The organism is Nocardia sp. XZ_19_385 (genome assembly GCF_015355755.1).
Taxonomy (GTDB): domain Bacteria; phylum Actinomycetota; class Actinomycetes; order Mycobacteriales; family Mycobacteriaceae; genus Nocardia.
In genome coordinates this window covers 228213-285883 of record NZ_JACVEE010000002.1, presented here as the reverse complement: position 1 = coordinate 285883, position 57671 = coordinate 228213, and the positions used below count along the sequence as shown (strand labels likewise).

Below are 57671 nucleotides of genomic sequence, written 5' to 3'. Positions count from 1 at the left end.
ACGCCAAAGGTGGGCCCGGTGGTGTCGCGAACGCGGTGAACTCGGCGGTCGTCACCTCCGCGCTCATGCTGTTCGCGACCAACATCATCCTGACCCAGCTGTACAACACCCTCTTCCCGACCAAGGTGATCTGAGGTGGGCAGCAGATACACCCCGCCCGCGCTGCAGCCGTTCCGGCTGGCCGGCGCGGTCGCCGGGGCGCCGTACCGGGCGAATCAGCGGCTGGGCCATCAGGCCATCACCTTCTTCCGGGCACTGGCCGCGATTCCCTTCGTGACCAAGCACTATCGCAAGGAAGTGCTGCGCCTGACCGCCGACGTCGGCTGGGGCAACGGGTCGCTGGTGGTCGGTGGCGGCACCGTCGGCGTGGTGATAATCCTGTGCGCGTTCGGCGGCATCACCGTCGGCATGGAGTCGTTCACCGCGCTGAACCTGCTCACCATGGGCCCGCTGACCGGCGCGATCTCCGGCTTCGCGACCACGCGCGAACTCGCCCCGATCCTGGCGACCCTGGCCTTCGCGATTCAGGCGGGCTGCCGGTTCACCGCGCAGCTCGGCTCGATGCGGATCTCCGAGGAGATCGACGCGCTGGAGTCCATCGCCATCCGTCCGCTGCCCTACCTGGTGAGCACCCGGATGATCGCCGCGACGCTGACCATCATCCCGCTCTACACCGTCGGCCTGGCCACCGCCTACCTGGCGACCAAGCTGTCGGTGCTGTTCCTCGGCGGCACCTCGGCGGGCACCTATGACCACTATTTCTTCCAGTTCCTCATCGGACCGGATGTGTTCTTCTCGATCCTCAAAGTGGTGGTGTTCGTGCTGCTCGCGACGTTCATCCAGTGCTACTACGGCTTCGTCGCCAGCGGCGGACCGGAAGGCGTCGGGGTGGCGGCCGGGCAGGCGATCAAGATGGTGATCGTCGTCATGGTCTTCGCGAATTTGTTCATGACCCTGGCTATCTGGGGTATCGATCCCGGTTTCCGGATCTCGGGATAGGGGCCGGAGATGTTGCTCGATCCCAGTGGCCGGGGCCCCACCGCCCGGCATCTCACGCTCGCCGGTATCGCGATGGTGCTGGCCTTCGCGGTGGCGCTCGCATTGCTGATGCTGCGCTACAACGGGTACTTCGACAAGAAGGTCCCGGTAGTCGCCGAATTGACCAGTACCGGCGACGGCCTGCCCGAACATGCTGACGTGAAGTTCCGCGGCATGGTGGTCGGCAGTGTCGCGGACGTGGAGGTGGTCGCCAAGGGGGCACGCCAGCGCGCCAGCATTCACCTGAAACCAACTGTCGCGCACACGATTCCGGCGAACGTCACCGCGCGGCCCATCCCCAGCAACATCTTCGGTGTCACCGCGATCGAACTGGTCGACAACGGCTCCTCACCGGCCAAGCTGGCAGCGGGTGCGATCATTCCCGAAGACACCAGCCTCGGCACCACCCAGTTGCAGACCACGCTGACCGTGCTGCGCGACGTGCTCGACAATATCCAGCCGGAGAAGCTCGGCCGGGTGCTCGCCACCTTGGCGGCGGCACTGGATCCCGGTGCACGCGTACCGGGTTCGACGATCGAGCGGCTCGACAACTGGCTGACTCAGATACACGCCACGCCGGGCATCGGGAACCTGCTCGGTGACCTGGGCCGAGCGACAACAGAACTGAGCCGATCCGCACCGGAGCTGGTCGGGGTGCTGGCCGAATCCGTGACCGCCGCGCGCACACTCACCGAAGGCCGGGCCAATCTGATCGCGCTGCTGTCCAATGCGAGCAACACGATCGATTCGGTGAACGGCTTGTTCGCGGCGAATCCGAACTCCGCGAAGGAACTGGTGCCCGGACTGGATCAGCTCTTCGGCAGCCTGGCCCAGGAGACGGACGCGATTCCCGCCACCGTGCGCAACCTGAACGCGGCGCTGGCCAGGCTGGCCACGGTGTTCCACTTCGGGCCCAGCAAGCAGATGGTGTGGGCGATGGACGTGAGCTTCACGCCGTTCCAGCAGTACACCGCGCAGGATTGCCCGCGCTACGGCGAGGTCGCCGGTCCGCGCTGTGGTGGCTCCTCGGTGCCGGAAGTCGCACCGGCGCAGGAGTATCCGGCCCAGCTGGCGCCGCGGTGGCTCGATGCCGCCGGTCCCGCGCCGGTGCCCGCGGTCCCCGGGCTGCCTGGTGTCTCGATCCCAGGTCTGCCGGGCATCGCCATCCCCGGCCTGCCCGCTATTCCAGGGCTGACAGCGCCCGCGGCGGACAACGGTGCCGCTCCGGGTGTGCGCCCGATCGCGGCCGGTCGTGGTTACGCGGGCGTCGCCGCGATCGTCGGCGGTCAGCCGACCGCCGCGCAATTGCTGCTGCTCACACCGTTGCTGGCGGGCGGCAGTGTCACCGTGTACGAGACCTCGGGGGGTAACCGGTGAAATCCGGGAAGGCACTGATCGGGTTCAGCCTGTTCGCGGTGCTGGCGATCACACTGACCTACACCATCTGGTCCACCCTGCAACGGTCGGTGCCGGGGGACACCAGCACCTATTCGGCCACCTTCTCCGACGTGATGGGTGTCCGGGTGGGCGACGACGTTCGCATGGCGGGTGTCCGGGTCGGCCGGGTGGACAAGATCGATTTCGAGCCGGACTACAAGGCGCGCATCGACATCCGGATCCAGTCCCGGCAGCGGCTGAGCACCTCGACCAAAGCGCTTGTGCGGTATCAGAATTTGATCGGGCAGCGCTATATCGCGCTGACGCCGGGCAAGGAAGAGGGGCAGCCGCTGCCGGCCGGCGGGCATATCCCGTTGGAACGCACCGAGCCGTCCTTCGATGTGTCCTCGCTGCTTTCGGGTTTCGAACCACTGTTCAGCGTGCTGCAACCGGATCAGATCAACTCGCTGTCGGAAACCTTGATCCAGGCCTTGCAAGGTGATGGCGTTTCGCTCAGCACCCTGATCACGCAGGCAGCGGATCTGGCCGCCACCTTCGGCCAGCGTGATCGCATCCTCGGTGACGTGATCGGCAACCTGAGCAGTGTGATCGCCGGATTGGCCAATCGCACGCAGGAACTGGAAACCCTGATCACGCAATCACGCGCTCTGGTGGAGGCGCTGTACGCGGAGGGCGAATCGTTGAAGCACTCCGTCGATCAGGTCGCGCAGTCCACCAATTCTCTTGTTGCCCTGATCGATCAGGTGAAGCCGGATCTGGCGCGGGCGCAGGACGATGCCACTACCGGTGTCGCGCTGCTGCTGCTCAACGGCGCCGCGCTGGACAAGGCGGCGGTGCAGTTGCCCGCGTTGCTCAATGCCCTGGCCCGCTTCACCAGTTATGGCGGCTACGCCAATGCCTATATCTGCCGCCTCGATGTGTCGCTGTGGGGCGTGCTGCTGCCGCCCGGACTGATTTCGCAGATCGGCGGCGAATCGCAATCGGAGGTGTGCCGATGAGGATCCGGGTACCGCGTTATTCGGAGAACCGGCCGCTGTGGCTCGGTGTACTGGCGGCGGTCGCCGTGGTGGCGCTGCTGGCGGGGTCGAGCGCACTGTCGCAGGCCCGGGTCAGCGACAAGACGATTCAGGCCGAGTTCGCGCAGGCCGCGGGGCTGCGGGCGGGCGCGACGGTGGACGTGTCGGGGATCGAGGTCGGCGCGGTCAAGGCGGTGCGGCTGGTCAACGACAAGGTGATCGTCGAGTTGCGGGTGCGCCGGGATCTGCGGCTGGGCGCGAACGCGCGTGCCGCGATCAAGATGTCGACGATCCTCGGGCGGCTGCACATCGAGCTCACACCTGGTGACGGTAAAGGGCTGCCGGACAACACGATCCGGCTGGCGAACACGGCCGTGCCCTACAACCTCGGCAAGGTCATCCAGGACCCGCAGTACAAGCACTCCTTCGAGCGGATCGAACGCATCGACCCGGTGAAACTGCGCCAGTCCCTGGATCTGCTGGACCGGCAGATGGGTGACTCGCCGCAGCTCACCGTCGCCGCGCTGGACAGTATCGGCGCGCTGGCCAAGGTGATCAACGACCGCCGCGACGAGGTCGACTCGCTGCTGAAGAACCTGGACGCGGTCTCGCAGCTGGTGTCGGACAACCGGAACAGCGTGCTGCTCTTGCTGACTCGCGGTGAGGCGATCGGCAACGCGGTGGCGCTGCGCCAGAACATGTTGCGCCAGTTGCTCGACAACGTCGCCCAGCTCTCTGGTCTGCTGCAGGAGATGGGGATCGAGAACAACGGTCAGCTCGGCCCGCTGATCCAGAACCTGAACACGATGACCGAGGGCTTACAGAAGAACCGGGCGAACCTGGACCGGCTCTACGAGATCATGCCGGTGGCGGTGCGCCAGTTCAACAACGCGCTCGGCAACGGTCCGTACGGAGATGTCTGGGCCCCTTGGGTTTTCCCGGACAACTGGCTGTGTTTCGCGCAAGCGGTTCCGGGGTGCAACTGATGGTCAAAGTGGTGAAACTGGCCGTGCTCTGCGTGGCCGCGTCCGTGGCCTCGGGGTGCTCGCTGCTGCCCGAGAGCCTGAGCAAGCTGCCCGAGCAGTATCTCGGCGAAAGAATGCACATCAGTGCGGATTTCGAGAATGTCGCCGGGCTGTACGCGGGCAACGAGGTGGCGATCCTCGGTGTGCCGGTCGGGCAGGTGGACACCGTGGTGGCCAAGGGCAGCTATGTCCAGGTGACCATGTCCATCGACAAGGACGTGCCCGTCCATGCCGAGGCAATCGCGGCACTGGTCTCGCCGCAGCTGATCACCAACCGGCACGTCGAGCTGGCGCCCGCCTACACCGGCAGCGGGCCCACACTCGCCGACGGCGCGCATATTCCGCTGGCGCGCACCAGGACTCCGGTCGAACTCGATCGGATCCTGCAGAACTTCGATCAGCTCGGCGCGGCGCTGAAGGGCGACAACGAGAACGGGCCGATGGCCAGCCGGGTGCTGTTCCCGCTGCTCGACGGCAACGGCGACCGGCTCGCCCAAACCCTGGACTCGTTGTCCGCGGCGTTCGAGGTGTCGCTGGCCAACAAGGATCAGATCGCCAACACGATCATCAAGCTCAACGAGATCACCCAGATCGTGGCCGGCAATGATCAGACCGTGCGCGATTTCAGCGGCCGGCTGACCGAACTCGTGCAGCTGATGGGCGACCAGTCACCGGGCCTGCACGCGGTGCTCACGCAGTTGAACGATTTCGTCGCCAATACCTCGGCGGTGGTCGGCCAGAATCAGGATCAGCTGGCCGGTGCGCTGAGCCGGTTCGTCACCATCACCGAGCAGATGCGCGCGAACGCGCGCGGGCTCACCGAGATCGTGGACGTCACACCGCTGTTCTTCCAGAACCTCTCCAATGCGATGAGCACCGAACATCGGGCGCTGCGCCTGCACGGACTGCTCGACAAGGCCGTGCTCGACGGTGAGGCGCTGGCGCTGTTCTGCGAGCGCATCCAGATGCGCCTCGACGGCTGCCGCACCGGCAAGATCCAAGACATGGGGCCCGACTTCGGGCTCACCGCCGCACTGCTGGGGATTACCAAATGATCAGGCGAATCTGCGCGGCGCTGCTCGTCGCGAGCGCCGCCTCCGGGTGTGCGGTCACCGTCGACAACGTGCCCCTGCCCAAACCGGGCATCGGCGCGCCCGGCTACACCATTCACGCCACCTTCCAAGACGCGCTGAACCTGCCGGACCGCGCGCACGTGAAGATCGGCGGCACCGACATCGGCGTGGTCACCGGCATCGACACCATCAACTTCGTCGCCGACGTGGAAATGCTGATCCGCGAGGACATTCGGCTGCCCCGCGGCACCATCGCCGAGCTGCGCCAGGCCACCCCGCTCGGCGACATCTTCATCGCGATGACCCTGCCCGCGGCACAGCCGAACGCCGAAATCCTGAAAGCCGGTGACACCATCGGCACCGAGCACACCGCCGCGGGCGCCTCGGTGGAACAGCTGATGGTGTCGATCTCCATGCTGCTCAACGGCGGTGGGCTCAATCAGGCCGCGAAGATCACCGCCGAGATGAACTCCATGGTCGGCGGTCGCGCACCGCAGCTGGCGCATCTGCTCACCGAAATGAGCAGTGTGATCACCGCGCTCAACCAGCGCACCGGCGATATCGACAGCATGCTGAGCGGCCTCACCGTACTCACTGGTGAATTGGCGAAGCGGAAAGCCGAACTCGGGCAGGCCGCGGACACCTTCCCCGGCCTGCTCGGCTTGTTCGCCGCGAACAACCGGGATATCGCCCAGCTGATCAGCAAGGTATCGGTGACCATGGCCGCACTCGGCGACTTCACCGAAACCACCGGACCGGAGTTCGTCAGCCTGTTCGACAGCATCCAGAAGCTGATGTCCGGATTCACGCAGATGGGTGACGAACTCGGGCAGGCGCTCGAGCGGTTCGATCAGTCGTATCCCTCGATCATGGCGTCCTTCCAGGGACCGGCGCTGTCGGTGGCGGCGACGGTGTCGTTTCTCAGTATCGGTGCGCTCACCGACCCGGCGGGCAGCCGCGCACCGGAGCTCGGCGATGTGCCCGCGTTCGTCGGCAGCCTCGCGCAAGTGCTCGAGAAGGTGATCGGCCGATTGCAGAGTCCGCCGCAGCAGGACGGTCCGCGATGAGAATTCCGTTGTGGGAGTGGCTGGTTCGTCGCCGAGTCGCGGTCGCCAATGTCGGACTGGTCCTGGTGCTCATTGCCGGTTCGGCCTATCTGGCCGGGGCGGTGCTGCGGTTCGATCCGTTGTCGAACAGCTACTCGGTGACCGTGGAGCTGGCGAATTCCGGTGGGCTGCTCGCGAATAACGATGTCACCTTCCGGGGTGTGCGGGTCGGCCGGGTCGGCGAGGTGCGGGTATCGGGCGCCGGCATCGCGGCGGTCGCCGAAATCGAGGGCAGCGCGAAGATCCCCGTCGGCGGCGTGGTGGCCGTCGGCCGGTTGTCGGCAGCCGGGGAGCAGTATCTGGACTTCCGGCCCGATTCCGACACCGGTCCGTATCTGGCCGATGGGTCGGTGGTCGACATGTCCGCCACCAAGACGCCGGTGACCGTGCAGTCCGTGCTCGCGAACATGAGCGGTCTGATCGGTGGCATGAACCCGCAGCGGCTCAATGTGATCATCAACGAGCTCGACAAGGCGCTTGCAGGCGGTCCGGATCGCTTGCGCAACATGATCTCCGGGATCAGCCGCGCCATGGCCGGGCTCAACGACCTGCTGCCGCAGACCCGGCAACTGATCGAGAACCTCGAGGTGATCGCCGAGACCACCTCACACGCCCAGCCCGACCTCACCACCCTGACCACCGGCGCGGGCGCGCTGTTCGAGCAGCTCACCGCCGCCGATCAGGAGGTGCGGGCCTTCCTGGAGCTGGCTCCCGGCCAGCTCGCCACCCTCGGCGGGTTCATCCAGGAATCCCACGACCCGATCACTAACCTGGTCACCAACTTCGTCGCGATCACCAAGGCGGCGAAACTCCGCGCCCCGGCCATCGCGACCCTGTTCCCCGCACTCCGCGAAGGATCGGCCGCGCTCGGTATTCCGGTCTGGGACAACGCCTTCCACACCCTGGTGGATCCCTGGCCGCGACCCACCTGCGACTACGACACCATCCCCGTCGTCCCGACCCTGGCCACCACCGATACCCGGGTGCGGCTCTACAACTACTGCGTCACCGACAACCCGGCCCTGCAGGTCCGCGGCTCGGCCAACGCACCCCGGCCCAACGTGCCGGACAACGGCTCCGGGCCGCCGCCCGGTGTGACCGGAAATGAACTCTCCCAGCCCGTCCCCGGCAGATAGGAACGAAAGTATATGAGTGACACGGAAACCGGCACGACAGACGAAGCGGTGTCGTTAGCCAAGGACTCCGCACCGGAGGCAACCGAAGCCCCGAAAGAGCCGGTAGCGGAGTTGAAAACGCCGGAGCCGCGCGTCTCGGCGCGCACCCGCGCGATTGCCTTGCGCGCCGCCGCGGGCGTCGCGATCGGTGCTGCCGTCGCCACCTCGGTCTACTTCTTCCTACAGGATCGCCAGGGCGACAAACTGATCCAAGCCCGCGAGGACGCCCAAGCCGCCGCGTGCAAGTACGCTCCGATCCTGTCCGACTACGACGCCAAGAATCTGGACACCTATTTCGCGGCGGTCCTCGATGGCGCCACCGGCGACTGGAAGAAGCAGTTCGGCGACACCAGCAAGGAACTGAAAGAAGTTCTCTCCCAAGGCCAGGTGGTCTCGAAGACCACCGACGTCCAGTGCGCCATCAAGACCGGCGACGAGAACTCCGCGGAGGCCATCGTCGTCATCGGCCAGACCATCACCAGCCTCGGCACCCAGGGCAAGCCTGCCCCCGGTCAGCTCTCCATGGTGATGCGCCTGGAGAAGGCCGACGGCAAGTGGCTGGTCAACAAGGTCAACTCACCCCTGGCTCCCGGCCAGCAGCAGTAGTCAGGCGGCGGGCCGCCCGAAGAGGATGACCTGCATCAGCCGGGTGACCCGGGAGCGGTCACAGATCGGGTTGTCGGGGCCGAGCCACTGGCCCAGGTCGACCACCAGCGCGAGGGCGGCGTGCACCAGGACCCGGGCTTCGGCGGCGGTCAGCTCCGGGCGCACGCCGGCGAGGAGCTTGGCCCACTCTTCGACGTTGAGCCGCTGGATGTTTCGCAGCACGGTGCGGTCGTCGGCAGGGACGTTGCTGATCTCGGCGTAGTAGACGAAGGTCAGCTCGCGTTCTTCGAACGATCCGGCTACGTATAACTCGATCAGCGTGGTGAGGGCCTGCTCGGGGCCGTCGGACTCGGCGATGGCGGGTCCGATCGCCGCCGAAACCCGGTCTGCCGCACGGCGGAACGCGGCGGCGAGGATGTCGCCCTTGCCGCGATAGAACCGGTACACCGCCGAGGAGGCGGGCAGCCCGGCGGCGGTGGCGATGTCTTCGACGCTCACGTTGGGGTAACCGCGCTCATGGAACAGTTCGATAGCGCGCTTCAGCAAGAGTTCGTGTTTGAACGTGAGCGGAACCTCCGATGTGCCAACGGGTTCCGGCTCGTCGCGGATTGGGGGCAGGTCGGCTTCGAAGACGGCCGCGCAGGCCGACCGCAGCAGGTTCGCCAGTGCGCGTGCGGGCACCGAGACGTGGTGATCGGAGATGCTGCCGATCACGCTCAACGCGGCGGTCGCCAATACCGCGCGGTCCGCGCCGTCCAGATCATTCCGCGTTTCCCCGAGCAGCTTGCCGAGTACCGCGTAGGTGCGGACCAGGTGCTCGATCAGGATTTGATAGTCGTCCGGCTCCAGGTAACGGCTCTGCCAGCGCAGCAGTGCGGCGCTGCGGCGATTGGTGATCGACTTGGCGATCAGCGCATCGACGATGTGCTGAAGCTGATGTGCCGCAGTGGAACTCGCGAGCGCCGGGGGCAGCCGCACCGCCTCCGCGCTGAGCGCGCTCAGGCGCAGCGCCTCTTCCCGGAACAGCGCGTACTTGCTGGGGTAGTGCCGGTAGAGCGCCGTGGAGGTGATGTCGAGCCGGGACGCGATGTCCTCCATGCTCACCCCGTGATAGCCGAGCGCGCCGAACGCCTCCGCCGAGGCGGCCGCGATCTGGGCCCGCCGATCGCGCGGCCGCCGGCGTACCCGGGGCGTCTCACCTTCGCGCGCGGCGCGGCGATTCTCGGCACTCATCCCGCGATGTTATCCCACGCGAACGCACGGAACAGCGCGTTACAACAAAGCCCCAAGATGGTCTGGAGCACGGCATCTTCCAAAAAGTCTGCAAAGAATTGCCGTTAACATTGACAGCGGGCGGTTGTTACTTTCCGGGCCGCCCGAACAGCACCAGTTCCATCAGCGCGCACACTCGCGCCTGCCCCGCGAACGGTTCCGCATCGAAGGCCCGGCCGAGGTCCACCACGATCGCGAACGCCGCGTGGATCAGGAAGCGCGCCTCGGCGGGCGAGAGTTCCGGTCGCACCTCGCGCAGCAGCCGCGCCCACTCCTCGACGCTGAGCCGCTGGATATTGCGCAGCACCGTCCGGTCCTCCGGCGGAACATGCTGGAACTCCGTGTAATACACGAAGGTGAGGTCGCGCTCGGCGAACGAACCCGAGACATAGTGGGTGATCAACGCGCGCAGCGCCGCCTCGGGGCTGTCGGCCGCGGCCACCGCGGGACCGATCGCGCCGGAGACTCGTTCGGCGGCCCGCCGGAACGCCGCGGACAGCAGATCGGACTTGCCGCGATAGAACCGGTACACCGCCGATGCGGCGGAAAGCCCTGCGGCGGTGGCGATTTCCTCGACGCTGACATTCGGGTAGCCGCGCTCGTGGAACAGTTCCACCGCTTTGCGCAGCAGCAGCTCGTGCTTGAAGGAATCGGGGATCTCCGCGGCCACAAGCGGTTCCGCGGCCACGGCCGGGGGCAGGTCGGCCTCGGCCACCGTCCAGCAGGCCGAACTCAGCAGTCGGGCAAGCGGTTTCGCAGGCATCGAAGCGTGATGGTCGGCAATGCTGGTGATCGTGCTCAGCAGGGCGACGCGCAGTGCCCGACGGTCGTTTTCGTCGAGTTCCGGTCGTAGCGCGGCCAATTGGGCGCCGAGAGCATCGAGCACCTTGGTTTGCAGACCGGCCAGGATCTCCTGGTCCTGCGGCTCCAGGTAGCGGCCTTCCCAGCGCACCAGGGTGACACTGGCGCGGTTCTCGATGGTCGAGCCGATGAGCGCATCGATCACCTGACGCAAACGCTGCTCCGGCGCATCCTCCTCGGGCAGGCGCACCGATTCTGTCATCGCGTTGCCGACGCGCAGCAGTTCCTCGCGGAACAGCGCGTACTTGCTCGGAAAGTGCCGGTACAGCGCGGCCGAGCTGATGCCGAGCCCGGAGGCGATGTCCTCCATGCTCACGCCGTGATAGCCCAGCGACCCGAACGCGGCGGCCGACGCGGCCGCGATCTGGGCGCGCCGATTCTTGGGCCGGCGCCGAACCTCACGTGGTGCCGGGTCGCCGCTGACCGCCTTACGCGCCGTACGGCGATTGTCGACACTCATGCCGCACATGGTATCGGCCTGCTCCGGACGGTGATTTGCCCAGGTCGCCGAGCACGGCCGACAAGGTTCGCCTTGCTAACATCACGTCTTGTGCAGAAGCTCTTCCTCGTCACCGCGGTGACCGCCGCTGCGTTGAGCCTGGCCGCGTGTGGCGGCGACATCGCGACCGCCGCACCCGCCGCATCCGAAGCCCCCATTCCCGTGACCACCGCCGCCCCGGCCGCCACCGTCGAACCGACGGCCGTGATCATGATCGACCCCGACGGCGACAAGTGGAACCGCGCCCGCACCATCCGCGAAGCCCGCCAGCTCGCCGAATCCGTCCGCGAATCCGGCACCCAGCTCCCCGCCAACTTCTGCGACCAGGGCTACATCGAAGGTATCGAGGGCGGCGGGCAGTTCCCGTCCGGCCGGCAGGCCTGGCTGGACGCCTGCGAAGAAGGCGTGCGCCAAGCGAGCTAATCGTCGGGTGCGTTGGTGTCGTAGGTTGAGATGCCCAATTGCCTGCTGGCCTCGAGGAGTTGTTTGTCACCGGACGCCAGTACGAGATCGGCATCCTCCAGACTCTCGGCGGAAGCGCAGTGGACGGCGTCGTATCCGCGCAAGCCAAGTAGGGCAGTCAATTTCGCGGCATGGACGACCAGGTTCTCATCGACTTCGATGACTGCTATTTGCGGCCATAGCTGATCCAGTTGCCGTAGGCATGACGCGTGTTTCGCGGCATCCATGCGTCCCATCCGGTGTGCTCGGGTAAGTGCCGCAGCAGTTTCCACGTAAAGCAACCGACTCGAGAAGATATCGTCGGCATCGTCCCAGAACTGGTTGCACGCCTCGCTGCTCGGTTCATCGGCCAGCAAGGGGACGAAGGCGGAGGTGTCGAGGTACCCGATCATCTGCGCTGCTCATCGATGAGGTCGCTGACCATGCCTGTTCCTTTGATCGGCCCCGGGGCCGGCTCCTTCTTCTTGCGCGCAGGTTGAATCCGTCCTTCGCTGCGGAGCTGTTCCAACTTCGTCGGCCCGACCGGCACTATGCGGGCAATCGGTTTCCCGTGATCAGTGACGGTTACCGTCCGTCCTGAGCGCACCTCGGCCAGCTGACGGCTGAGGCTGTCTCGCAACTCTCGAATACCGATCTCCATGGCCGCTCCTTTATGGCTACATTTGCGCCTCAATTATAGCCACATAGGCGTCTGCTATGGGCGCTGTTGCACGTACCAATCCAGGAGGTCGGGGTTGTCGACTGCGCTGCGTTCTACTACTCGCGCCGGGTCCGCGCCCTGGAAGAGCTTCTTTATCGGGACCTCGAGCTTCTTGCCGGTGCGGGTGTGCGGAATGCCGGGGGCGAGCAGGATCTCGTCCGGGACGTGGCGGGGGGAGACTTCGGTGCGGATGGTGGTGTTGATGCGGGTCTTCAGGTCGTCGGTGAGGTCGGTGCCGGGGGTGAGGGTGACGAACAGGGGCATCCAGTAGCCGCCGTCGGGTTGTTCGGCGCCGATGACGAGGGCCTCGGTGATTTCGGGGAGGCGTTCGACGGCCTGGTAGATGTCGGCGCTGCCCATGCGGATGCCGTGGCGGTTCAGGGTGGAGTCGGAGCGGCCGTGCACGACGACGCTGTGGTGGTCGGTGATTTCGATCCAGTCGCCGTGCCGCCAGACGCCGGGGAACATGTCGAAATAGGCGTCGTGGTAACGGTTTCCGTCCGGGTCGTTCCAGAAGCGGATCGGCATGGAGGGCATGGGTTTGGTGATGACGAGTTCGCCGACCTCGCCGCGGACCGGCTTGCCTTCGGGGTCGAAGGCGTCCAGGGCGGCGCCGAGGTAGGGCGCGGACAGTTCGCCGGGCCAGACCGGAACGGTGCGGACGCCGCCGATGAATGCCGACACCACGTCGGTGCCGCCGCTGATCGACGAAACCTGCACGTGTGCACCGATGTTCTCGCCCAGCCAGAGCGCCGTGGACGGCGGCAGCGCGGAGCCGGTGATGCCGACGGTGCGCAGGGCGGTCAGGTCGTGGTCGGTGCGGGGGATCGCGCCCGCCTTGATGCAGGCCAGGACGTAGCCGGGGCTGGTGCCGAGCACGGTGGCTCGCACCTCGGAAGCCATGCGCCACAGCGCATCTGGGCTGGCATGGGTGGGGCTGCCGTCGTAGGTGACGATGGTGGCGCCGGTCAGCAGACCGGCGACCTGGAAGTTCCACATCATCCAGCTCGGGCTGGTGTACCAGAAGAAGGTGTCGTCCGGTCCGATATCCGATTGCAGCGCCACGGCTTTGAGGTGCTCGAGCACCACACCGCCGTGACTGTGCACGATGCCCTTCGGCAAACCCGTTGTGCCGGAGGAGAACACGATCCACAGCGGGTGATCGAAGTCGAGCACTTCGGTTTCGATGACCGCGGCGTTGTTGCCGGTGTCGGCGATCGCCTCGGCCCAGGAGATCGTTTCGGGAACCTCCAAGCCCAGTTGCGAGACCGCGATGGTGGCCTTCAGGGACTCCAATCCTGCTTGCAGGGCAGCGATGTCGTCCCGCTTGTCGTGCGCTTTGCCGCCGAAACGGTAGCCGTCAGCGGTGATCAGCACGGTGGGTTCGAGCTGGCCGAGCCGGTCCAGAGCCGCCTTGGCCGAATAGTCCTGGCCGCAGGCGCTCCACACCGCGCCGATGCTCGCGGTCGCCAAGAATGCGATCACTGCTTCCGGGATGTTCGGCAGGTATCCGGCCACCCGATCACCCGGCTGCACACCGAGTTCGCGCAGCGACCGGGCGAAAGCGGCAGTGCTGTCGATCAATTCGGCCCAGGACACCTCGCGCGGCTCGGCGTCCTCCCGGAGCGCGATGATGGCGGGCCGGTCCGTGCGGAACTGCCGGACGATCTGGTCGGCGTAGTTCAGCTTGGTGCCCGGGAACCACTGTGCCCCGGGCATTTCCGTGCTCGTCAGCACTTCTCCATCGATCGCGCCGAGCTCGAAATAGTCCCACAGTGCGTGCCAGAAGCCGGGCAGGTCGTCGACCGACCACTGCCACAGCGCCCGATAATCCGGCGCCGCCACACCCGTCCGGGCCTCGACGAATCGCGCGAAATCGGTGACTCGGGCTTCGGCGATATCGGCTTCGGTGGGCACCCACTGTGGTTGCATCGCTGTACCTCTCCTTGCTGACTAGCTGATTTGTGCGCGCCGCAGGACCTGCTCGGCATGGCGCAGGACCGGTGCGTCGACCATCCGGCCCTCGAACGCGAAGACGCCGCGGTGGTTCGGCACCTCGGCGAGAACCTTGCGGGCCCAATCGATCTCGTCGTCCGAGGGCGCGTAGGCCGTCCGGATGACCGGGACCTGGCTGGGATGAATCGCCACCTTGGCGTCGAAGCCCACCGCCACCGCGTCCTCCGACTCGGCGCGCAACCCGTCCAGGTCACGAAAGTTCAGGTACACCGAGTCGAGCGCGAACTTGCCGTAGGCCTTGGCCGCGAGCAGCGCGGTGGAGCGAACATGCCGTGCCACTTCACGGTAACTGCCGTCGGCGAACCGGCTGGAGGTGCCGCCGAGTCCGGCCACCAGATCCTCGGCGCCCCACATCACGCCGATGGCGTTGTCGACGTGCACGGCTTCGGCGACGGTCAGTGCGCCCAGCGGGGACTCGATCAGGACGATCACCTCGCAGTGCGCGAGCGCCCGGACCTGTTCACCCGATTCGCATTTCGGCAGCATGATCCGCCGGTACCCGGTTTGCGCCAGCGCATGCAGGTCGAGGGCGTGCTCCTCGGTCCCGTACGGATTGAGCCGCACCACGGTGGTTTCCGGATCCAAGGAGGTGTCGACCAGCGCTTTGCGCGCCGCCGCCTTGTCGGCGGCGGCCACACCGTCTTCGAGATCGAGGATCACCACATCGGCTGCCGCCGCGGCCTTTTCGAAGCGCTCCGGACGATCGGCCGGACAGAACAACCAGGCCGGTCCGGCAATCTCCCAACTCATGCGGGCCGCTTTCGGACCAGCGTGCTGCGGGTGGCGGTGGCCACGACATCGCCGTGCTGATTCCGCGCGGTATGCACCAGCGTCACAATCCCTTCGCCCGGACGGGATTTCGATTCCCGCTTCTCGGTGACAACGGTCTCGGCATACATGGTGTCGCCGTGGAACAGCGGCTTCGGGAAGCTGACCTCGGAGAACCCGAGATTGGCCACCAGCGTGCCCTGGGTCAGCTGCGCCACCGACAACCCGATCAGGGTGGACATCGTGAACATCGAGTTCACCAGCCGCTGGTTGAACGGCGGCTGGTTGTCGGCGAAGGCCGCGTCCAGGTGCAGCGCCTGGGTGTTCATGGTCAGCGTGGTGAACAGGACATTGTCGGCCTCGGTGATGGTGCGTCCGGGCCGGTGCTGGTAGACGACCTCGGTTTCGAATTCCTCGAACCAGAGACCGCGCTGTTCGATCTTTTTCACAGACCTAGCTCCCGCCCGATCAGCATCAGCTGCACCTCCGTTGTGCCCTCGCCGATTTCCAGGATCTTGCTGTCGCGATAGTGCCTGGCGACAGCGTATTCGTTCATGAAGCCGTAGCCGCCGAAAATCTGGGTGGCGTCGCGGGCGTTGTCCATCGCCGCCTCGCTGGCCACCAGTTTGGCGATGGCGGCCTGCTTCTTGAACGGTTTGCCCGCGAGCATCAGCGCGGCGGCGTCGTAGTAGGCGGTGCGGGCCGCGTGCGCCCGGGCCTCCATTCTGGCGATCTTGAAGGCGATGGCCTGGTTGCGGCCGATGGTCCGGCCGAACGCCTCGCGCTCCTTGGCGTAGCGCACGCTCTCGTCCACGCACCCCTGCGCCGCGCCGACCGACAGCGCGGCGATCGCGATGCGGCCCTCGTCCAGGATGCGCAGGAAGTTGGCGTAACCGCGGCCGCGTTCTCCGAGCAGATTCTCCTCGGGGACCCGCACGTCGGTGAAGCTGAGCGGATGGGTGTCGGAGGCGTTCCAGCCGACCTTGTTGTAGGCCGGTTCGGCGACGAACCCCGGGGTGTCCGTGGGCACCAGGATGGTGGAGATCTCCTTCTTGCCCTCGCGCTCGCCCGTTACCGCGGTCACGGTCACCAGGCGGGTGATGTCGGTGCCGGAGTTGGTGATGAACTGCTTGCTGCCGTTGATGATCCAGTCGCCGCTGTCGATCCGGGCGGTGGTGCGAGTGGCGCCCGCGTCGCTGCCGCCGCCGGCTTCGGTCAGGCCGAACGCGGCGAGGGCGCGCCCGGCGGTCAACTGCGGCAGCCATTCCTGCTTCTGCTTGTCGTTGCCGAAGCGGTAGATCGGCATCGCACCCAGCGAGACACCGGCCTCCAGGGTGATCGCGACGCTCTGGTCGACTTTGCCGAGCTCCTCGAGCGCCAGGCAGAGCGCGAAGTAGTCACCGCCCATGCCGCCGAACTCCTCCGGGAACGGCAGGCCGAACAGGCCCATCTCGGCCATGCCCTTGACGACCTCGTACGGGAAGGTGTGGTTGGCGTCGTGTTCGGCGGCGACCGGGGCCACGACCGAATTGGCGAAGTCGCGCACGGTCAGGGCCAGGTCGCGGTAGTCCTCGGGGAGGGTGCCGGTCGATAGGAAGTCGGTCATGCTGGAAGTCCTTCTGGTGCGGGAGTGTTCGATGCGGCGATACGGGCCAGGGGCTGATCCAGGCGGACCTGCGTGCCCGCCGCCGCGAGAATGTCGACCGTTCCGGCGGTCGGCGCGGTGAGCGTGTGCTCCATCTTCATGGCCTCGACGACCACGATCGGCGCACCCGCCTCGACGGTGGCGCCCGGCTCGACGAGCACCGCGATCACCGAACCCGGCATGGGGCTGCGGATTTCGGCGTCGCCGACCTGTTCGGCGCCCTTGCGGACGCGTTCTTCGGGAACCTCGCGCAGCATCGCGATACCGGTGGGGCCCGAAACCCACAGCTGCTCATCGTGTTCGGCGACTCGGTAGTCCTGACGCAGCCCGTCCAGGGTGATGGCAACGCCGCCGTCCACGTAAGTGGCTGTGAGCGGCAGTGGTTCGCCGCTGTTCAGGTGTACGGTGGCCGCCTCGGGCGTGCCGGTGAAGTACACGTGCTCGGTGCGCTCACCACCGGTGAGCCGAATGGTGGTGGGTGCGGGGGACCCGATCCGCCAGCCGGTCGGCATGGTCCACGGATCCGCCGAACCGGTCGGCCAGTTCCGCAGCCAGTGATAGGTGGCCGCGGCGAGGAACATGTCGTCGCCGACCTCGGCCGGTTGGAAGTCGCCGACCCGGCGATCCAGCAGCGCGGTGTCGAGGCGACCGGCCGCCACATCCGGATCGGCCAGCAGGAATCGCAGGAATTCGATGTTGGTGGTGACGCCGAGCAGCACCGTATCGCCCAGGGCGCGATCGAGTTTCGCGATCGCGGCGGTCCGGTCGGCAGCGTGCGTGATGACCTTCGACAGCATCGGGTCGTAGTCGCTGCCGACCACGGTCCCGGTCCGAAGGCCCGAATCCACCCGGACGCCAGGGCCTTCCGGCTCCGACAGATCGAGCACCGTGCCGCCGGTCGGCAGGAATCCGCGACCGGGATCCTCGGCGTACACCCGCGCCTCGATGGCGTGCCCGGTCATGCGGATGTCTTCCTGCTCCACCGCGATCTTCTGGCCCGCCGCCACCCGCACCTGGCATTCCACCAGGTCCACGCCGGTGACCAGCTCGGTGACCGGATGCTCCACTTGCAGCCGCGTGTTCATCTCCATGAAGAAGAACTCGTCGGGGCGGTCCGCGGACACGATGAATTCGACGGTGCCCGCACCGACGTAGTTGACGCTGCGCGCCGTATTGCAGGCCGCCGCACCGATTCTGGCGCGGGTCGCGGCATCCAGCAGCGGTGAGGGCGCTTCCTCGATCACCTTCTGATGCCTGCGCTGCAAGCTGCATTCGCGTTCACCCAGATGCAGGACGTTGCCGAACTGATCGGCCAGCACCTGCACCTCGATGTGACGGGGACGGGTGACGAACCGCTCCAGGAACAGCGTGTCGTCACCGAACGCGGCGCCCGCCTCGCGCCGGGCGCTGACCAGCGCGGCGGGCAGTTGCGCCGGGTCCTCGACCAGCCGCATGCCCTTGCCGCCGCCGCCCGCGGACGGCTTGACCAGCACCGGATAGCCGATGTCGGTGGCCGCCGCGATCAGCTCGTCGTCGGTCAGGCCGGGCCGGGCGATACCGGGCACCACGGGTACATCGAACGCGGCGACGGTGTTCTTGGCGGCGATCTTGTCGCCCATGATCTCGATCGCCCGCGCGGGCGGACCGAGGAACACGATCCCCGCCTCGGCCAGCACGGCGGCGAAAGCGGCGTTCTCGGAGAGGAATCCGTAGCCCGGGTGCACAGCTTGCGCGCCGGTGCGCACGGCCGCGGCGACGACTTTGTCGATGGCCAGGTAACTTTCGCGCGCGGGCGCGGGCCCGAGCCGAACTGCGGTGTCGGCCTCGAGCACGTGGCGTGCGTCGGCGTCGGCGTCGCTGTACACCGCGACGGATCGAATTCCCATGGCGCGCAACGTCCGGATGACGCGCACCGCGATCTCACCACGGTTGGCGACCAGTACGGTATCGAAACGCACCACGCCCCCGTCATCCCGGCGTGCTTTTGGCCGGGATCCATCAAACTCGTTGAACATGTCGCTCACATCCGGAAGACGCCGTAGGAAACGGGTTCGAGCGGCGCTTGCGCGCACACCGAAAGGGCAAGTCCGAGCACTGTTCTGGTGTCGGCGGGGTCGATCACGCCGTCATCCCAGAGCCGGGCGGTGGAGTAGTACGGGTTGCCCTGGTGTTCGTACTGATCGCGGATCGGCGCCTTGAACGCTTCCTCGTCCTCGGCCGACCACGGCTGCCCGTTCGCATCCAGCTGATCGCCGCGCACGGTCGACAGCACCGAGGCCGCCTGCTCGCCGCCCATCACCGAGATGCGCGCGTTCGGCCACATCCACAGGAACCGCGGCGAATACGCGCGCCCGCACATGGAGTAGTTGCCCGCGCCGTAGGAGCCGCCGATCACCACGGTCAGCTTCGGCACCCGGGCGCACGCGACCGCGGTCACCATCTTCGCGCCGTGCTTGGCGATGCCGCCGGCCTCGTAGTCGCGGCCCACCATGAAGCCGGTGATGTTCTGCAGGAACAGCAGCGGGATCTTGCGCTTGTCGCACAGTTCGATGAAATGCGCGCCCTTCTGGGCGGATTCGCCGAACAGCACGCCGTTGTTGGCGACGATGCCGACCGGGTGGCCGTGGATCCGGGCGAAACCGGTGACCAGGGTCTTGCCGTATTCGGCCTTGAACTCGTGGAAACCCGTGGCGCCGTCGGTGATCCGGGCGATGACCTCGCGCACGTCATAGGGCGTGCGGAGATCGGTGGGCACGACGTCGTACAGCTCGGACTCCGGCGCCGCGGGCGCGGTAGTCGGCAGCACGTCCCACGGGCTCGACGGGCGCGGGCCGAGCGTGGCCACGATCCGGCGCACGATGCGCAGCGCGTCCTGATCGTCCTCGGCCAGATGGTCGGTGACTCCGGAAGTGCGGGAATGCAATTCACCGCCGCCGAGCTCCTCGGCCGTGACCACCTCGCCGGTCGCGGCCTTCACCAGCGGCGGGCCGCCGAGGAAGATCGTGCCCTGATTGCGCACGATCACCGCCTCGTCGCTCATCGCGGGCACGTACGCGCCACCGGCGGTGCAGGAGCCCAGCACCGCCGCGATCTGCGGAATGCCCTGGGCGCTCATGGTCGCCTGGTTGTAGAAGATGCGGCCGAAGTGCTCCCGGTCCGGGAACACCTCGTCCTGGCGGGGCAGGAACGCGCCGCCCGAATCGACCAGGTAGAGGCACGGCAGCTTGTTCTGCAGCGCGACTTCCTGGGCGCGCAGATGCTTCTTCACCGTCATCGGGTAGTAGGTGCCGCCCTTGACCGTCGCATCGTTGGCGACGATCACGCACTCGCGTCCCGAGACCCGCCCGATGCCGGTGATGATGCCCGCGCCCGGGCATTCGTCGTCGTACATGCCGGTCGCCGCGAGCGGGGACAGCTCCAGGAACGGGCTGCCCGGATCGAGCAGCTGATCCACCCGCTGCCGGGGGAGCAGCTTGCCGCGCGCGATATGCCGCTCGCGGGCCTTGGCCGGGCCGCCGAGCGCGGCCGTGGCCAGCCGCTCGCGCAGGTCACCGGTCAGCGCCTCGAGAGCGCTGCGGTTCCCCGTCTGTTGAGTAACCACCATCACGGAAGTCCTGTCGGTCAGTTAGTCGCCGATAACTGGAATTCAGGTTAATCTTGATTAACCGAGTTGTCCAGGACGGTCGAGAGGAGCGTGTGTGACCAGCGTGGACCCTGTCGCGCCCACCCGCCGCGAGCAGTTGAAGGCACAGCGGCGCGGTCAGCTGCTGGAAGCCGGTGCCCGGTTGATCGCCGAGCGCGGGTTCCTCGGCATGCGCCTGGACGACCTGGGCGCGGCCGTCGGGATCAGCGGGCCCGCGGTCTACCGGCATTTCCCGAACAAGGAAGCGCTGCTGGTCGAGCTCCTCGTGGGAGTCAGCCAGCGGCTGTTCGACGGCGGCAAGGCCGTGGTGGCCGGCGCCGCTTCGGCGGAAGACGCCTTGAGCGCGCTGGTCGACTTCCACCTGGACTTCGCGCTCGGCGATCCCGAACTCATCCGCATCCAGGACCGCGACCTCGAGAACGTCCCGGTCGCTCCGCGGCGGGAGCTGCGCCGCACCCAGCGGCAGTACGTCGAGGTATGGGTCGGGGTGCTGCAGGAGCTGCATCCGGAGCTCGCCGAGGAGACGGCGCGGGTGCAGGCGCACGCCGCCTTCGGCCTGATGAACTCGACGCCGCACAGTGCGTCGTCCCGGGGGACCGCCGCCCGCGCCCGGCCGATCCTGCGGCAGATGGTGCTGGCGGCGCTGGGCTAGGAGGACGGCCGCCCCTCACACGGCCGCTCTCCGTTCATCGGGCGCTCCAGCCTCCGTCCATCGTGTAGGACGCCCCGGTGACCATGCCCGCTTCCGGCGAGACGAGCCAACCGACCAGGGACGCAACCTCTTCCGGCTCGACCAGGCGTTTGACGGCGCTCTCCGTGAGCATGATCTTCTCGATCACCTCTTGCTCGGGGATCCCGTGGGTGCGGGCCTGATCGGCGATCTGCTTGTCCACCAACGGTGTTCGCACATACCCGGGATTGACGCAATTGCTGGTCACCCCCTGCGGACCGCCTTCGAGCGCGGTCACCTTCGAAAGGCCTTCCAGGGCATGCTTGGCCGTCACGTAGGCCGCCTTGTAGGCGGAGGCGCGCAGGCCGTGCACCGACGAGATATTGACGATCCGGCCGAATCCGTTGCGGTACATGTGCGGCAGTGCCGCGCGGATCAGCAGGAACGGCGCCTCCACCATGAGGGTGAGCAGGTGGCGGAACTGTTCGGGCGGAAAATCCTCGATCGGTGAGATGCGCTGCACCCCGGCGTTGTTCACCAGGATGTCGATGTCGAGCCGGCGGTCTTCCAGCGCGGTGACGTCGAGAAGATCTACCGCCCAAGCCTTTCCGCCCAGTTCATGAGCGAGTTCCTTCGCGCCGGTCTCATCGATGTCGGCGATGGTGACGGTGGCGCCGCGTGCGGCGAGCAGCCGGGCACAGGCCGCGCCGATGCCGCTCGCACCGCCGGTGACCAGCGCGGATCTACCGGTCAGGTCACTCATTTGGCCACCGCGGGCTCAGCGATCATGGCACGGTCCGCCGCGTCGACGCTGGCGAGATCCAAACCCTTTGTCTCCTTGGCGAAGAACACCGCGATGACCGTCACGGTGGCGGCGCCCGCGAGATACCAAGCGATCGGTACCGCGGAGTCGAAGGTGTTCAACAGTCGTACCGCGATGATCGGCGCCAGCGAACCCGCCACGATCGAGGTCACCTGATAGCCCAGGGACACACCGGAATACCGCATCCGGGTCGGGAACATCTCCGCCATGATGGCCGGTTGGGCGGCGTACATCAGGGCATGGAACACCAGGCCGATGATGATCGCGGACATGATGACCACGTTGTGGCCGCTGTCCATCATCGGGAAGGCGAAGAAGCCCCAGGTGCCCCCGGTGATCGCGCCGACGAGATAGACCGGGCGCCGGCCGAATCGGTCGCTGAGGTACCCGGCCGCGGGGATCGCGAAGAAGTGCACGGCGTGCGCGGCGAGCAGCCACCACAGGATCACCTTGGTGTCGGTGCCGACTTGCACCTTGAGGTAGGTGATGGTGAAGGTGACGACCAGGTAGTAGAGGATGTTCTCGCCGAACCGCAGGCCCATCGCGGTGAAAACGCCACGGGGATAACGCTTCATGACCTCCACCACGCTGAACGAGGTGGCCTTGATCTGCTCCATCTCCTGCTGCGCGGCGACGAAGATCGGGGCGTCGGTGACCTTGGTGCGGATGTAGTAGCCGACCAGGACGACGACCGCCGACAGCCAGAAGGCCACGCGCCAGCCCCAACTCAGGAACGCGGCATCCGATAGGGTCGAGGTCAGGACCAGCAGGGCCAGGGTGGCGAGCAGATTACCCACGGGCACACCGGCTTGCGGCCAGCTCGCCCAGAAGCCGCGCCTGGCGTTCGGGCTGTGCTCGGCGACCAGCAGCACCGCGCCGCCCCACTCACCGCCCACCGCGAAGCCCTGGATGAAGCGGAGCGTGACCAGCAGAGCCGGTGCCCAGTAACCGATTTGGGCGAACGTCGGCAGACAGCCCATCAGGAAGGTGGCCGCGCCGACGAGCAGCAGACTGAACTGCAGCAGCTTCTTCCGGCCGTACTTGTCACCGAAGTGCCCGAACACGATGCCGCCCAGTGGGCGCGCCGCGAAGCCGACCGCGTAGGTGACGAACGCGGCCAGGATCGCATCCAGTTCGCTGGTGCCCTGGGCGAAGAACACCTTGCTGAACACCAGCGTGGCCGCGGTGCCGTAGAGGAAGAACTCGTACCACTCGACGACCGTGCCCGCCATGGAGGCGGCGACCACCCGTCTGAGTCCGGAAGGGTTATCACCCGGCTCGTTGCCGGTCGGCCGCACTGGATTGCGCACGCTCATCGAACATCTCCTCACGCTCGGCGCCCATACCTCAGTGTTCTTGCTGTGATGGGCCCCACAATTTCTAGCTGGGGATGAGTATTCGTGCAGATCTGTTCGGTCCGCAATGGCCAAATCCGCACGGGCAGTCTGCAAGGATGCAGATATGAGCTCCGGTCGACCCAGTGCCGACGACCTGTTGATCCTGCTCGCGGTCGGCCGGTCCGGCCGGTTCGTCTCCGCGGCCGACGAGCTGGGGCTGAACCACACCACGATCTCCCGGCGCATCGCGGCGCTCGAGGAAACCCTCGGCGGACGGGTGCTGACCCGGGTTACCGGCGGGTGGGAACTGACAGATCTCGGGCGCGAAGCGCTGGTCGCCGCCGAAGCGGTGGAATCGGCGGTGAAATCCTTGACCGCCGACGCCGGCGGCACCCGGGTCCTGGAAGGCGTCGTCCGGATCTCGGCCACCGACGGATTCAGCGCCTACCTGGCCGCGCCCGCCGTCGCCGAGGTGCAGCGGCAGCATCCCGGCATCTCCGCCGAAATAGTGACCGCCACCCGGCGCGCCTCGCAGCAGCGTTCCGGACTGGACCTCGAGATCGTCGTCGGCGAACCACAAGTACTGCGCGCCAAGGCTATTCGATTGGGCGACTACTGCCTCGGCCTGTACGGCTCGCGAGATTATCTGCGCGAGCACGGCACCCCGGGCTCGATGGAGGACCTGGCGCGCTACCCCCTGGTGTACTTCATCGACTCCATGCTCCAGGTCGACGACCTCGACGTGGCCGCGAACTTCGCCACCGCCATGCGCGAATCCATCACCTCCACCAATGTTTTCGTGCATGTCGAAGCCACCCGCGCCGCCGCCGGACTCGGCCTGCTGCCCTGCTTCATGGCCGACCGGCACCCCGATCTGCTGCGCGTCCTGCGGGACAAGATCTCCGTTCGCCTCACCTACTGGCTCGTCACCCGCACCGAAACCCTGCGTCGTCCGGAGGTCTCCGCGATTGTCGATGCCCTCTGCGCGCAGGTTCGAAGTCAGCGAAACATACTGCTTGGTTCGGCCGCCGGAACGCCGGTTCCCGCGAGGTATAACCTGGCGCAATCGGCCGCTCGTGAGGAATCCCTGTGAAATACGTGCCCCGCATCGCTCTCTTCCTGGCGATTCCGGCTCTGCTGTTCCTGCTCCCGTGGTGGACGCTGGTCGGCGCGACCAGTTCCGGCACGGCGTTCTGGATCGGCAGCGCGGTGTTCCTGGCCGGTTATGTGTGCCTGCCCGCGGCGATGTTCCGCGGCCACGGGCCCGCGCAGTCGGACGCGGCGTCCATCGTCGGCGACACCCTGCTCGGTGTGATGTGGGTGCTGTTCAGCTGGTCCTTGATCGGCAACATCGCCGGGCTCGGATTGCTGGCGGCCGGGGTGGACGATCCGACCCGCTCGCGGATGGTCGCGGCGGGCGTGCTGGCGGTGAGCGCGGCGCTGGTCGCCTACGGCATCTACGAGGCGCGGCGCGTGCCCCGGGTGCGCACGCTCGAGGTACCGATTCGCGACCTCGGCGCGGGCCTGGACGGGCTGCGCCTAGTGGTCATCACCGACACCCACTTCGCCGCGTTGAACCGGCTGCGCTGGTCGGAGCGGGTGGTCGAGGTCGTGAACGCGCTCGAGCCCGATATCGCCTGTCACGCGGGCGATCTCGCCGATGGCTCGGTCGCGAAACGGCATCCGCAGGTGGATCCGCTCGGCAAGGTCGAAGCCGCGCTGGGCCGCTTCTACATCACCGGCAATCACGAGTATTTCGGCGATGCCCAGGGCTGGATCGACCACATGGCGTCCATCGGCTGGCAGCCGATGCACAACCAGCACGAAACCGTCACCCGCGGCGGCGACCGGCTGGTGCTCGCGGGTATCGACGACCCGACCGGCGTCGGCCTGCCCGGACACGGGCCGAATCTGACGGCGGCCCTCGCGGGCGCGGAACCCGGCGTGCCGGTGGTCCTGCTCGCTCATCAGCCCCGCCAGGTCACCGAGGCCGCCGCGGCCGGGGTGGCGCTGCAGATCTCGGGCCACACGCACGGTGGTCAGATCTGGCCCTTCCACTACCTGGTCCGGCTGGAGCAACCGGTGGTCGCGGGACTGTCCTGGCACGGCGGCACTCAGCTCTACACGAGCCGGGGTACCGGATTCTGGGGCCCGCAGCTGCGGGTCTTCGCGCCGAGTGAGATCACGATGCTGGTGCTGCGAACCGCCTAGCCCCAGTCTTCGTATCGGTCAGGCGGCGCGGGCGGCAGCTCGGGACTGGGTGAGGACGCCGTCGGTCATGGCGTAGACCGAGGTCATCTGGTGCAGGTGGGTGCGGTCGTGGGTGACCAGGAGGGTGGCGGCGTGGTGGGTGTGGGCTACGTCGAGGATGAGGTCGATGATGGCGGCGCCTCGTTCGGTGTCGAGGGCGCTGGTGGGTTCGTCGATGACGAGCAGGGCCGGGTCGTTCATCAGGGCGCGGGCGATGTTGACGCGTTGGCGTTGGCCGCCGGAGAGTTGGGCGGGGCGCTTGGCGTGCTGGTCGGCGAGGCCGACGGCGGCGAGCAGATCCATTGCCTTGGTGCGGGTTTCGCGGCGTCGGGCCGGAGAGGTGAACCACTGCTGGCCGAGGTGGGACATGGCCTCGAGCTGTTCGACGGCGGTGAGTGCGGGGATCAGGTTCGGTTGCTGGAAGACGATGCCGATGGCGGCACGGCGCACGGCGGCGGCTTCGCGGCGGGTCAGCTGGGCGAGATCCATTGTGCGGTCCGGGGTTTCGAGACGGATGCGGCCGGAGTCCGGGCGGATCAGCGTGGAAGCGGCGGCGAGCAGGCTGGACTTGCCGGAGCCGGAAGGGCCGGTGATGGCGGCGATCTCGCCACCGCCGACGGTGAGGTGCACGCGATTCAGGGCGGTGAGGCGGTCGGCGCCATCGGGGTAGGTGAGGGTGACGTCTTCGACGGTGAGGGCAGTCATGGTGTGCTCCAACGGAATTAGCGGGCTGCGCCGAGTGCGGTGAGCGGGTCGGTGGTGAAAAGGAACCGCAGGGCGAACGCGGCGCCGAACAAGCCCAGGACGATGAGGGCGGCGGCCGGTAGCAGGGTGGTGGCCGGGCTCAGTACGAAGGGGAGTGCGTCGCCCATGAAAGTGGCTGCGACGACGGTGATTCCGAGGCCGAGCCCGACACCGGCGGCGAGCACGATCGCGGCCTGGGCGAGGGCGTCGCGGACCAGGGAGCCGGAGGTCGCGCCCAAGGCTTTCAAGGTGGCGATGTCGGGCATGCGCTGCACGGTCCACACCGTGAAGAACGCGCCGATCACCAACGCGGAGATGGCGAACAGCAGCACCGTCATCAGGGTGAGGGAACCGTTTTCGGCCTGGTAGGAGGCCAGCGCGCCGAGCGAACCGGACACGGTGGTCGTGGTGGTGTGGGCGGCGGCGTTCACCGCGTCCACGTCGGCGATGCCGGACACCGCGAGCACGGTCGCCTCGCCACCGCGTGGGCTCACCGATTGCCAGTCGGCGGGCGTCAGCCAGACCACGGGGGTGTGGCTGTACCAGTCGTCGCCGTTGACCGCGGCGACGGTGAAGGTCCGGCCGCCGAGGCTGACGGTGTCACCGGCCGCCGCGTGCAGGCTCTTCGCCGCGCCGTCGCTCAGGACGATGCTGCCCGTCTCGGTTGCCGCACGGTTGCCGACAGTGACGGGCACGGCACCGAAGAGGGCGACCTGTGCGGGCGGCGACCCGGCGTGATCGGCCTCGGCGCGGCTGATCCCGACCGGCTCGACTGTGCCGGTGGAACCGGCGGCCTGCTGCCACGCGGTCACCTGCTGCGGGCTCAGCGCGGACGCGTCGAACGACGGTCCCGCGCCGGTGTCGGCGAACACCAGCTGATCGGCCGACAGCGACTCGACCGCCGAAATATTCTGATGCGCGAGCCCGGCGGTGAGCCCGCCGAGGAAGCTCACCAGCAGCGCTACCAGCGTGACGACCAGTGCGATCAGGCCGAATCGGCCGCGTGCGGCCCGGAGATCCCGCAGTGCTACGAACATGACTTCACCCTCCCGCGAAACCGGATCGCGGGCATCGCGCGAGGGAACGAATGCGCCCCGATCGAAGGGCGGTCGGCCGATTACACCTTTCGGTGGATGCCATCGGGGTAGCCGCACATAAGCTGACAAGGTGCATTCTTCGCCGCTCACCCCTGTCTTCACCGCGCTGCGGCTGGGCCTGCATGTGCTGGTGACGGCGTTGGCGACGGTCACCGCCGTCCGCGCGCTGCTCCCGGAGGCCGAACACCCGGTCCCGGTGCTGCTGCTCGTCGCGGCCTTCCTTATTACCTACTTCGCGGGATCCAAAGTCGGCCGCCGGCCGGGTGGGATTCTGGCCTGGCTCGGGCTGCTCACGCTCCTGTGGCTCTGCCTGGTACCGCTCGCCCCGGACGCCGGGTACCTCGCGTTCGGCCTGTTCTTCCTTTATCTCCATCTGCTGCCGCGCCCGTGGAGCCTGCTCGCGGTGGTCGCGGCGACGGGCGTCGCCGTCGCCGGGTTCGGCACGCAGCGCGGCTGGTCGGTGGGCGGGGTGATCGGGCCGGTCATCGGTGCGGCCGTCGCTGTCGGCATCGGCCTGGGATACCAGGCACTGTTCCGGGAGTCGGCCGAGCGGCAGCGGCTCATCGACGAATTGCTCAGTACCCGGGAGACTCTCGCCGAGCAGGAACGCAATGCGGGCAAGCTGGCCGAGCGCGAACGTCTCGCGCAGGAGATCCATGACACCGTCGCGCAGGGGCTCAGCAGTATTCAGCTGCTGCTGCATGCCGCCGAACAGTCGGCCCCGGAACACCCCGCGCTGCAACAGATTCAGCTAGCCCGCGATACGGCTGCCGAGAATCTCGCCGAAACCCGCAGGCTGATCGCCGAATTGGCCCCCGCTGCCCTGGACGGCCAATCTCTCGCGCAGGCGCTGGAGCGGATTTGCCTACGCGCCGAAGGGGTTACGGCCCAGCTCGTGGTCGAAGGCGCCCCGGAGCGTCTGCCGATGCCGATCGAAGCCGCGCTGGTGCGCATTGCCCAGGGGGCGGTATCGAACGTCGTCCAGCACGCGCAAGCTGATCGAATGCGCCTCACCCTCACCTATTCCGGCGACGAGGTCCTACTCGACGTCGTCGACAACGGGGTCGGCATCGAGCCCGCGGTGCTCGAACACGCGCCCTCGGGCTCCTTCGGATTGGCCGCGATGCGGTCCCGGGTGGAGCAGCAGGGCGGTACGTTCGCGGTCGAATCCGAACCGGGCCACACCGCTGTCACGGTATCGTTCCCGCTGGATCCGGTTTCCACGGCGAACACGACGGGGGAGCGCGCATGATCCGCCTGCTGCTCGCCGACGACCACGCCATTGTGCGAGCCGGTTTGCGCGCACTGCTGGAAGGCAGCGGCGACATCACTGTTGTCGGGGATGTGCCTTCCGCCGAAGCGGCCGTTGCCTTTTGCGCGACCACCTCGGTCGACCTGGTGCTGATGGATCTGAGCTTCGGCCCCGGCCGCTCCGGTGTCGACGCCACCACCGAACTGCGCGCCCTCCCGCAACCGCCGAACATCTTGGTAGTCACCAACTATGACACCGACGCCGACATCCTCGGCGCCATCGAAGCGGGCGCCTGCGGCTACATCCTGAAGGACACCCCGCCCCCCGAACTGCTCGCCGCGGTCCGCTCGGCGGCGGCGGGTGAAAGCGTGCTGTCCCCGGCCGTGGCCTCGAAGCTGATGACTCGCGTCCGTCGCGCCGACACCACTCTGAGCCCCCGTGAAATCGAGGTGCTGCGCCTGGTCGCCGACGGGAAGTCCAATCGTGAGATCGCCAAGGAACTGTTCTTGAGCGAAACCACCGTCAAGTCCCACCTGGTGCACATCTACGCGAAACTCGGTGTCCGCTCGCGAACTTCAGCGGTGGCACGGGCCCGCGAGCAGGGCGCCATCTGAGCTACTGCGGGCGAAGGACGATCAGGCCCGGGACAGTGCGGGCGTAGTCGAAGAACGGGGAGTCGACGACCTTGTTGTTCTCGGCGAGCGAGGACGCGTTGCGGAACACCGGGCCGTTCGGAGTCATGACGAAGAGGCCGACATGGGTGACGTCCAGTCCCGCCTGATCGGTGTACGCGCCGATGTAGTCGCCGGTGCGAAGCTGGCTCACGACAGCGTCGTTCACAGCGGCGCTCGGAATGAAGGTCATCGGCCGGTCGACCACCGGCAGTCCCGGAAGATACCGCCCACCATCGGCTTTCGCATTCAGCTGCTTGGTGACGGGGACCGCCGCCGCGCTCAGTGCGCCGGTGATATCGGTGGCGGCGATCCGGGGCGTGGCCGCCCAGTCGGTGAAGAAATGCTTCCGCTGCCGGTAGTCGACTTTGCCGCCGGCGTAGCGGGTTTCGATGAGGTTCGCGGTGAACTCGTCGCGGGTGGCGGACCTGCTGAGCGCTTCCACGTAATCGAGGTAGGTGAAGCAATCCACGCGCCGGAAGTCGACGACCAGCTCTTCGGGCCGGGTCGCCGAGCCGATCAGCAGGTTCGCCCCGTACGGCGTGCCCAGGAACCTGCGCGACAGTGCCTCGAGCAGTTCACCCTTGCTCCGCGTCGTCTCGCCCCGCACCGCCAGCAGCTCATCGATCTTGCGCGCGGTGACGTCATCGACGGCCGGGGTGGCGTGCGCCGTGGGCAGCACCAAGACCAGCGCCGCCAGGACGAGCAGTACGCGAGCGATGATGCGCACGGTGTTCGATACCAAGACGCGCCTCCAGCGATTGGTTCAAGGGCGACACCCACGGTAGCCCGTAATCTCACCGGCATGGCTTCCCTCTCGGATCCGAAGGTGCGCGACTTCCTCACCCACGCCACCCGCACCGGCAAAGTCGCTTTCGCCGCCAGTGACGGCCGCCCGATCGTGACGCCGGTCTGGTTCGTCCTGGAAGGCGACACCCTGGTCTTCAACACCGGCAAGAACACCGCCAAGGGCAAGGCTTTCGCCCGCGACGATCGCATCGCCCTGTGCGTCGATCTGGAGGAACCCCCGTACGGCTCCGTCCAGATCCAAGGAACCGTCACCCTCTCCGAGGACCCGGACGAACTCGTCCGTACCGCCACCGAAATCGGCGGCCGCTACATGGGCGCCGACCGAGCCGAGGAATTCGGCAAACGCAACGGCGTCCCCGGCGAACTCGTCGTCCGCCTCCACCCCACCAAAATCATCGCCTCCTTCGACGCCACCGCCTGATCGAGCGGCTCGCCGGGCTGAATAGACTGCGCGGCATGACCGTGCACTTCGTCGGGGCCGGGCCGGGGGCTGCGGACCTTTTGACCGTGCGCGCGGTCGAGTTGCTGCGGACCTCGCCGGTCTGCCTCTACGCGGGGACCTATCTGGATCCCGAGGTACTCGCGCACTGCGCTCCCGGCACCGAGCTGATCGACACCCAGCACCTGGACATCGACCAGATCACCGACCATCTGGTCCAGGCCCATCGGTCCGGCAAGGACGTGGCGCGCCTCTGCTCCGGCGACCCGTCCATCTACTCCGCGCTCACCGAACAAACCCGCCGCCTCGACGCCCACGCCATCCCCTGGGACGTCACCCCCGGCGTCCCCGCCTACGCCGCCGCAGCCGCGCTACTAGGTACCGAACTGACCGTCCCCGAACTGGTCCAGTCGGTAGTCCTCACCCGCACCCAGGCCCGCTCCACCGCCATGCCCGACTCCGAGGGCCTAGCCAACTTCGCCCGCACCGGCGCCACCCTGGTCCTGCACCTGGCCATCACCCGAATCAGAACCCTGGCCACCGAGCTGACCTCCGACTACGGCCCCGACTGCCCGGCCGCCGTCGTCTACCGCGCCAGCCAGCCGGACCAACTGATCCTGCGCGGCACCCTCGCCGACATCGCCGACCAGGTCGAAGCCGCCGACCTCCGCCAGGCCGCCGTCATCCTCGTCGGCCGCGCCCTCACCCCGGCCCTGAACTGCACGGTGTCCCACTTGTACGACCCAGCCCGGCAACGCCACGTCTGACAATCCGTGATGCTGCCCCTGCTCTTGGCCCTTGCCGGTTTCGCGTTCCTGGATTCCCTCGATGTGCTGGTGGCCGGGGTCATGACAGCGGTGGTGGTCGACAGTCGACTGGCCCGGCGGTCGCCGTGGCCGGGTGGGTTGAGTTTTCTCGGTGGGGTTTTCGCGGTCACCACGACGTTCGGCTTGTGCACCGTGCTGGGGTTGCACGCGCTGCGCGGGTTGATCGATTTCGAGATCACGCCGGGCCTGCGGTTTTGGGGAGAGCTGGGGATCGGGCTGGCGTTGATCGGGATCGCGGCGTTGCCGATGACAGCGCGGGCGGAGCCGCCGGCGTGGACGGTGCGGATGCGGCGCCGGCCGTGGCTGCTGGGTCTGGCCGGGCTGGCGATCGGGCTGGCGCAGGCCCCGACGGCAGTGCCGTACATCGGGCTGCTCGTCGACGCGCTCCTGCTGTGAGATCGCCGACAGCAAATCCAGCAAACTCATACCAGCCCGCGTGCCAGGCACGATGTTTCATTGCTATGGATCTTGGTTGGTTAGGGGTGGGCGGCGACGGTAGATTGTTTCGGTGGTCTGCAGCGAAGGTCCCGGCGATGCCGGTCGGTGGGTAGTGGGCTTGGTCGAGCCCATGTAACGAGATCGACCTTGGACAGATAGTGCCAATGAACATTTTTGTGCCTGATTGATATGAGAACTGAACCTGGATACGCGGGCGCCACGCTTCGATAGGTGAGCGTCCTGTCCGGGTGTCGTCGGGGAGCGCTTGCGTGGTGTTCCGGAAGCGAGGTTTCGGTTGGACCGGCTGGATGAGGGCGGGAACAGCGACTTTGGTGTGGAGTTTTTCCCACTGTCGCCCGCGCAGCTGGGCATCTGGTATGCCCAGCACGTCGATCCACAGGTGCCGATCAATATCGCCCAGTATGTCGATCTGCGCGGTGATCTGGATGTCGACACGCTGACCCGTGCCAGTGTCACCGCCTCGCACGAGCTGGGTTCGGGCTTCGTGCGCATCGTCGAGCGCGACGGCGAGCCGGTGCAGTTCGTCGATCACTCGATCGGCGCCTGGGACCAGGTGACCTATCTGGATCTGCGCGACGAGCCGGATCCGGAGGCCGCGGCGCACACGTGGATGCGCGCGGAGTACTCCAAGCCGATCGAGCTGACCACCGAACGGCTCATCACGGCTGCCGCGCTGCGGCTGTCCGAGGATCGCTGGTTCTGGTACACGCGCGCCCACCACATCGTGCTCGACGGCTTCGGCGCGATGAACAATATGAACAGAATCGCGGAGCTGTACCACGCTTTCGTGACCGGCGCGGAGCCGACGCCCGCCAAGGTGGCCGATCTGCCGACGCTGTATCAGCAGGAGATCACCTACCGCGACAGCACCCGCTTCGAGTCCGACAAGCAGCACTGGGCCGAGCGAGTGGCGGGTCTGGAGGAGGGCACCACCCTCACCGGACGCAACGCGGGCCCGGCGCCGCTGAACGGGATCGTGACCGCGGCGCTGTCCGACGCGCAGAACGAGCGTCTCGCCGCCACGGTCGCACGGCACGATTCGAGCTCGGCGCCGCTGCTGCTGGCGGCGTTCGGCGCGTATCTGGCGCAGTGGACCGGACGCGAGGACGTGATCCTCAGCCTGCCGGTGACCGCGCGCACGACCGCGGCGATGCGCCGTTCCGGCGGCGCGGTATCGAATATCGTGCCGCTGCGGCTGCGCCTCGCCTATGACACCACGGTCGCGGACCTGCTCAAGCAGGTGACGGTGGAGGTGTCGGGTGCGCTGCGGCATCAGCGCTACCGGCACGAGGACATCCGCCGCGACGCGGCCGGCGACGGCGTGGTCACCACCGAGTTCTTCGGTCCGTGGGTGAACATCATGCTGTTCAACGACGAGCTGACCATGGGCTCGATGACCGGCGCGCTGCATGTGCTCTCGACCGGCGCCATCGAGGACCTGGGCGTCAATTTCTATACCTCCCAGGGTGGTTCGCGCTCGCATATCGACTTCGAGACCAACCCGAATCTCTACACCGAGGCCGAAGCGCGTCAGCATCATTCGCGTTTCCTGGAGTTCTTCGATCGGTTCCTGGCCGCGGACGGCGCGGCGAAGGTCTGGGACCTGCCGGTCACCTCCGAGGCCGAGCGTGAGCAGACGCTGCTGGACTGGAACGACTCCGAGCACGAGGTCCCGGTCACCACGCTGCCCGCCCTGCTGGACTGGCAGATCCCGCTGACCCCGGACAACATCGCCCTGGTCTTCGAGGACGAGCAGCTGACCTACGCCGAGTTCGGCGCGCGGGTCAACCAGCTGGCCCGGTTCCTGATCGCCGACGGCGTCGGCCCGGAATCGCTTGTCGCGCTGGGTATGCGGCGTTCGCTGGAGCTGGTCATCGGCATGCACGCCGTGCTCAAGGCCGGTGGCGCCTATGTGCCGATCGATCCGGATCACCCGGCCGACCGCACCGCCTACATCCTCGACTCGGCCGACCCGGTCTGCGTGCTGACGCTGTCCTACGACGACCTCGAGCTGCCCGAGCACATGCGCCGGGTGCACATCGACACCCTCGACACCTCGGCCTATTCCGAAGCGCCGGTGACCGATTCGGATCGCCTGGCGCCGCTGCGCCCGGACAACACCGCCTACGTCATCTACACCTCGGGCTCCACCGGACGCCCCAAGGGTGTCGCGGTCACCCATCACGCGATCGTCAACCAAGAGCTGTGGATGCTCGGCGAGTACCGGTTGACCGCCGACGATGTCTACCTGCAGAAGACCGCGACCACCTTCGACGTGTCGCTGTGGGGCTATTTCATGCCGCTGATGGTCGGCGGCAAGCTGGTCATCGCCAGCCCCGACGGCCACCGCGACCCGCTCTACGTCGCGGACATGATCGAACGCCACGGCGTCACCGTCACCGACTTCGTACCGTCCATGCTGACGGTGTTCGTCGCGCACGCCACCAAGGCTCAATGCGCCACGCTGCGTGCGGTTTACGTGATCGGTGAGGCGCTGCCGCCGAAGACCGCCGCCGGTTTCCGCGCTATCTCCACCGCCGGCCTGCACAACCTGTACGGCCCTACCGAAGCCGCGGTCTCGGTGACCTACTGGGAGGCCACCGCCGCCGACACCGTCACGGTGCCGATCGGTATCCCGGAGTGGAATGTCGAAGTCTACGTGCTGGATTCGCGCTTGCGACCGGCCGCGATCGGCGCTCCCGGTGAGTTGTATCTGGGTGGGCGTCAGCTCGCCCGCGGCTACCGCGGCCGCCCCGACCTGACCTCGGACCGGTTCGTCGCGAACCCGATCTCGGGCAACGGTTCTCGCATGTACCGCACCGGTGACCTGGTGCGCTGGAACGCCGCCGGTGTGCTGGAGTACATCGGCCGCACCGACTTCCAGGTCAAGTTCCGTGGCCAGCGCATCGAGCTCGGTGAGATCGAAACCGTCACTCTGGCCCATCCCGCGGTCAGCCAGTCCGCGGTGCTGGTGGTCGATACCGCGACCGGTCAGCAACTGGTCGCCTACGTCGTGCCCGCGCCCGGTCAGTCGGTCGATCCGGTCGAGCTGACGCGTTTCGCTTCCGAGCAGCTGCCCGCCTACATGGTGCCCGCCTCGGTGATGGTGCTCGAGGCGTTCCCGCTCAACACCTCCGGCAAGCTGGACCGCAGGGCTTTGCCGGATCCGGTGTTCAGCGCCGATGCGGCTGGTTTCCGGGCTCCGCGCACGCAGGCCGAGCACATCGTGGCGGGGATCTTCGCCGACGTGCTCTCCCAGGAGCGTCTGGGTATCGACGACAACTTCTTCGATCTCGGCGGTAACTCGCTGGTCGCCACCCAGGTGGTGTCGCGGATCGGTGCGGCGTTCGGCACCCAGATCGGTGTCCGGGCGTTGTTCGAGACCCCGACTGTCGCCGGTATCGCCGCGCGCGCCGAAAACGCCGCTCCCACCGAGGGTTCGCGTCCGCCGCTGGTCGCGCAGCCGCTGCCCGCCCGGGTGCCGCTGTCGCTGGCGCAGCAGCGGATGTGGTTCATCAACCAGTTCGATCCGGCCGCACCGACTTACAACCTGCCGTTCGTGGTCCGCCTGCGCGGCCACGTCGATATCCCGGCTTTGCGGGACGCGCTCAACGATGTGATGGCGCGTCAGGAATCGCTGCGCACGGTGTTCCCGGAATCCGGGGACGGCGGCTACCAGCAGGTGGTGCCCGACGACGAGATCAACCTCGCGATCTCGGTGCAGGCCATCGACGAATCCGAATTGCTGTCCACGCTGACCGCTTTCGCGGCCACCGGCTTCGATGTGTCGCGGGAACTGCCGATCCGGGTGCGGATCTATCAGGTGACCGGCGGCTCCACCAACGGCACCCCCGATCACGCGGTCGCGTTCGTGGTGCACCACATCGCCGCCGACGGTTTCTCCTTCGGGCCGCTCTCGCGTGATGTGGCGACCGCCTACCTGGCGCGTGCGGCGGGGGAGGTCCCGGCGTGGGCCCCGCTGCCGGTGCAGTACCAGGACTACAGCATCTGGCAGCGTGAACTGCTCGGCTCGGAATCCGATCCGGGTTCCATGGCTGCCCGCGAGATCGCTTACTGGCGGCGGCAATTGGCCGGTCTGCCCGATCAGCTGGACCTGCCGACCGACCGCCCGCGTCCGCCGATGCAGAGCTTCCACGGCAGCCGGATCAGCTTCGACATCGACGCCGATCTGCATACCCGTCTCTCGGCTTTGGCTCGGGCACAGGGTGTTTCGCTGTTCATGGTGATGCACGCCTCGCTGGCGGTGCTGCTGGCGCGGCTGTCGGGCACCAGCGACATCGCGATCGGTACCCCCGTGGCCGGTCGTGGCGAGCAGGCCCTCGACGACCTGATCGGCATGTTCGTCAACACCCTGGTGTTGCGTTCGGATGTGGACGGCAACCAGCCGTTCACCGAATTGCTCTCGCACACACGTGAAACCGATCTCGCGGCGTTCTCCTACGCCGACATCCCGTTCGAGCGCCTGGTCGAGGTGATCAACCCGACCCGCTCCCAGGCACGGCATCCGCTGTTCCAGGTGATGTTGTCGTTCCAGGAGATGTCGCACGCGACGCTGGAGTTGCCCGGGCTGACGGTCACCGCCGACGAGCTCGATGTCGATATCGCCAAGTTCGATCTGCAGTGGACCGTCACCGAAGAGCACGGCGGGCAGGGCGAACCGGCGGGTATGACCGCCGTGGTGTCCTACGCCACCGACCTGTTCGACGCCGGCACGGTCACCGAGTTCGCCAACCGCTACCTGCGGGTGCTCGAAACCGCTGTCACCGCACCGGAATCCAAGGTGCACGACATCGATATCCTCGACGCCGGGGAACGCACCCAGGTGCTCACCGGGTGGAACCGGACCGCGCACGAGGTGCCTGCCGGGACCCTGGTGTCGATGTTCGAGGCGCAGGTCGCGCGCACTCCCGACGCGACTGCGCTGACCTTCGAGGGGACAAGTCTGTCCTACGCCGAGTTCAGCGCGCGGGTGAATCAGCTGGCCCGGCACCTGATCTCGCTGGGCGTTGGCCCGGAGTCGATGGTCGCGCTCGGCATGAGCCGTTCGCTCGAGCTGGTCGTCGGCATGTACGCGGTGACCGTGGCTGGTGGCGCGTATGTGCCGCTGGATCCGGATCATCCGGCCGAGCGCACCCACTACGTGCTCGAGACCGCGGCACCGGTCTGTGTGCTGACGACCTCGCGCGACGACTTCGACGCCGGTTCGGTGCCCGCCATCGAGATCGACGAGCTCGATCTGTCCGAGTACTCGGCCGCGCCGGTCTCGGAGACCGAACGCCGCGGGGCGCTGCGTGGTTCGAATACCGCCTACGTGATCTTCACCTCCGGTTCGACGGGCCGCCCGAAGGGTGTCGCGGTCTCGCATGCCGCGATCGTGAACCGCCTGGTGTGGATGCAGTCCGAGTACGGGCTCGCCGGTACCGACGTGGTGCTGCAGAAGACTCCGGCCACCTTCGACGTGTCGGTGTGGGAGTTCTTCTGGCCCTTGCAGATCGGCGCCCGCCTGGTCGTCGCCAAGCCCGACGGCCACCGCGACCCCTCGTACCTGATCGACGTGATCACCGAGGAGCAGGTCACCACGGCGCACTTCGTGCCGTCGATGATGTCGGTGTTCGTGGCCGAGCTGCGTCCGGACGAATGCCACAGCCTCCGTAATGTTTTCGCCTCCGGTGAGGCGCTTCCGGCCGCGACCGCGCAGCGGTTGATGTCGATGACCGGTGCGCGCCTGCACAACCTGTACGGCCCCACCGAGGCCGCGGTCGACGTCACCTATCACGAGGTCACGGTCGCGGACACGGTGTCGGTGCCGATCGGCGCGCCGGTGTTCAACACCCAGGTGTACGTGCTGGATTCGCGTCTGAACCCGGTCCCGGTGGGTGTCGCGGGTGAGCTGTATCTGGCTGGTGTGCAGTTGGCGCGCGGCTATGTCGCCCGCCCCGACCTGAGTGCCGACCGCTTTGTGGCGAATCCGTTCGGCGCCGATCGTGCGCGGATGTACCGCACCGGTGACTTGGTCACCTGGACTGCCGATGGTGAGCTGGAGTACTTGGGCCGCACCGACTTCCAGGTGAAGCTGCGTGGTCTGCGGATCGAGCTCGGCGAGATCGAAGCCGCCCTCACCGGTTTGGAGTCGATCGCTCAGGCTGTGGTGCTGGTGCGTTCGGATGATCGCCTCGGTGATCAGTTGGTCGCCTATGTCATCGCGGCCGCGGGTCATTTGATCGATATCGATGGCGTCCGCACCGAGCTGGCGGGTGAACTGCCCGCATACATGGTGCCCTCGGCGTTCGTCGTGCTCGACGAGTTCCCGCTCAACGCCTCGGGCAAGCTGGACCGTAAGGCGTTGCCCGCGCCCATCTTCGAGGTCAAGACCTTCCGCGCCCCCTCGACTCCGATCGAGGAGATCGTCGCCCAGATCTTCGGCGAGGTGCTCGGCATCTCCCGGATCGGCGTCGACGACGACTTCTTCGAACTCGGCGGCAACTCGCTGATCGCGACCCAGGTCGCCTCCCGCCTCGGCATCGCGCTGGACACCCGCGTCCCGGTGCGCATGCTCTTCGACGCCTCCACGGTGGCGGCGCTGGCCGCCCGCGTGGAATCGCGTGCCGGTGACGGCGCCCGCAAGGCGCTGGTCGCCCGCGAGCGTCCCGAGGAAGTGCCGCTTTCCCTTGCGCAGCAGCGCATGTGGTTCCTGAACCGCTTCGACACCGAGTCCGCGGTCAACAACATCCCGGTCGCCATCCGCCTGTCCGGTGAACTCGATGTCGCCGCGCTGCAGGTCGCGGTGATCGACGTGATCGACCGGCACGAGTCGCTGCGCACCGTCTTCCCGGAGACCGCGGGCGGCCCGGTGCAGGTGGTGCTCGACGCGGCGCAGATCGTGCCGGACCTGACGCCGTATCGGGTGACCGAGTCGACGTTGTTCGAGCATTTGATCGATCTGGCGTCGATGGCTTTCGATGTCACCAGCGAAGTGCCTTTGCACGCACGGCTTTTCGAGATCAGCGATACCGAGTATGTGCTCGGCATGGTGATGCATCACATCTCCGCCGACGGCTGGTCGATGGGGCCGCTGGCGCGTGATGTGATGGTCGCCTACGCCGCGCGCACCCTGTGGGAGCCCCCGGCCTGGTCGGAGCTGCCGGTGCAGTACGCCGACTACTCGCTGTGGCAGCGCGAGGTCCTCGGGTCCGAGGAGGACCCGAAGTCGTTGATCTCCAACCAGATCGCCTACTGGGCGCGTGAACTGGCCGATCTGCCTGACGAATTGGTGTTGCCCTCGGATCGGCCGCGTCCGGCGGTGGCCAGCTACCGCGGTGGCACCTATCCGTTCGTGATCTCCGGACAGACTCAGCGCGCGTTGATCGAGCTGGGCCGCAAGTACAACGCCTCACCGTTCATGGTGCTGCACAGCGCGCTGGCGGTGTTGCTGGCGCGGCTGTCGGGCAGCGCCGACATCGCTATCGGAACCCCGGTCGCCGGTCGTGGTGAGGCCGCGCTCGACGACCTGATCGGCATGTTCGTCAACACCTTGGTGTTGCGGACCCGGATCGAGGAGTCGGCGAGCTTCGCCGATCTGCTGGCCACCTCCCGCGAAACCGACCTGCACGCCTTCGCCCACGCCGACGTGCCGTTCGAGCGTTTGGTCGAGGTGCTCAACCCGGCGCGTTCCCAAGCCCGCCACCCGCTGTTCCAGGTGATGCTGGCGTTCCAGAACACCAAGCAGGCCAACCTGGAACTGCCCGGCCTGTCGATCAACGGCATCGATTACGACGCCGGTCTGGCGAAGTTCGATCTGCAGCTGACGTTGCAGGAGATCCAGGACGAACACGGCGAATCGACCGGGATGTCGGCCGAGTTCTCCTATGCGCTGGACCTTTTCGACGAAGGCACCGTCGCGGCGTTCGCCAGCCGCCTGGACCGGATCCTGGCCGCGATCATCGCCGACCCGAATGTCGCGATCGGCGATATCGACCTGCTCGACGAGCGTGAACGTGACCTGGCCCTGCTCGGCTGGAACCACACCGCACGGCATTTCGACACCGAGGGCACACTGGTCGCGGAGTTCGCGGCACAGGTCGAGGCGACCCCGGACAATGTCGCTGTCGTGGATCCGGAAACCGGTTCGGCACTGACCTACGCCGAGTTCGCGAGCCGGGTCAACCGGCTGGCCCGCCGCCTCATCGAGGCCGGTGTCGGCCCGGAATCCCTGGTCGCTCTCGGCTTGCGCCGCTCGACCGACCTGGTCGTGGCCGCCTACGCCGTGCAGGCCGCGGGCGGCGGCTACGTGCCGCTCGACCTCGATCAGCCCGCCGAACGCATCGGCTACGTCCTGGAATCGGCGGCACCGGTCTGTGTGCTGACCACGTCCCGGGACGAGTTCGACGCCACCGGTCTGCCCACGCTCTCGGTCGATGACGCGGACCTATCGGGCTACTCCGCCGCCATGGTCACCGATGCCGAGCGCATCGCCCCGCTGCGTTCGCAGCACCCCGCCTACGTCATCTTCACCTCCGGTTCGACCGGCCGCCCCAAGGGTGTCGCGGTCTCGCATGCCGCGGTCGTGAACCAGATCCGCTGGATCACCGGCGAATACGGCATCGGCGCGCACGACGTGGTGCTGTTCAAGACCCCCGCCACCTTCGACGTGTCGGTGTGGGAGTTGTTCGGCCCGTTGAGCACCGGCGGCCGCATCGTCGTCGCCGGCCCGGACGGGCACCGCGATCCGCAATACCTCGCCGACGTGATCGAAGCCGAGCGGGTCACCATGACCTCGTTCGTGCCCTCGATGCTGACTGTCTTCGCGGGCAGCGCCGACACCGCCGGTGGCGCGGCGAAGCTCGCGTCGCTGCGCACCCTGTTCATCGCCGGTGAAGCCTTCACCGGTGATCAGGTCAAAGCGATCCGACGGGTCAGCTCCGCCGAACTCCACAACCTGTACGGTCCAACCGAATTCACTGTCCACGCCACCCACGCCCCGGTCGCCGACATGGTGGAGGGCGCGGTCCCGATCGGCCTGCCGGTCTGGAATGCCCAGGCCTACGTGCTGGATTCGCGGCTGCACCCGGTCCCGTCCGGCGTCGCGGGTGAGCTCTACCTCGCGGGCGATCAGCTGGCGCGCGGCTACTACGGCCGGGTCGACCTGACCGCGGATCGCTTCGTGGCCAACCCCTTCGGGACCAACGGCCAGCGCATGTACCGCACCGGCGACCTCGTCACCCGCACCGCCGACGGCGCCATCGTCTACCTCGGCCGCACCGACTTCCAGGTCAAGCTACGCGGCCTGCGCATCGAGCTCGGCGAGATCGAAACCGCGCTCAGCGCACACGAATCCGTCGCCCAGTCGGTCGCGCTGGTGCGCTCGGATGCCCGCACCGGCGACCAGCTCGTCGGCTACGTCGTGCCCGCCGGTGACGCCGCGCTCGACCTGGACGAGTTGCGTGCACACCTGAGCGCCCTGCTGCCGTCCTACATGGTGCCCACCGCCATCGTCGTGCTCGATGTCATGCCGTTGAACCCCAACGGCAAACTGGACCGGAAAGCCTTGCCGGAGCCGGTCTTCGAGGCCCGCGAGTTCCGCGCCCCGGGCACCCCGATCGAGCAGATCGTCGCGAAAACCTTCGCCGAGGTGCTCGGCCTGACCGAGCGCCCCGTCGGCCTGGACGACGACTTCTTCGACCTCGGCGGCAACTCGCTGATCGCCACCCAGGTCGTCGCCCGCCTGAGCGGCGCCCTGGACACCCGCGTCCCGGTCCGCCTGCTGTTCGAGGCGCCGACCGTCGGCGCGCTGGCAAGCCGCATGGAGGCACACGCGGGCACCGGCGCCCGCCCGGCACTGGCCCCGGTCGAGCGCCCGGAGTACCCGCCGCTCTCGCTCGCCCAGCAGCGCATGTGGTTCCTGAACCGCTTCGACTCCGACTCCGCCGCCAGCAATATTCCGGTCGCGGTGCGCCTGCACGGCGCCCTGGACATCGACGCGCTGCGGCAGGCCGTCGCCGACGTCATCGCGCGGCACGAATCGCTGCGCACCGTCTACCCGTCGCACGAGGGCATCGCCTATCAGCAGGTGCTGCCCGCCTCGCAGGCCGTGCCGCGGTTGGACGTCGATTACGTCTCCGAGACCGAAATCGCCGCCGCGCTTTACGATTTCGCGATCGAGGGCTTCGACGTCACCGCCGAACCGCCGGTCCGGTTGCGGGTCTTCCAGGTCGATGCCCGCCAGGGTGGCGGCCACCGCTGGCGCGACACCACCCAGGATTATGTGCTCGCCGTCGTCGTGCATCACATCGCGGCGGACGGTTTCTCGATGCGCCCGCTGGTGCGCGACCTCATGGCCGCCTATGTGGCGCGCCGCGCCGACTCGGTGCCGGGCTGGTCGCCGCTGGCCGTGCAGTACATCGACTACGCGGTGTGGCAGCGCGACACCCTCGGCTCCGAAAACGACCCGGGTTCGCTGATCGCCGGGCAGCTGAACTACTGGCGCGACGCCCTCGACGGCCTGCCCGAAGAGCTGCGGCTGTCCACCAAGCAGCGGCCCGCCGTCGCGTCGTATCACGCTGGGACACACCGGTTCCGGGTCCCCGCCGAGCTGTCCGCCGAGCTGAACCGGGTCGCGCACGCCAACGGCACCACGCTGTTCATGGTGGTGCACGGCGCGTTCGCCGCGCTGCTCGCGCGGATGAGCGGCACCGAGGACATCGCCATCGGCATTCCGGCCGCCGGCCGTGGCGAGCAGGGTCTCGACGACCTGGTCGGCATGTTCGTCAACACCCTGGTGCTGCGCACGAATGTCGATGCGGCGCAGTCGTTCACCGACCTGCTCGCGCAGGTCCGGGAACGCGATCTGCAGGCGTTCGCGCACACCGACGTGCCGTTCGAGCGGCTGGTCGAGGTGCTCAACCCGGCCCGTTCGCAGTCGCGGCATCCGCTGTTCCAGGTGATGCTGTCCTTCCAGAACCTGGGCCGGACCGCGCTGGAACTGCCGGGCCTGCGGGTCTCGGAACTCGAAATCGACCAGCCGACAGCCAAGTTCGATCTGCAACTGTCGCTCGGCGAGGTGCCGGGCACGGGCAACGAGTCGGCCATGGACGCCGAGCTGGTGTTCGCCACCGATCTTTTCGACAACGCGTTCGCCTACGCGTTCGCCGATCGCTTCGTGCGCGTGCTCGAAGGTATCGCCGCCGACCCGTCGATCACCATCGGCGATATCGAACTGCTCGACAACGCCGAACGCGCGCTGGTGCTGAACCAGTGGAACGACACCGAATTCGCCGTCGATGCCGCGCTGACCTCCCCGGTCGGCGACGCTGCCGCGACCCTGGTGTCGATGTTCGAAGCTCAGGTGGAGCGCACCCCGGACGCGACCGCGCTCACCTTCGAGGGGACGAGTCTGTCCTACGCCGAGTTCGCCGCGCGGGTGCACCGCCTGGCGCGCTGGCTCAAGCAAGCCGGGGTGGGCCCGGAATCGTATGTCGCCCTGGGTATGCGGCGTTCGCTGGACCTGCTCGTCGGCGTCTACGCGGTGCAGGCCGCGGGCGGCGCGTACGTGCCGCTGGATCCGGACCACCCGGCCGAGCGCATCGAGCACATCCTCGACACCGCCCGCCCGGTCTGCGTCCTCACCTCGGGCGACGACCTGGCCGCCACCTCCACCCGGCAAGTGCGCATCGATCAGCTGGATCTGGCGGAGTTCTCCGCCGCCCCGCTGACCGACGCCGAGCGGCACCGCCCGCTGCGCCCGGGCAACACCGCCTACGTCATCTTCACCTCCGGCTCCACCGGCCGCCCCAAGGGCGTCGCGGTCTCGCATGCCGCGATCGTCAACCGCATGGTGTGGATGCACGCCCAGTACGGGCTGTCGGCCGAGGACGTCGGCCTGCAGAAGACGCCGTCCACCTTCGACGTCTCGGTGCCGGAGTTCTTCTGGCCCTTGCAGATCGGCGCGCGCCTGGTCATCGCCAAGCCGGACGGGCACCGCGATCCCGCCTACCTGGCCGAGCTGATCCAGCGCGAGCAGATCACCACCGCGCACTTCGTGCCGTCCATGCTGAGCATGTTCATCAACGAAGACGCTGCCGCGCACTGTGTTTCGCTGCGGCACGTGTTCTGCTCGGGTGAGGGCCTGCCCGCACCGGCCGCGCAGCGGATCCGGGAGCTGACCGGCGCCCGCGTGCACAACCTGTACGGACCCACCGAGGCCGCGGTCGAGGTGACCTTCCACGAGGTCGTCGACGCCGACATCAGCTCGGTGCCGATGGGCGCGCCGGTGTTCAACACCCAGGTGCTGGTGCTCGACGCGCGCCTGCATCCGGTGCCGGTGGGCGTCCCGGGTGAGCTGTACCTGGCGGGCGCGCAGCTCGCCTATGGGTACGTCGGCCGCCCCGACCTGACCTCCGACCGTTTCGTCGCCAACCCGTACGGCGCCCCGGGCGCACGCGCCTACCGCACCGGCGATCTCGTGGTCTGGACCCCGGGCGGGGAACTGGAATACCTGGGCCGCACCGACTTCCAGGTGAAGGTCCGCGGCCTGCGCATCGAGCTCGGCGAGATCGAATCCGCGCTCACCGCACAGGGTTCGGTCTCCCAGGCCGTGGTCGTGGTGCGCCACGACGAGCACACCGGCGATCAGCTGGTCGCCTACCTGGTGGCGAACCCGGACCGGGCCATCGACATCGAATCGGTCAAGGACACCCTGGGCCGGCAGCTGCCTGCCTACATGGTGCCCGCGGCCTACCTGGTGCTCGAGGAGTTCCCGCTCAACGCCTCCGGCAAGCTGGATCGCAAGGCCCTGCCGGAACCGGTGTTCGAGGCGCGCGAATTCCGCGCCCCGGCTACCCCGGTGGAGCAGATCGTCGCCGGAATCTTCGGCGAGGTGCTCGGCGTGGACCGGGTCGGTCTCGACGACGACTTCTTCGCCCTCGGCGGCAACTCCCTGGTCGCGACCCAGGTCGCGGCGCGCCTCGGCGAAGCCCTCGACACCCAGGTGCCGGTGCGGCTGCTGTTCGAGACCGCCAATGTCGCGGCGTTGGCCGCGCGCGTGGAATCCGCTGCGGGACAGGGCGGCCGGGCGCCGCTGACCGCGCGTCCGCGCCCGGATCTGGTGCCGCTGTCGCTCGCGCAGCAGCGGATGTGGTTCCTGAACCGCTTCGACAACCAGACTGCCGTCAACAACATCCCGGTCGCGATCCGCCTGACCGGCGAGCTGGACGTGGCCGCGCTGAGCGCCGCCATCGGCGACGTGCTCGCGCGGCACGAGGCGCTGCGCACCGTCTACCCCGAGGTGGAGGGCACCGGTTTCCAGCAGGTGCTGCCCGCCGACGAAGTCCGGTTCGAGCTCACCGCGCAGCCGGTCACCGCGGCCGAATTGACTTCGCGCATCGTCGAACTGGCGAGCGTGCACTTCGACGTGACCACCGAGATCCCGTTTCGCGCGCAGCTGCTGCGCCTGGACGATCGCACCCACGTCGCGGTGCTGGTCATGCACCACATCAGCGGTGACGGCTTCTCGCTGCGCCCGCTGCTGCGCGATGTCGTGGTCGCCTACACCGAGCGTGCGCGCGATGAGGTGCCCGGCTGGGCGCCGCTGGAGGTGCAGTACGCGGACTACGCGCTCTGGCAGGCCGAGGTGCTCGGTTCCGAGAGCGATTCGGAATCGGTTGCCGCCCGCCAGATCTCGTACTGGACCGAGCAGCTGCGTGACTTGCCCGAGCAGATCGAGCTGCCCGCCGACCGCCCGCGTCCGGAGATCGCCGCCAACACCGGTGGCCTGCACAACTTCTCGATCGACGCCGAGCTGCGGCAGGCGCTCGAGGACACCGCCCGCGCGCACGGCGTCACCCTGTTCATGGTGGTGCACGCCGCGCTCGCGACCTGGGCGGCGCGACTGTCCAACAGCACCGACATCGCCATCGGCACCCCCGTCGCCGGGCGTGGTGAACGCGCGCTGGACGACCTGGTCGGCATGTTCGTCAACACCCTGGTGCTGCGCAGCGAGGTCGACCTCGGCGCGAAGTTCAGTGACCTGCTCGAGCAGGTGCGCCGCACCGACCTGGCGGCATTCGCGCACGCTGACGTGCCGTTCGAGCGGCTCGTGGACGTACTCAGCCCGGCCCGGTCGCAGGCGCATCACCCGCTGTTCCAGGTGGCGCTCACCTTCGAGGCCGCCTCGGCGTCCGATATGGGCACCGTCGCACTGTCGGGTCTCGACCTCGATGTCGTCGAATTCGACGCGGGCACAGCGAAGTTCGACGTGCAGCTGACCGTGGGTACGACCCGCGACGGCGCGATGGCGCTGTCCTGGAACTACGCCACCGAACTGTTCGATCCGGAGACGGTCGCGTCCTTCGCCGATCGCCTGGTGCGCATCCTGCACAGCGTCGCCGAGGATCCCGCAGTAGTCGTCGGCGATATCGATCTGCTCGGTGAGGCCGAGCGGCTCGATGTCTCGCAGCGCTGGGTGTCCTCCGGAATCGATACCGCCACAGGGCGGTTCGCCGATTCCGAGATCACCTTGGTCGACCTGTTCGACGAGATGGTGGCCGCGCATCCGCACCACACCGCCGCCAAATTCGGCAACGAGGCGCTGACCTACAGCGAACTCGATCGCCGCGCGAATGTGCTGGCGCGCAGGCTGATCGCCGACGGCGCGGGCCCGGAGAAGCTGGTCGCGGTGATCCTGCCGCGCTCGCTCGACCTGGTGGTCGCGCTGCTCGCCGTGGTGAAGACCGGCGCGGGCTATGTGCCGGTGGACCCGACCTACCCGGCCGACCGCATCGCCTACGTGCTCGAGGATTCCCGGCCGACCAGCGTCATCCTGGATTCCACCGTTCAGGTGCGGGTCCCGTCCGAGCTGCCGAGCGTGGTGCTGGACGGATTCGCCGTGGAGACCGGCGATGTCGAGGACGCCGACGACCTGCCGATCACCGACGCCGACCGCAACGCGCCGCTGTCGCCGGATCACGTCGCCTATGTCATCTACACCTCCGGCTCCACCGGCCGCCCCAAGGGCGTCGCGGTCGCGCACCGGAATGTGGTGCGGCTGTTCGCGAATACCGATCGCGACTTCGGCTTCGGCGCCGAGGACGTGTGGACGCTGTTCCACTCCTACGCCTTCGACTTCTCGGTGTGGGAGCTGTGGGGCCCGCTGCTGTTCGGCGGCACCGTGGTGGTCGTCGACTACTACACCTCGCGCTCGCCCGAGCAGTTCCTGGAACTGCTTCGCGTGGAACGGGTTACGGTGCTCAACCAGACCCCGTCCGCGTTCTACCAACTGGCCGAAGCGGATCGCAACGCCGCACCGGGCGCCGCACCGCTGGCCTTGCGCTACGTGGTGTTCGGCGGCGAGGCGCTCGAATTGCGCAGGCTCGGTGACTGGATCGCGCGCCACGGCGACGGCCTCGCCGCGGGGACCGGTCCGCTGCTGGTCAACATGTACGGCATCACCGAGACCACGGTGCACGTCTCCTACCGCGCGCTGGACGCCGCGACCATCGCCGCCGCCTCCGGCAGCATCGTCGGCCGCGCCATCGCCGGTCTGCGGGTGTTCGTGCTCGACAACCGGCTGCAGCCGGTCCCGGTCGGTGTCGCGGGCGAAATGTATGTCGCCGGACCGCAATTGGCGCGCGGCTACCTGCGCCGCGCCGACCTCACCGCGACCCGGTTCGTGGCCAACCCGCTCGACGCCGGCGGTTCACGCCTGTACCGCTCCGGCGACCTGGCGCGCTGGAACCGCTTCGGCGAACTCGAATACCTGGGCCGTGCCGACGATCAGGTGAAGGTCCGCGGTTTCCGCATCGAGCTCGGTGAGATCGAAGCCGCCGTGCTGGCCCAGCCGGGTATCGCGCAGGCCGCGGTCATCGTGCGCGAGGACCAGCCGGGCGATCAGCGCATCGTCGCGTACGTGGTCTCCGAGCCGGATGTGGCGCCGGATCTGGACGTGGTGCGCGCGGGCGCCGGTGAGCGGCTGCCGTCCTACATGGTGCCCACGGCGCTGGTGCGGCTCGAGTGGATTCCGCTGACCGTCAACGGCAAGCTGGACCGTCGTGCGCTGCCCGCGCCCGCCGTGCAGGCGCGCAAGTTCCGGGCTCCGGTCACCCCGGTGCAGGAGACGGTCGCGGCGGTCTTCGCCGACGTGCTGGACCTGCCGCGGGTGGGTGTCGACGACGACTTCTTCGAACTCGGCGGCAACTCGCTCATCGCGACCCGGGTGGTGTCCCGGATCGGCGCCGCGCTCGGCACCACCGTTCCGGTGCGCGCGCTGTTCGAGGCCTCGACCGTGGAAGCGCTCGCGGCCCGGGTGGAATCGCACACCGGCGACGCGCGTGCTCGCCTGGTCGCGCGCCCGCGCAAGACCGATGACCTGGTACCGCTGTCGTTCGCGCAGCAGCGCATGTGGTTCCTCAACAAGTACGACACGGCTTCTGCGGCCTACAACCTGCCGCTGGCCATGCGCCTCACCGGCGCGCTCGACGTCGAGGCCCTGCGACTCGCGGTCGCCGATGTGGTGCGCCGCCACGAATCGCTGCGCACCCGCTACCCCGAGCACGGTGGCAGCCCGGTCCAGGTGATCGTCCCGGCCGAGGACATCGAACTCGATCTGCACCCGGTGCCGGTCGCGGCGGCCGAACTGATCACCGCGGTAACGGAATTCGTCACCGTCGGCTTCGACGTCGCCGAGGAAGTGCCGCTGCGCACCCGCCTCTACGCGGTAACCGACGCAGCGGCCGACCGCACCGAGCACGTCCTGGTCGTCGTCGTGCACCACATCGCCGGTGACGGCTTCTCCATGGGCCCGCTGACCCGCGACGTGATGACCGCCTACACCGCGCGCACTCAGGACAGCGCGCCCGGCTGGGCGCCGCTGGAAGTGCAGTACGCCGACTTCGCGCTCTGGCAGCGCGAAGTCCTCGGCAGCGAAGACGATTCGGATTCGCTGATGGCCCGTCAGGTCGCCTACTGGCAGCAGGCGCTCGCCGGTATCCCCGACGAACTGACGCTGCCCACCGATCGGCCGCGTCCGGCCGTCGCCTCGCACCGCGGCGCCACGCTGCAGCGCGAACTGCCCGGCGAACTCGTCGCGGCACTGGAAGACGTTGCCCGCCAACGCGGTGCGTCGCTGTTCATGGTCATGCACAGCGCGCTCGCGGTGCTGCTGGCCCGTCTGTCCGGCACCGAGGACATCGCGATCGGCTCCCCGATCGCGGGCCGTGGCGAGCAGGCGCTCGACGACCTCGTCGGCATGTTCGTCAACACCCTGGTGCTGCGCACCGGAATTCAGGGTTCGGAGTCGTTCGCCGACCTGCTCGACCGGGCCCGCGGCACCGACCTGGACGCCTTCGGCAACGCCGATGTCCCGTTCGAGCGGCTCGTGGAACTGCTCGCGCCGGAACGCTCGCAGGCGCGCAACCCGCTGTTCCAGGTGGCGCTGGCCTTCCAGAACCTGGATCGCACCAGCCTGGAACTGCCCGGCCTCACCGTGTCCGCGCTCGATCTCGACGAGAGCGTCGCGCGCTTCGACCTGCAGTTCACCTTCGCCGAGAACGCGACGGGCGCAACCACTCTCGCGCTCACCTACGCGACCGAGCTGTTCGACGAGTCGACCGCCGCCGGATTCGCGACGCGACTGCAGCGCGTGCTGGAGGCCGTCGCCGCCGACCCGGCGATCACCGTCGGCGATATCGAGGTGCTCGACGCCGGCGAGCGCACCGATCTGCTCGCCCGCACCGGTGGACCCGCCGTCGCGCCGCGCACCCTGCCCGACCTGCTGGTCGCGGCCGCCGCGCGGGATCCGCAGGCGCCCGCGATCGTGTACCAGGGGACAACTCTGTCCTACGGGGAGCTCGACGAGCGCTCGAACCGCCTGGCGCGCTTGCTGATCGCCGAAGGCATCGGTACCGAGGACCTGGTCGTCGTCAGCATTCCGCGGTCGGCCGACTCCTGGCTCGTGTCGCTCGCGGTGTCCAAGACCGGCGCCGCGTTCGTGCCGGTCGACCCGACCTACCCGGCCGACCGTATCGAGCACATGCTCACCGATTCCGGCTCGCCCGTTGGTCTTACGGTCGCCGCTGTGCGCGACGATCTGCCGCAGTCCACGCGCTGGCTGGTGCTCGAAGACCTCGACCTCGACGGCTACGACGGCGGCGAAATCACCGACGCCGACCGGGTCAGCCCGCTGCGCACCGACAGCGCCGCCTACGTCATCTACACCTCCGGCTCCACCGGCCTGCCCAAGGGCGTCGTGGTCTCGCACGCCGTGCTGGCCAACTTCGCGACCGCGCAGATCGAGAACTACAAGCTCGATTCGTCCAGCCGCGCACTGCAATTCGCCTCTCCGAGCTTCGACGCCTCGATCCTGGAGCTGCTGCTCGCGCTCGGCCCGGGCGGCGCGCTCGTGGTGGTGCCGACCGGCGTGTACGGCGGTGACGAACTGACCGAGGTGATCCGCCGCGAGCGGGTCAGCCACATCTTCATCACCCCGGCCGCGCTGGCGACCATGGCGCCGAACGATCTGGACGACCTGCGGCTGCTGGCGGTCGGTGGCGAGGCGTACTCGCCGGAGCTGATCGCCAAGTGGGCAACCCCGTTGCCGGACGGAACGATTCGCCGATTCCACAATGTGTACGGCCCGACCGAGACCGCCATGGTGGTCAACATCAGCACCCCGCTGGCCGCGGGTGACCCGATGCCGATCGGCGGTCCGATCCGCGGTATCCAGTCGCTGATCCTGGACAACCGGTTGCGGCCGGTGCCCGTCGGTGTGGCCGGTGAGCTCTACATCGCCGGTATCCAGCTGGCGCGCGGCTACCACGCCCGCCCGGGCCTGAGCGCCGACCGTTTCGTCGCCCACCCGTTCGCCGCGGGCGAGCGCATGTACCGCACCGGTGACGTGGTCCGCTGGACCGCGGACGGTGCGGTGGAGTACGTGGGCCGCAGCGACTTCCAGGTGAAGGTGCGCGGTTTCCGCATCGAGCTCGGCGAGATCGACAGCGCCCTCAGCGCGCACGAGACCGTCGACTTCGCTGCCACCCTCGGCCACAAGAACGCGGCCGGCGCCACCTCGCTGGTGTCGTATGTCGTTGCCGCGCCGGGTCGTTCGATCGATATCGCGGCCCTCACCGCCATGCTCGAGGACCGGCTGCCCGCCTACATGGTGCCGTCGTCGATCATGGTGCTCGACCACGTACCGCTGAACCCGGTCGGCAAGCTGGACCGGAAGGCGTTGCCGGAGCCGGTGTTCGCCACCGAGGTCACCTTCCGCGCCGCACGCACCCCGGTCGAGCAGACCATCGCCGAGGTGTTCGCCGAGGTGCTCGGCCTGGAGCGGGTCGGCGTCGACGATTCCTTCTTCGCGCTCGGCGGCGACAGCATCGTCTCCATTCAGCTGGTTTCGCGGGCGAAGGCCCGTGGCGTGGTGTTCACGCCGCGGCACGTCTTCGAGCAGCGCACCGTCGCCGGACTGGCCGCGGTGGCCGAAACCGCCGAAGCCGCGGAGGCTTCCGCGATCGTGCTGGACGAGCTGCCCGGCGGGGGAGTCGGCACCATGCCGCTCACCCCGGTGGTGCGCTTCATGGCGGAGCGGCAGGGCTCGTTCGGCCGGTTCAACCAGACCATGGCGCTCGAGCTGCCGATCGGCATCGATCGGGCGGGTATCGCCAAGACCGTCGGCGCGGTCATCGATCGCCACGACATGCTGCGCGCGAGCTTGCGCCGCGACGGTGACGAGTGGCTTGTCGAGACCGCCGCACCCGGCAGTGTCGATGTCGACGCGCTGATCGAGCGAGTCGAGTTCGACGCCACGGTGTCCGACGACGAGCTCGTCGAGATCGCCACGGCCGCTCTGGATTCCGCGCTGGATCGCTTGGATCCCGGTGCCGGCGTCGTGGTTCGGTTCGTCTGGCTCGAGCCGTCGGACGCCGGCCGCATGGGCCGCCTGATCGTGATCGCGCACCACCTCGTCATCGACGGCGTGTCCTGGCGCATCCTGGTGCCCGACTTCGTCGCGGCCTGGGGCCAGCTCACCGCCGGTCAGGAACCCGAACTCGTCGCACCCGCGACCTCCATGCGCGCCTGGGCGCACGCCCTGCGGCGGGAAGCCGAAAGCGCCGAGCGCACCGCCGAACTCGACTACTGGCGGTCGGTCGCGGGCGCGCCCGACCCGCTGCTCACCGAGCGTCCGCTGGATCCGGCCCGCGACACCTCCGGCCGGATCGAGAAGCTGAAGGTGGAGGTCTCCGCCGAGGTCACCAAGGCGCTGCTGACCACCGTGCCCGCGCTGTTCCACGGCGGCGTCAACGACGGTCTGCTGACCGCGCTGGCGCTGGCGACCGCGAAGTGGCGGGCCCGTCGCACCGGCACGCGTGCCGACGATTCGCTGCTGATCCGGCTCGAAGGCCACGGTCGTGAAGAGGAAGTCGTTCCGGGCGCGGACATTTCGCGCACCGTCGGCTGGTTCACCACCATCTTCCCGGTCCGGTTCGACCTGTCCGGCGTCGATATCGATGCCGCGCTGGCCGGTGGCCCGGCGCTGGGCCAGGCCGTGAAGGCGGTCAAGGAGCAGCTGCTGTCGGTGCCGGACAAGGGCATCGGTTACGGGCTGCTGCGCTACCTGAACCCAGCCACCGCCGGCGAGCTGCCCGTGGAGTTGCCCGGTCAGGTCAGCTTCAACTACTTGGGCCGGATCTCGGACAACGATGTGCCCGAAGCGCTCCGGGGCTTCGGCTGGATCCCCGCGCCGGAACTCGGTGCGCTCGGCGGATCCTACGACGCCGACATGCCTGCCGCCGCGCCGCTGGACATCAACGCGATCGTGGTCGGCGACAAGCTGACCGCGAATATCGGCTACCCGTCGACGTTGCTGGCCGAGGACGAGGTCCGCGAGTTCGGCGAGCTGTGGACGACCGCGCTGGAAGCGGTTGCGCGGCACGCCAATTCGGCCGACGCCGGTGGACACACGCCGTCGGACTTCGCGCTGGTGCGCACCACGCAGCGCGATATCGACGGCTGGGAGCAGCGCTTCCCCGCCCTCGCGGATGTGTGGCCGCTGGCCGCGTTGCAGGCGGGCCTGCTGTTCCACGCTCGCCTCGCCGCGAGCTCGGTGGACGTCTACACCGCACAGGCGGTGCTGACCCTCACCGGTCACGTCGACCCGGTGCGCTTGCGCGCCGCCGCACAGGCGCTGGTGGACCGCTACGAGAACCTGCGCACCGCGTTCGTCACCGACAACGCGGGCAACCCGGTGCAGCTGGTGCTCGACAGCGTCCGCGTCGCCTGGGCCGAGCACGACCGTGTCGGCACCGGGGATGCCGCCGACCTCATCGACGCCGATCGCCTGCAGCGCTTCGACCTGACCGCGCCGCCGCTGATCCGGTTCACGCTGATCCAGACCGAGGCGCACAGCTGGCAGTTCGTGGTGTCCAACCACCACATCCTGCTCGACGGCTGGTCCATGCCGCTGCTCATGCGGGATCTGCTGGGGCTCTACGCATTGCATGCCGATGCGACCGCGCTCCCGGCGGTGCGCTCCTACCGGAACTTCCTGGAATGGACTGCGCAGCAGGATCATTCGGCCTCGGTGGCCGTGTGGGCGGACGCGTTGCGCGGTGTCGGTGAGCCGACGCTGCTGTCGCGCCCGGACGCCGGTCGCGAGATCACCTCGCTGTCCGGTGAGTACTTCTTCGAGCTGGACGACACGCGGACCGCGCGCCTGACCGAACTGGCCGCCTCGCTCGGCGTCACCGCCAACACGGTGCTGCAGGTGGCGTGGGGCATCCTCGTCGGCCGCCTGACCGGGCGTGACGATGTGCTGTTCGGTACCACCGTCTCCGGCCGCCCGGCGGAGCTCGCCGGCGTCGAGAACATGGTGGGCCTGTTCATCAACACCGTGCCGGTGCGGGTGCGTTTCGACGCGTCGGAACCGGTGCGGCAGTTGCTGACTCGCGTGCAGGGCGAGCAGGCCGACCTGCTCGACCACCACTATGTGGGCCTGGCCGACATCCAGTCCGCCGCGGGTATCGGTGGACTGTTCGACACCCTCGTGGTGTTCGAGTCCTACCCGGTCGACGCCGAAGGCATCCAGGCGCAGGCCGCCGATATCGACGGCATGGCGGTGACCGGCCTGGACGCGGCCGACGCCACGCACTACCCGTTGACCCTTATCGCTCAACTGGATTCGCGACTGCGGATCCGCGCGGGCTACCTGCGTGATTTGTTCGACGAGCAGACGGTGCGCCGGATCGCGGATCGCCTGATCCGGGTGCTCACCGCGATCACCACCGAACCCGCTGCGGCCGTAGGCGATATCGAACTCGTCGATGCCGCCGAGCGCGTGCTCGTGGTGGCGGGCTGGAACGACACCGCGCACGAGGTCGACGAGACCGCGACCCTGGTCTCGATGTTCGAGGCGCAGCTGGCGCGCACCCCGGACGCGACCGCGCTGACGTTCGAGGGGACAACTCTGTCCTACGCCGAGTTCGCCCGCCGGGTCCACCCGCTGGCGCGCTGGCTCATCGACCGCGGCGTCGGCCCGGAAACCGCTGTCGCCCTCGGCATGCGGCGCTCGGTCGACCTGGTGGTCGGCATGTACGCCGTCGTGCTCGCCGGTGGCGCCTACGTGCCGCTGGACCCGGATCACCCGGCCGAGCGCACGGAATACATTCTCGCGACCGCCGATCCGGTGTGCGTGCTGACCTCGGGCAGCGATCTGGAGCTCGATACCGCGCAGGTGCGCATCGATCTGCTGGATCTGTCCGGGTACTCGGATACGCCGGTCGCCGCGTCGGAGCGCCGCACCGCGCTGCGCCCGGACAACACCGCCTACGTCATCTTCACCTCCGGTTCCACCGGTAAGCCGAAGGGTGTCGCGGTCTCGCATGCCGCGATCGTGAACCGCCTGGTGTGGATGCAGTCCGAATACGGGCTCACCGACGCCGACGCGATCCTGCAGAAGACGCCCGCCACCTTCGACGTGTCGGTGTGGGAGTTCTTCTGGCCCTTGCAGATCGGCGCACGCCTGGTCGTCGCCAAGCCGGACGGGCACCGCGATCCGGCCTACCTGGCCGAGATCATCGCCGCCGAGCGGGTCACCGTCACCCACTTCGTGCCGTCCATGCTCGCGGTCTTCGTCGCGGACGCGGCTGCCGCGCAGAGCACGTCGCTGCGGATGGTCTTCGCTTCCGGTGAAGCGTTGCCGCCCAAGCCCGCTCACCGTTTGCGTGAGCTCACCGGTGCTGCGCTGCACAACCTGTACGGCCCGACCGAAGCGGCCGTCGACGTCACCTACCACGAGGTGACCGCCGCCGACACGGACACGGTGCCGATCGGCGCCCCGGTGTTCAACACCCAGGTGTACGTGCTGGATTCGCGACTGCGGCCCGCGCCGGTCGGTGTCGCGGGTGAGCTCTACCTCGCGGGCACCCAGCTGGCGCGCGGCTACGTGGCGCGCCCCGACCTGTCCGCGGACCGGTTCGTCGCCAACCCATTCGGCGCCGACGGCGCGCGGATGTACCGCACCGGTGACCTGGTGGCCTGGACCGCTGATGGTGAGCTGGAGTACTTGGGCCGCACCGACTTCCAGGTGAAGCTGCGCGGCCTGCGGATCGAGCTCGGCGAGATCGAGTCGGCGCTCACCGCGCTGGATGAGATCGCGCAGTCTGTCGTGGTGGTCCGTGCCGATCAGCGCCTCGGCGATCAGCTGGTGGCCTATGTCGTTGCCGCGCCGGGCCTGCCGCTCGACACCGATCTGGTGCGGGAGGATCTGGGCCGGCAGCTGCCCGCCTACATGGTGCCCGCGCTGATCATCGTGCTCGCCGAGTTCCCGCTCAACGCCTCCGGCAAGCTGGATCGGAAGGCGTTGCCCGCGCCGGTGTTCGAGGCCGCGGTGTTCCGCGCGCCGACCACGCCGGTCGAGGAGATCGTGGCCGACACCTACGCCCAGGTGCTGGGCGTCGACCGGGTGGGCCTGGACGACGACTTCTTCGCGCTCGGCGGTAACTCGCTGTCCGCCACCCAGGTCGCGGCCCGCCTGGCCGCGGCGCTCGACACCGACCTCGGTGTCCGGGAACTGTTCGAGGCCTCCACGGTGGTCGCGCTGGCGGCCCGGGTGGAGTCGCGTGCCGGTGGTGGCGCGCGCGCCGCGCTGGTGCCGCAGCCGCGTCCGGAGCGGGTGCCGCTGTCGCTGGCACAGCAGCGGATGTGGTTCCTGAACCGGTTCGACCCCGAGTCGACGGTGGACAACATCCCGGCCGCGGTCCGGCTGTCCGGTCTGCTGGACCGGCAGGCACTGCAGATCGCGGTCGCCGACGTGCTGGCCCGCCACGAATCGCTGCGCACCTACTACCCCGAGGTGGCGGGCGCGGCGCACCAGCAGACGGTGCCGACCGGCCAGGTCATCCCGGATCTCGCACCGGTCGAGGTGACCGAAGCGGAACTGCCGCTGCGGCTTTCGGAGTTCGTGCAGACCGCGTTCGACGTCACCGTCGAGGTGCCGTTCCGGGCGCGCCTGTTCGAGGTCAGCCCGACCGAACACGTGCTCGCCCTGGTGGTGCACCACATTTCGGCCGACGGCTTCTCCATGGGCCCGCTCACCCGCGACGTCATGATCGCCTACGGCGCCCGTGTCGAGGGCGGCGAACCGGCGTGGCGTCCGCTGGACGTGCAGTACGCCGATTACGCGCTGTGGCAGCGCGCGGTGCTCGGCAACGAGGACGATCCGGAATCGGTGATCTCCGATCAGGTTTCGTACTGGAAGCAGGCGCTGCGCGGGCTGCCCGAGCAGCTCGACCTGCCCGCCGACCGGCCGCGTCCGGCGGTGGCGTCGGGCCGCGGCGCGACCCATGCCTTCGAGATCGCGCCCGAAATCCATGCCGAGCTGGTGGAATTGGCGCGCAGCCGGGGCACGACACTGTTCATGGTCGCGCACACCGCGCTGGCCGTGCTGCTGTCCCGCCTGTCGGGCGAACAAGACATCGCGATCGGCACCCCGGTGGCCGGCCGTGGCGAGCGCGCGCTCGACGACCTGATCGGCATGTTCGTCAACACCCTGGTGCTGCGGACCCCGATCGACGGCCACGCCACCTTCACCGACCTGCTGCGTACCGTGCGCGCCACCGATATCGCGGCGTTCGGGCACGCCGACCTGCCGTTCGAGCGACTCGTCGAGATCCTGAACCCGGCCCGTTCGCAGGCGCGCAGCCCGCTGTTCCAGGTGATGCTGGCGTTCCAGAACACCGGCCAGACCTCGCTGGAACTGCCCGGCCTGACCGCCAACGGCGTCGACATGCCGATCGACACGGCGAAGTTCGATCTGCAGCTGGTCATGACCGAGCAGCCGCAGTCGGGTATCGCCGCCGAATTGGTCTACGCGACCGATCTTTTCGATCCGGAGACGATGGTCGCGTTCGGCCGCCGGTTCAACCAGTTGCTGGCCGCCGTTGTGGCGGAACCGGATCGGGCCGTCGGCGACATCGCGCTGCTCGATGCGGCGGAGGCCGAGCGGGAGCTGCGCGGCTGGAACGACACCGCGAACAACCTCTTCCCGCGGGTCAGCGGCGAAGCCTCCTACGAGGCGCCCGCCCTGCGGCGCAGCGACGAGGGCGGCTTGACGCTGGTCGGTGAGTTCGCGGCGCAGGCCGCGGCGACGCCGGACGCGGTCGCGATCGTCGACCCGGCCACCGGTACCTCGCTCACCTACGCGGAGCTGGCGTCGCGTGTGCATCGCCTCGCTCGCCGCCTGATCGCCGAGGGTGTCGGCCCGGAAGCGCTTGTCGCACTGGGCCTGCGCCGCTCCATCGATCTGGTGGTCGCCGCCTACGCCGTGCACGCGGCCGGTGGCGGCTACGTGCCACTGGATCTCGACCAGCCTGCCGAGCGCATCTCCTACGTGCTCGAGTCGGCGGCACCGGTGTGCGTGCTGACCACGTCGCGGGACAAGTTCGAGGGCGCGCTGTCGATCGATGACCTGGACCTGTCGGAGTT

Annotated in this window: 33 protein-coding genes and 1 pseudogene (2 of these 34 cut by a window edge); 19 read left to right on the top strand and 15 right to left on the bottom strand. The window is 68.1% G+C overall.

Features of this window, described 5'->3' with window-relative positions; translation table 11 throughout:
* The 9 genes in view from IBX22_RS13980 to IBX22_RS13940 are tightly spaced (at most 12 nt apart) and all read left to right on the top strand, a layout consistent with a single transcriptional unit that may run on beyond the window.
* Positions 1-134, top strand: the 3' portion of a protein-coding gene (locus IBX22_RS13980) for an ABC transporter permease (RefSeq protein ID WP_194816017.1). Its footprint begins 721 nt before the window's first position; only the last 134 of its 855 coding nucleotides appear in the window; the start codon falls outside the window, past its left edge; the stop codon is at positions 132-134.
* Between the two features lies 1 nt (position 135).
* Positions 136-999: an ABC transporter permease gene (locus tag IBX22_RS13975; RefSeq protein ID WP_194816016.1), complete on the top strand. Its 864-nt coding sequence runs from the start codon at positions 136-138 to the stop codon at positions 997-999.
* 9 nt (positions 1000-1008) lie between these two features.
* The gene (locus IBX22_RS13970) at positions 1009-2415 is read left to right on the top strand and encodes an MlaD family protein (protein ID WP_194816015.1); all 1407 of its coding nucleotides are present in this window, start codon (positions 1009-1011) and stop codon (positions 2413-2415) included.
* Complete coding sequence (locus tag IBX22_RS13965) at positions 2412-3434, top strand: MlaD family protein (protein WP_194816014.1); 1023 nt, start codon at positions 2412-2414, stop codon at positions 3432-3434. Before IBX22_RS13970 ends, IBX22_RS13965 begins: the two co-directional genes overlap by 4 nt.
* On the top strand, positions 3431-4438 hold the full coding sequence (locus IBX22_RS13960; RefSeq protein ID WP_194816013.1) for an MCE family protein: 1008 nt from the start codon (positions 3431-3433) through the stop codon (positions 4436-4438). Before IBX22_RS13965 ends, IBX22_RS13960 begins: the two co-directional genes overlap by 4 nt.
* Positions 4438-5532, top strand: coding sequence for an MCE family protein (locus tag IBX22_RS13955; RefSeq protein WP_194816012.1), 1095 nt, complete (start codon positions 4438-4440; stop codon positions 5530-5532). Before IBX22_RS13960 ends, IBX22_RS13955 begins: the two co-directional genes overlap by 1 nt.
* Positions 5529-6617, top strand: a complete 1089-nt coding sequence (locus tag IBX22_RS13950; protein WP_194816011.1) for an MCE family protein — start codon at positions 5529-5531, stop codon at positions 6615-6617. The genes IBX22_RS13955 and IBX22_RS13950 overlap by 4 nt, the downstream gene beginning before the upstream one ends.
* Entirely contained in the window at positions 6614-7792 is a 1179-nt protein-coding gene (locus IBX22_RS13945; protein WP_194816010.1) for an MCE family protein, read from the top strand. Before IBX22_RS13950 ends, IBX22_RS13945 begins: the two co-directional genes overlap by 4 nt.
* Before the next feature lie 12 nt (positions 7793-7804).
* The gene (locus tag IBX22_RS13940) at positions 7805-8437 is read left to right on the top strand and encodes a hypothetical protein (RefSeq protein WP_194816009.1); all 633 of its coding nucleotides are present in this window, start codon (positions 7805-7807) and stop codon (positions 8435-8437) included.
* On the opposite strand, the gene IBX22_RS13935 is transcribed toward IBX22_RS13940, so the two are convergent.
* Positions 8438-9670, bottom strand: coding sequence for a TetR/AcrR family transcriptional regulator (locus tag IBX22_RS13935; protein WP_194816008.1), 1233 nt, complete (start codon positions 9668-9670; stop codon positions 8438-8440).
* A gap of 127 nt (positions 9671-9797) precedes the next feature.
* Entirely contained in the window at positions 9798-11030 is a 1233-nt protein-coding gene (locus IBX22_RS13930) for a TetR/AcrR family transcriptional regulator (RefSeq protein WP_194816007.1), read from the bottom strand.
* 90 nt (positions 11031-11120) lie between these two features.
* Between IBX22_RS13930 and IBX22_RS13925 the strand changes: the two genes are divergently transcribed.
* A complete protein-coding gene (locus IBX22_RS13925) occupies positions 11121-11492 on the top strand; it encodes a hypothetical protein (protein ID WP_194816006.1) in 372 nt (123 codons plus the stop codon).
* Here the strand turns inward: IBX22_RS13925 and IBX22_RS13920 are convergent.
* From IBX22_RS13920 to IBX22_RS13885, 8 genes are read right to left on the bottom strand one after another with little or no spacing between them, the layout of a single operon-like run.
* Positions 11489-11923, bottom strand: coding sequence for a type II toxin-antitoxin system VapC family toxin (locus IBX22_RS13920; protein ID WP_194816005.1), 435 nt, complete (start codon positions 11921-11923; stop codon positions 11489-11491). The two genes, IBX22_RS13925 and IBX22_RS13920, sit on opposite strands and share 4 nt — an antisense overlap.
* Entirely contained in the window at positions 11920-12171 is a 252-nt protein-coding gene (locus IBX22_RS13915; protein WP_194816004.1) for a type II toxin-antitoxin system Phd/YefM family antitoxin, read from the bottom strand. The genes IBX22_RS13920 and IBX22_RS13915 overlap by 4 nt, the downstream gene beginning before the upstream one ends.
* A gap of 54 nt (positions 12172-12225) precedes the next feature.
* A complete protein-coding gene (locus tag IBX22_RS13910; protein WP_194816003.1) occupies positions 12226-14163 on the bottom strand; it encodes an acetoacetate--CoA ligase in 1938 nt (645 codons plus the stop codon).
* Positions 14164-14184: 21 nt separating this feature from the next.
* Entirely contained in the window at positions 14185-14997 is an 813-nt protein-coding gene (locus IBX22_RS13905) for a CoA ester lyase (protein ID WP_194816002.1), read from the bottom strand.
* Positions 14994-15464, bottom strand: a complete 471-nt coding sequence (locus IBX22_RS13900; protein ID WP_194816001.1) for a MaoC family dehydratase — start codon at positions 15462-15464, stop codon at positions 14994-14996. The genes IBX22_RS13905 and IBX22_RS13900 overlap by 4 nt, the downstream gene beginning before the upstream one ends.
* A complete protein-coding gene (locus IBX22_RS13895) occupies positions 15461-16621 on the bottom strand; it encodes an acyl-CoA dehydrogenase family protein (protein WP_194816000.1) in 1161 nt (386 codons plus the stop codon). Before IBX22_RS13895 ends, IBX22_RS13900 begins: the two co-directional genes overlap by 4 nt.
* A complete protein-coding gene (locus IBX22_RS13890) occupies positions 16618-18675 on the bottom strand; it encodes an acetyl/propionyl/methylcrotonyl-CoA carboxylase subunit alpha (protein WP_194815999.1) in 2058 nt (685 codons plus the stop codon). The genes IBX22_RS13895 and IBX22_RS13890 overlap by 4 nt, the downstream gene beginning before the upstream one ends.
* 5 nt (positions 18676-18680) lie before the next feature.
* Positions 18681-20264, bottom strand: a complete 1584-nt coding sequence (locus IBX22_RS13885; protein ID WP_194815998.1) for a carboxyl transferase domain-containing protein — start codon at positions 20262-20264, stop codon at positions 18681-18683.
* Positions 20265-20358: 94 nt separating this feature from the next.
* Between IBX22_RS13885 and IBX22_RS13880 the strand changes: the two genes are divergently transcribed.
* Complete coding sequence (locus tag IBX22_RS13880; RefSeq protein WP_194815997.1) at positions 20359-20955, top strand: TetR/AcrR family transcriptional regulator; 597 nt, start codon at positions 20359-20361, stop codon at positions 20953-20955.
* 34 nt (positions 20956-20989) lie between these two features.
* Here the strand turns inward: IBX22_RS13880 and IBX22_RS13875 are convergent, their stop codons facing one another.
* Together IBX22_RS13875 and IBX22_RS13870 are read right to left on the bottom strand one after the other, a co-directional pair.
* Entirely contained in the window at positions 20990-21736 is a 747-nt protein-coding gene (locus IBX22_RS13875) for a 3-hydroxybutyrate dehydrogenase (protein ID WP_194815996.1), read from the bottom strand.
* On the bottom strand, positions 21733-23112 hold the full coding sequence (locus IBX22_RS13870) for an MFS transporter (protein ID WP_194815995.1): 1380 nt from the start codon (positions 23110-23112) through the stop codon (positions 21733-21735). The genes IBX22_RS13875 and IBX22_RS13870 overlap by 4 nt, the downstream gene beginning before the upstream one ends.
* 106 nt (positions 23113-23218) lie before the next feature.
* Between IBX22_RS13870 and IBX22_RS13865 the strand changes: the two genes are divergently transcribed.
* Both IBX22_RS13865 and IBX22_RS13860 read left to right on the top strand, forming a co-directional pair.
* A complete protein-coding gene (locus IBX22_RS13865; protein ID WP_194815994.1) occupies positions 23219-24226 on the top strand; it encodes a LysR family transcriptional regulator in 1008 nt (335 codons plus the stop codon).
* Complete coding sequence (locus IBX22_RS13860) at positions 24223-25344, top strand: metallophosphoesterase (protein WP_309234604.1); 1122 nt, start codon at positions 24223-24225, stop codon at positions 25342-25344. The genes IBX22_RS13865 and IBX22_RS13860 overlap by 4 nt, the downstream gene beginning before the upstream one ends.
* Before the next feature lie 18 nt (positions 25345-25362).
* Here the strand turns inward: IBX22_RS13860 and IBX22_RS13855 are convergent, their stop codons facing one another.
* Entirely contained in the window at positions 25363-26088 is a 726-nt protein-coding gene (locus tag IBX22_RS13855; RefSeq protein WP_194815993.1) for an ABC transporter ATP-binding protein, read from the bottom strand.
* A gap of 17 nt (positions 26089-26105) precedes the next feature.
* On the bottom strand, positions 26106-27164 hold the full coding sequence (locus IBX22_RS13850) for an ABC transporter permease (protein ID WP_194815992.1): 1059 nt from the start codon (positions 27162-27164) through the stop codon (positions 26106-26108).
* Between the two features lie 130 nt (positions 27165-27294).
* Here IBX22_RS13850 and IBX22_RS13845 point away from each other — a divergent pair, with 130 nt between their 5' ends.
* Together IBX22_RS13845 and IBX22_RS13840 are read left to right on the top strand one after the other, a co-directional pair.
* On the top strand, positions 27295-28476 hold the full coding sequence (locus IBX22_RS13845; protein WP_194815991.1) for a sensor histidine kinase: 1182 nt from the start codon (positions 27295-27297) through the stop codon (positions 28474-28476).
* Positions 28473-29090 (top strand): response regulator transcription factor, encoded by a 618-nt coding sequence (locus tag IBX22_RS13840; protein ID WP_194815990.1) that lies wholly within the window; start codon positions 28473-28475, stop codon positions 29088-29090. The genes IBX22_RS13845 and IBX22_RS13840 overlap by 4 nt, the downstream gene beginning before the upstream one ends.
* A gap of 1 nt (position 29091) precedes the next feature.
* Here IBX22_RS13840 and IBX22_RS13835 read toward each other — a convergent pair whose 3' ends face one another.
* A complete protein-coding gene (locus IBX22_RS13835) occupies positions 29092-29892 on the bottom strand; it encodes a DUF1460 domain-containing protein (RefSeq protein WP_228538810.1) in 801 nt (266 codons plus the stop codon).
* 60 nt (positions 29893-29952) lie between these two features.
* Here IBX22_RS13835 and IBX22_RS13830 point away from each other — a divergent pair, with 60 nt between their 5' ends.
* From IBX22_RS13830 to IBX22_RS13815, 4 genes and pseudogenes are all read left to right on the top strand, one after another.
* A complete protein-coding gene (locus tag IBX22_RS13830) occupies positions 29953-30378 on the top strand; it encodes a PPOX class F420-dependent oxidoreductase (RefSeq protein WP_194815989.1) in 426 nt (141 codons plus the stop codon).
* 35 nt (positions 30379-30413) lie between these two features.
* The gene (gene cobM / locus IBX22_RS13825) at positions 30414-31163 is read left to right on the top strand and encodes a precorrin-4 C(11)-methyltransferase (RefSeq protein ID WP_194815988.1); all 750 of its coding nucleotides are present in this window, start codon (positions 30414-30416) and stop codon (positions 31161-31163) included.
* A gap of 9 nt (positions 31164-31172) precedes the next feature.
* Positions 31173-31613 (top strand): annotated as a pseudogene (locus tag IBX22_RS13820) (GAP family protein); the annotation flags it as partial.
* Between the two features lie 343 nt (positions 31614-31956).
* A protein-coding gene (locus tag IBX22_RS13815) for a non-ribosomal peptide synthase/polyketide synthase (protein ID WP_194815986.1) crosses the window boundary here: on the top strand, positions 31957-57671 show its 5' portion. It continues 11302 nt past the right edge of the window; only the first 25715 of its 37017 coding nucleotides appear in the window; the start codon lies at positions 31957-31959; its stop codon lies beyond the right edge, outside the window.

Coding starts and splice junctions, on each gene's coding strand:
- IBX22_RS13970 (WP_194816015.1), top strand. CDS start 1,009: ATGTTGCTCGATCCCAGTGGCCGGGGCCCCACCGCCCGGCATCTCACG.
- IBX22_RS13960 (WP_194816013.1), top strand. CDS start 3,431: ATGAGGATCCGGGTACCGCGTTATTCGGAGAACCGGCCGCTGTGGCTC.
- IBX22_RS13955 (WP_194816012.1), top strand. CDS start 4,438: ATGGTCAAAGTGGTGAAACTGGCCGTGCTCTGCGTGGCCGCGTCCGTG.
- IBX22_RS13950 (WP_194816011.1), top strand. CDS start 5,529: ATGATCAGGCGAATCTGCGCGGCGCTGCTCGTCGCGAGCGCCGCCTCC.
- IBX22_RS13945 (WP_194816010.1), top strand. CDS start 6,614: ATGAGAATTCCGTTGTGGGAGTGGCTGGTTCGTCGCCGAGTCGCGGTC.
- IBX22_RS13940 (WP_194816009.1), top strand. CDS start 7,805: ATGAGTGACACGGAAACCGGCACGACAGACGAAGCGGTGTCGTTAGCC.
- IBX22_RS13935 (WP_194816008.1), bottom strand. CDS start 9,670: ATGAGTGCCGAGAATCGCCGCGCCGCGCGCGAAGGTGAGACGCCCCGG.
- IBX22_RS13930 (WP_194816007.1), bottom strand. CDS start 11,030: ATGAGTGTCGACAATCGCCGTACGGCGCGTAAGGCGGTCAGCGGCGAC.
- IBX22_RS13920 (WP_194816005.1), bottom strand. CDS start 11,923: ATGATCGGGTACCTCGACACCTCCGCCTTCGTCCCCTTGCTGGCCGAT.
- IBX22_RS13915 (WP_194816004.1), bottom strand. CDS start 12,171: ATGGAGATCGGTATTCGAGAGTTGCGAGACAGCCTCAGCCGTCAGCTG.
- IBX22_RS13910 (WP_194816003.1), bottom strand. CDS start 14,163: ATGCAACCACAGTGGGTGCCCACCGAAGCCGATATCGCCGAAGCCCGA.
- IBX22_RS13905 (WP_194816002.1), bottom strand. CDS start 14,997: ATGAGTTGGGAGATTGCCGGACCGGCCTGGTTGTTCTGTCCGGCCGAT.
- IBX22_RS13895 (WP_194816000.1), bottom strand. CDS start 16,621: ATGACCGACTTCCTATCGACCGGCACCCTCCCCGAGGACTACCGCGAC.
- IBX22_RS13890 (WP_194815999.1), bottom strand. CDS start 18,675: ATGTTCAACGAGTTTGATGGATCCCGGCCAAAAGCACGCCGGGATGAC.
- IBX22_RS13885 (WP_194815998.1), bottom strand. CDS start 20,264: ATGGTGGTTACTCAACAGACGGGGAACCGCAGCGCTCTCGAGGCGCTG.
- IBX22_RS13875 (WP_194815996.1), bottom strand. CDS start 21,736: ATGAGTGACCTGACCGGTAGATCCGCGCTGGTCACCGGCGGTGCGAGC.
- IBX22_RS13870 (WP_194815995.1), bottom strand. CDS start 23,112: ATGAGCGTGCGCAATCCAGTGCGGCCGACCGGCAACGAGCCGGGTGAT.
- IBX22_RS13865 (WP_194815994.1), top strand. CDS start 23,219: ATGGCCAAATCCGCACGGGCAGTCTGCAAGGATGCAGATATGAGCTCC.
- IBX22_RS13855 (WP_194815993.1), bottom strand. CDS start 26,088: ATGACTGCCCTCACCGTCGAAGACGTCACCCTCACCTACCCCGATGGC.
- IBX22_RS13850 (WP_194815992.1), bottom strand. CDS start 27,164: ATGTTCGTAGCACTGCGGGATCTCCGGGCCGCACGCGGCCGATTCGGC.
- IBX22_RS13840 (WP_194815990.1), top strand. CDS start 28,473: ATGATCCGCCTGCTGCTCGCCGACGACCACGCCATTGTGCGAGCCGGT.
- IBX22_RS13830 (WP_194815989.1), top strand. CDS start 29,953: ATGGCTTCCCTCTCGGATCCGAAGGTGCGCGACTTCCTCACCCACGCC.
- cobM (WP_194815988.1), top strand. CDS start 30,414: ATGACCGTGCACTTCGTCGGGGCCGGGCCGGGGGCTGCGGACCTTTTG.